This window comes from Acidovorax sp. Leaf78 (genome assembly GCF_001422735.1).
GTDB lineage: Bacteria > Pseudomonadota > Gammaproteobacteria > Burkholderiales > Burkholderiaceae_C > Acidovorax.
Genome location: NZ_LMLZ01000003.1, coordinates 112,317 through 169,108 on the forward strand (window position 1 = coordinate 112,317; position 56,792 = coordinate 169,108).

Annotated in this window: 52 protein-coding genes and 1 pseudogene (1 of these 53 only partly in view); 36 read left to right on the forward strand and 17 right to left on the reverse strand. The window is 65.5% G+C overall.

The window, feature by feature from the left end; all coding sequences use genetic code 11:
• Positions 1-121 carry the beginning of a crotonase/enoyl-CoA hydratase family protein gene (locus ASF16_RS04370; RefSeq protein ID WP_056163447.1) on the reverse strand. The gene continues 665 nt to the left of window position 1, outside the view, so the window shows 121 of its 786 coding nt (coding positions 1-121); its start codon is at positions 119-121; the stop codon falls past the left edge of the window.
• A gap of 157 nt (positions 122-278) precedes the next feature.
• Between ASF16_RS04370 and ASF16_RS04375 the strand changes: the two genes are divergently transcribed.
• The 3 genes from ASF16_RS04375 to ASF16_RS04385 are packed head-to-tail and all read left to right on the forward strand — an operon-like array spanning position 279 to position 4,356.
• Positions 279-1,493 (forward strand): thiolase family protein, encoded by a 1,215-nt coding sequence (locus ASF16_RS04375; RefSeq protein ID WP_056163266.1) that lies wholly within the window; start codon positions 279-281, stop codon positions 1,491-1,493.
• Between the two features lie 2 nt (positions 1,494-1,495).
• The gene (locus ASF16_RS04380; protein ID WP_056163269.1) at positions 1,496-2,749 is read left to right on the forward strand and encodes a thiolase family protein; all 1,254 of its coding nucleotides are present in this window, start codon (positions 1,496-1,498) and stop codon (positions 2,747-2,749) included.
• 35 nt (positions 2,750-2,784) lie between these two features.
• Positions 2,785-4,356, forward strand: coding sequence for an acyl CoA:acetate/3-ketoacid CoA transferase (locus ASF16_RS04385; RefSeq protein ID WP_056163270.1), 1,572 nt, complete (start codon positions 2,785-2,787; stop codon positions 4,354-4,356).
• A 183-nt stretch (positions 4,357-4,539) separates the two neighbouring features.
• Here ASF16_RS04385 and ASF16_RS04390 read toward each other — a convergent pair whose 3' ends face one another.
• A complete protein-coding gene (locus ASF16_RS04390) occupies positions 4,540-5,055 on the reverse strand; it encodes a MarR family winged helix-turn-helix transcriptional regulator (protein ID WP_056163273.1) in 516 nt (171 codons plus the stop codon).
• A 162-nt stretch (positions 5,056-5,217) separates the two neighbouring features.
• A complete protein-coding gene (locus ASF16_RS04395) occupies positions 5,218-6,762 on the reverse strand; it encodes a YifB family Mg chelatase-like AAA ATPase (protein ID WP_056163276.1) in 1,545 nt (514 codons plus the stop codon).
• A gap of 215 nt (positions 6,763-6,977) precedes the next feature.
• On the opposite strand from ASF16_RS04395, the gene ASF16_RS04400 reads away from it, so the two are divergent.
• The 11 genes and pseudogenes from ASF16_RS04400 (at position 6,978) to ASF16_RS04450 (ending at position 17,262) form a co-directional block, all read left to right on the forward strand.
• Positions 6,978-7,709: a TorF family putative porin gene (locus ASF16_RS04400; RefSeq protein ID WP_056163280.1), complete on the forward strand. Its 732-nt coding sequence runs from the start codon at positions 6,978-6,980 to the stop codon at positions 7,707-7,709.
• A gap of 47 nt (positions 7,710-7,756) precedes the next feature.
• Positions 7,757-8,095 carry a P-II family nitrogen regulator gene (glnK, locus tag ASF16_RS04405; protein WP_015012094.1) on the forward strand — a complete coding sequence of 113 codons (339 nt, stop codon included), beginning with the start codon at positions 7,757-7,759 and terminating at the stop codon, positions 8,093-8,095.
• Positions 8,096-8,128: 33 nt separating this feature from the next.
• The gene (locus ASF16_RS04410) at positions 8,129-9,565 is read left to right on the forward strand and encodes an ammonium transporter (RefSeq protein ID WP_056163283.1); all 1,437 of its coding nucleotides are present in this window, start codon (positions 8,129-8,131) and stop codon (positions 9,563-9,565) included.
• Between the two features lie 321 nt (positions 9,566-9,886).
• The gene (glcE, locus tag ASF16_RS04415) at positions 9,887-11,011 is read left to right on the forward strand and encodes a glycolate oxidase subunit GlcE (RefSeq protein ID WP_056163285.1); all 1,125 of its coding nucleotides are present in this window, start codon (positions 9,887-9,889) and stop codon (positions 11,009-11,011) included.
• A gap of 27 nt (positions 11,012-11,038) precedes the next feature.
• Positions 11,039-11,827, forward strand: coding sequence for a YoaK family protein (locus tag ASF16_RS04420; protein WP_056163288.1), 789 nt, complete (start codon positions 11,039-11,041; stop codon positions 11,825-11,827).
• 57 nt (positions 11,828-11,884) lie between these two features.
• Entirely contained in the window at positions 11,885-13,135 is a 1,251-nt protein-coding gene (gene glcF, locus ASF16_RS04425) for a glycolate oxidase subunit GlcF (protein ID WP_056163292.1), read from the forward strand.
• 89 nt (positions 13,136-13,224) lie between these two features.
• Positions 13,225-14,136 (forward strand): annotated as a pseudogene (locus ASF16_RS04430) (ProQ/FINO family protein); the annotation flags it as partial.
• Between the two features lie 274 nt (positions 14,137-14,410).
• Positions 14,411-15,091, forward strand: coding sequence for an alpha/beta fold hydrolase (locus ASF16_RS04435; RefSeq protein WP_056163296.1), 681 nt, complete (start codon positions 14,411-14,413; stop codon positions 15,089-15,091).
• A gap of 156 nt (positions 15,092-15,247) precedes the next feature.
• Complete coding sequence (locus tag ASF16_RS27090; protein WP_082516742.1) at positions 15,248-15,619, forward strand: DUF2798 domain-containing protein; 372 nt, start codon at positions 15,248-15,250, stop codon at positions 15,617-15,619.
• 205 nt (positions 15,620-15,824) lie between these two features.
• Positions 15,825-16,325, forward strand: coding sequence for a GyrI-like domain-containing protein (locus ASF16_RS04445; RefSeq protein WP_056163298.1), 501 nt, complete (start codon positions 15,825-15,827; stop codon positions 16,323-16,325).
• A 202-nt stretch (positions 16,326-16,527) separates the two neighbouring features.
• Positions 16,528-17,262 (forward strand): YafY family protein, encoded by a 735-nt coding sequence (locus tag ASF16_RS04450; RefSeq protein ID WP_056163300.1) that lies wholly within the window; start codon positions 16,528-16,530, stop codon positions 17,260-17,262.
• A 19-nt stretch (positions 17,263-17,281) separates the two neighbouring features.
• On the opposite strand, the gene ASF16_RS04455 is transcribed toward ASF16_RS04450, so the two are convergent.
• Complete coding sequence (locus tag ASF16_RS04455; RefSeq protein WP_056163304.1) at positions 17,282-18,268, reverse strand: LytTR family DNA-binding domain-containing protein; 987 nt, start codon at positions 18,266-18,268, stop codon at positions 17,282-17,284.
• Positions 18,269-18,438: 170 nt separating this feature from the next.
• Here ASF16_RS04455 and ASF16_RS04460 point away from each other — a divergent pair, with 170 nt between their 5' ends.
• The 10 genes from ASF16_RS04460 to ASF16_RS04490 all read left to right on the forward strand — a co-directional run bounded on the left by ASF16_RS04460 (position 18,439) and on the right by ASF16_RS04490 (position 31,753).
• Positions 18,439-19,689 carry an acyltransferase family protein gene (locus ASF16_RS04460; protein WP_056163306.1) on the forward strand — a complete coding sequence of 417 codons (1,251 nt, stop codon included), beginning with the start codon at positions 18,439-18,441 and terminating at the stop codon, positions 19,687-19,689.
• Positions 19,686-20,174: a GNAT family N-acetyltransferase gene (locus ASF16_RS04465; protein WP_056163308.1), complete on the forward strand. Its 489-nt coding sequence runs from the start codon at positions 19,686-19,688 to the stop codon at positions 20,172-20,174. The genes ASF16_RS04460 and ASF16_RS04465 overlap by 4 nt, the downstream gene beginning before the upstream one ends.
• Before the next feature lie 197 nt (positions 20,175-20,371).
• Positions 20,372-22,930 (forward strand): type VI secretion system tip protein TssI/VgrG, encoded by a 2,559-nt coding sequence (tssI, locus tag ASF16_RS04470; protein WP_056163310.1) that lies wholly within the window; start codon positions 20,372-20,374, stop codon positions 22,928-22,930.
• Positions 22,931-22,992: 62 nt separating this feature from the next.
• A complete protein-coding gene (locus ASF16_RS04475) occupies positions 22,993-23,421 on the forward strand; it encodes a DcrB-related protein (protein ID WP_056163313.1) in 429 nt (142 codons plus the stop codon).
• Between the two features lie 110 nt (positions 23,422-23,531).
• Positions 23,532-27,575, forward strand: a complete 4,044-nt coding sequence (locus ASF16_RS04480) for a DUF6531 domain-containing protein (RefSeq protein WP_082516743.1) — start codon at positions 23,532-23,534, stop codon at positions 27,573-27,575.
• Positions 27,496-28,146: an RHS repeat-associated core domain-containing protein gene (locus ASF16_RS25285; RefSeq protein ID WP_200926865.1), complete on the forward strand. Its 651-nt coding sequence runs from the start codon at positions 27,496-27,498 to the stop codon at positions 28,144-28,146. The genes ASF16_RS04480 and ASF16_RS25285 overlap by 80 nt, the downstream gene beginning before the upstream one ends.
• Before the next feature lie 12 nt (positions 28,147-28,158).
• Positions 28,159-28,470 (forward strand): hypothetical protein, encoded by a 312-nt coding sequence (locus ASF16_RS25900; protein ID WP_156371935.1) that lies wholly within the window; start codon positions 28,159-28,161, stop codon positions 28,468-28,470.
• A 330-nt stretch (positions 28,471-28,800) separates the two neighbouring features.
• The gene (locus ASF16_RS04485; RefSeq protein WP_162241053.1) at positions 28,801-29,682 is read left to right on the forward strand and encodes an RHS domain-containing protein; all 882 of its coding nucleotides are present in this window, start codon (positions 28,801-28,803) and stop codon (positions 29,680-29,682) included.
• A 296-nt stretch (positions 29,683-29,978) separates the two neighbouring features.
• Positions 29,979-30,992, forward strand: a complete 1,014-nt coding sequence (locus ASF16_RS25905; RefSeq protein ID WP_156371936.1) for a hypothetical protein — start codon at positions 29,979-29,981, stop codon at positions 30,990-30,992.
• A gap of 212 nt (positions 30,993-31,204) precedes the next feature.
• A complete protein-coding gene (locus ASF16_RS04490) occupies positions 31,205-31,753 on the forward strand; it encodes a hypothetical protein (RefSeq protein ID WP_056163322.1) in 549 nt (182 codons plus the stop codon).
• Between the two features lie 412 nt (positions 31,754-32,165).
• On the opposite strand, the gene ASF16_RS04495 is transcribed toward ASF16_RS04490, so the two are convergent.
• The 6 genes from ASF16_RS04495 to lplT form a co-directional block, all read right to left on the reverse strand.
• Positions 32,166-32,636, reverse strand: a complete 471-nt coding sequence (locus ASF16_RS04495; protein ID WP_156371937.1) for an OmpA family protein — start codon at positions 32,634-32,636, stop codon at positions 32,166-32,168.
• Positions 32,637-32,874: 238 nt separating this feature from the next.
• On the reverse strand, positions 32,875-33,375 hold the full coding sequence (locus ASF16_RS04500) for a hypothetical protein (RefSeq protein WP_056163327.1): 501 nt from the start codon (positions 33,373-33,375) through the stop codon (positions 32,875-32,877).
• Positions 33,357-33,911 (reverse strand): hypothetical protein, encoded by a 555-nt coding sequence (locus ASF16_RS04505; protein WP_156371938.1) that lies wholly within the window; start codon positions 33,909-33,911, stop codon positions 33,357-33,359. The genes ASF16_RS04500 and ASF16_RS04505 overlap by 19 nt, the downstream gene beginning before the upstream one ends.
• A 246-nt stretch (positions 33,912-34,157) precedes the next feature.
• Entirely contained in the window at positions 34,158-34,646 is a 489-nt protein-coding gene (locus ASF16_RS04510) for a glutathione peroxidase (RefSeq protein ID WP_056163333.1), read from the reverse strand.
• A gap of 47 nt (positions 34,647-34,693) precedes the next feature.
• A complete protein-coding gene (locus ASF16_RS04515; protein WP_056163335.1) occupies positions 34,694-35,590 on the reverse strand; it encodes a DMT family transporter in 897 nt (298 codons plus the stop codon).
• Positions 35,591-35,773: 183 nt separating this feature from the next.
• Positions 35,774-37,078 (reverse strand): lysophospholipid transporter LplT, encoded by a 1,305-nt coding sequence (gene lplT / locus ASF16_RS04520; protein ID WP_056163338.1) that lies wholly within the window; start codon positions 37,076-37,078, stop codon positions 35,774-35,776.
• 157 nt (positions 37,079-37,235) lie between these two features.
• On the opposite strand from lplT, the gene alr reads away from it, so the two are divergent.
• Both alr and ASF16_RS04530 read left to right on the forward strand, forming a co-directional pair.
• Positions 37,236-38,351 carry an alanine racemase gene (alr, locus tag ASF16_RS04525; RefSeq protein ID WP_056163452.1) on the forward strand — a complete coding sequence of 372 codons (1,116 nt, stop codon included), beginning with the start codon at positions 37,236-37,238 and terminating at the stop codon, positions 38,349-38,351.
• Positions 38,352-38,629: 278 nt separating this feature from the next.
• Positions 38,630-39,511, forward strand: coding sequence for a hypothetical protein (locus tag ASF16_RS04530; protein ID WP_369817109.1), 882 nt, complete (start codon positions 38,630-38,632; stop codon positions 39,509-39,511).
• 125 nt (positions 39,512-39,636) lie between these two features.
• Here ASF16_RS04530 and ASF16_RS04535 read toward each other — a convergent pair whose 3' ends face one another.
• Positions 39,637-40,128 (reverse strand): MarR family winged helix-turn-helix transcriptional regulator, encoded by a 492-nt coding sequence (locus ASF16_RS04535; protein WP_056163341.1) that lies wholly within the window; start codon positions 40,126-40,128, stop codon positions 39,637-39,639.
• 69 nt (positions 40,129-40,197) lie between these two features.
• Here ASF16_RS04535 and ASF16_RS04540 point away from each other — a divergent pair, with 69 nt between their 5' ends.
• Positions 40,198-41,001, forward strand: coding sequence for a siderophore-interacting protein (locus ASF16_RS04540; protein ID WP_056163344.1), 804 nt, complete (start codon positions 40,198-40,200; stop codon positions 40,999-41,001).
• Between the two features lie 144 nt (positions 41,002-41,145).
• Here ASF16_RS04540 and ASF16_RS04545 read toward each other — a convergent pair whose 3' ends face one another.
• Complete coding sequence (locus ASF16_RS04545; protein ID WP_056163347.1) at positions 41,146-42,039, reverse strand: LysR family transcriptional regulator ArgP; 894 nt, start codon at positions 42,037-42,039, stop codon at positions 41,146-41,148.
• A 91-nt stretch (positions 42,040-42,130) separates the two neighbouring features.
• On the opposite strand from ASF16_RS04545, the gene ASF16_RS04550 reads away from it, so the two are divergent.
• Both ASF16_RS04550 and ASF16_RS04555 read left to right on the forward strand, forming a co-directional pair.
• Positions 42,131-42,739, forward strand: a complete 609-nt coding sequence (locus ASF16_RS04550) for a LysE/ArgO family amino acid transporter (RefSeq protein WP_056163350.1) — start codon at positions 42,131-42,133, stop codon at positions 42,737-42,739.
• A 102-nt stretch (positions 42,740-42,841) separates the two neighbouring features.
• Positions 42,842-44,422 (forward strand): ABC transporter substrate-binding protein, encoded by a 1,581-nt coding sequence (locus ASF16_RS04555; protein WP_056163353.1) that lies wholly within the window; start codon positions 42,842-42,844, stop codon positions 44,420-44,422.
• 153 nt (positions 44,423-44,575) lie between these two features.
• Here the strand turns inward: ASF16_RS04555 and ASF16_RS04560 are convergent, their stop codons facing one another.
• The 3 genes from ASF16_RS04560 to ASF16_RS04570 form a co-directional block, all read right to left on the reverse strand.
• Positions 44,576-45,190, reverse strand: a complete 615-nt coding sequence (locus tag ASF16_RS04560; RefSeq protein WP_056163457.1) for a glutathione S-transferase family protein — start codon at positions 45,188-45,190, stop codon at positions 44,576-44,578.
• Between the two features lie 38 nt (positions 45,191-45,228).
• A complete protein-coding gene (locus ASF16_RS04565) occupies positions 45,229-46,206 on the reverse strand; it encodes a 2-dehydropantoate 2-reductase (RefSeq protein ID WP_056163356.1) in 978 nt (325 codons plus the stop codon).
• 66 nt (positions 46,207-46,272) lie between these two features.
• On the reverse strand, positions 46,273-47,100 hold the full coding sequence (locus tag ASF16_RS04570) for an aldolase/citrate lyase family protein (protein WP_056163359.1): 828 nt from the start codon (positions 47,098-47,100) through the stop codon (positions 46,273-46,275).
• A 117-nt stretch (positions 47,101-47,217) separates the two neighbouring features.
• Here ASF16_RS04570 and radA point away from each other — a divergent pair, with 117 nt between their 5' ends.
• Positions 47,218-48,597, forward strand: a complete 1,380-nt coding sequence (gene radA / locus ASF16_RS04575; protein ID WP_056163361.1) for a DNA repair protein RadA — start codon at positions 47,218-47,220, stop codon at positions 48,595-48,597.
• A gap of 18 nt (positions 48,598-48,615) precedes the next feature.
• Here the strand turns inward: radA and ASF16_RS04580 are convergent, their stop codons facing one another.
• On the reverse strand, positions 48,616-49,296 hold the full coding sequence (locus ASF16_RS04580; RefSeq protein ID WP_056163365.1) for a DUF4124 domain-containing protein: 681 nt from the start codon (positions 49,294-49,296) through the stop codon (positions 48,616-48,618).
• A gap of 101 nt (positions 49,297-49,397) precedes the next feature.
• Positions 49,398-51,206 (reverse strand): methyl-accepting chemotaxis protein, encoded by a 1,809-nt coding sequence (locus tag ASF16_RS04585; RefSeq protein ID WP_056163368.1) that lies wholly within the window; start codon positions 51,204-51,206, stop codon positions 49,398-49,400.
• Positions 51,207-51,433: 227 nt separating this feature from the next.
• Here ASF16_RS04585 and ASF16_RS04590 point away from each other — a divergent pair, with 227 nt between their 5' ends.
• The 6 genes from ASF16_RS04590 to ASF16_RS04615 all read left to right on the forward strand — a co-directional run bounded on the left by ASF16_RS04590 (position 51,434) and on the right by ASF16_RS04615 (position 56,543).
• Positions 51,434-51,856 carry a hypothetical protein gene (locus ASF16_RS04590; protein WP_056163371.1) on the forward strand — a complete coding sequence of 141 codons (423 nt, stop codon included), beginning with the start codon at positions 51,434-51,436 and terminating at the stop codon, positions 51,854-51,856.
• Between the two features lie 158 nt (positions 51,857-52,014).
• Positions 52,015-52,965: a branched-chain amino acid transaminase gene (locus tag ASF16_RS04595; RefSeq protein WP_056163373.1), complete on the forward strand. Its 951-nt coding sequence runs from the start codon at positions 52,015-52,017 to the stop codon at positions 52,963-52,965.
• Positions 52,966-53,102: 137 nt separating this feature from the next.
• Positions 53,103-53,309, forward strand: a complete 207-nt coding sequence (locus ASF16_RS04600; RefSeq protein ID WP_056163376.1) for a zinc-finger domain-containing protein — start codon at positions 53,103-53,105, stop codon at positions 53,307-53,309.
• A gap of 3 nt (positions 53,310-53,312) precedes the next feature.
• Positions 53,313-54,128 carry a glycosyltransferase family 2 protein gene (locus ASF16_RS04605; protein WP_056163460.1) on the forward strand — a complete coding sequence of 272 codons (816 nt, stop codon included), beginning with the start codon at positions 53,313-53,315 and terminating at the stop codon, positions 54,126-54,128.
• Entirely contained in the window at positions 54,128-55,381 is a 1,254-nt protein-coding gene (locus ASF16_RS04610) for an O-antigen ligase (RefSeq protein ID WP_056163379.1), read from the forward strand. The genes ASF16_RS04605 and ASF16_RS04610 overlap by 1 nt, the downstream gene beginning before the upstream one ends.
• A 187-nt stretch (positions 55,382-55,568) precedes the next feature.
• The gene (locus ASF16_RS04615; protein WP_056163381.1) at positions 55,569-56,543 is read left to right on the forward strand and encodes a glycosyltransferase; all 975 of its coding nucleotides are present in this window, start codon (positions 55,569-55,571) and stop codon (positions 56,541-56,543) included.
• Positions 56,544-56,792 lie beyond the last annotated feature (249 nt).

Below are 56,792 nucleotides of genomic sequence, written 5' to 3' on the forward strand. Positions count from 1 at the left end.
GCAGCGCCAGGATCAGGCCGTCGTTCAGGGCATTGCGCTTGGCAGGGCGGGACAGGCGGATGACCGCGATGTCCTCGCGTTCGCCGCGGATTTCGAGGGAGATGTCGGAGTGCTTGGTCATGGTCATCGAGGTGAGTTGGAGAAATTATGGTTATCAAAAATAACTAAAACAAGGCCGTGCAGGCGGTCTTTGCTAGGTGCTTTCCCTAGCTTTTCCAGGGACTCATATGATTATGATAAATAACTAAAATGGCACCGATTCACAGCAAGGACCCGTCATGAACGCCTTCATCCCCTACGGTATCTACTGGTCGTCCCCGTTTGCCAAGTGGCAGGGCTCGCTGGCCAACCTCAACGCGCTGCCGCTGGCGGCCACCGTGGGCAAGCAAGCGCTGGCCGCGCGCGGGTACGACCTGTCGGCGGTGGACCTGGCGATCCTCGGCATCACCAACCCGCAAAAGGGCAGCTTCTATGGCCTGCCCTGGGTCACCGGCCTCATGGGCATCGACCGCGTGGCCGGCCCCACGGTGCAGCAGGCCTGCGCCACCAGTGTGCGCGCGCTGCAGATGGCCGCGCAAGAAGTGGCTTGCGGCACTGCCACCAGCGCCCTGCTGGTGATGGCGGACCGCCAGTCCAACGGCCCGGTGGTGTACTACCCCGATTCGAGCGGCACCGGCGGCTACGGCATCACCGAGCACTGGGTGCCCGACAACATGGGCCACGACCCGTATGCCAAGAACCCCATGCTGCAGACCGGCGAAAACGTGGCGGCGCGCTATGGCATCAGCACCGAAGAGCAGCACGCGCTCAAGCTGCACCGCTACACGCAGTACCAGGCCGCGCTGGCCGATGACCGTGCCTTTCAAAAGCGCTACATGGCCGATGTACCGGTCACTGATTCGAAGTTCCGCAAGCAGACCGGCACGCTCAGCGCCGACGAAGGCATCTTCCCCACCACCGCAGAAGGTCTGGCCAAGCTCAAGCCGGTGAAAGAAGGCGGCACCGTGACCTTCGGCGGCCAGACGCACCCAGCCGACGGCAACGCGGGCGCCATCGTCACCACGCGCGACCGGGCGCGCGCAGCGTCCATCGATGCGAGCATCGAGGTCGAGATCCTGGGCTTCGGCATGTCGCGGGTGGAAGCCGGCTTCATGCCCATGGCACCGTCGCCGGCGGCGTTCAATGCGCTCAAGCACGCGGGCCTGTCCATCGCCGATGTGCACGCCATCAAGACGCACAACCCGTTCGCGGTGAACGACATCGCGCTGGCGCGCGACACCGGCTTTGCGTGGGAGCGCATGAACAACTACGGCAGCTCCATCATCTGGGGCCACCCGCAGGCGCCCACCGGGATGCGCGCCATCATCGAACTCATCGAAGAGCTGGTGCTGCGCGGCGGCGGCGTGGGCCTGTTCACCGGCTGCGCCGCGGGCGACACCGGCTACGCCACCGTGCTGCGCGTGACGGACAGCAAAACCACTTCCAAGGCCTGACCATGACGACCGCTTCGACAAGCTCTTTCTCCGCCCTCTTGAACGCCTGGCTGGTGGACGGCGTGCGCACGCCCATGGTCGACTACTGCGGGCCGCTCGGGCATGTGTCGCCCACCGACATGGGCATCAAGGTGGCCCGCGCCGTGCTGGAGCGCGCCGGCGTGCCTGCGGCCGACGTGAACTCGGTCATCACCGGGTCGATGGCGCAGGCCGACTTCGACGTCTTCGTGCTGCCGCGCCACATCGGCCTGTATGCAGGCGTGCCGCAAGCGGTGCCGGCCATCCTGGTGCAGCGCATCTGCGGCACGGGCTTCGAGCTGTTCCGCCAGGCTGCGGACCAGATCGCGCTCGGCTATGCCGACGTGGCGCTGGTGGTGGGCACCGAGTCCATGACGCGCAACCCGATCGCCGCGTACACGCACCGCACGGGCTTCAAGCTCGGTGCGCCGGTGGAGTTCAAAGACTTTTTGATGGAGGCGCTGATCGACACCGCAGGCCCCGTCACGATGATCGAGACCGCCGAGAACCTGGCCAAAAAATACGGCATCACCCGCGAAGACGTGGACGCGTACGCGGCCCGTTCGTTCGAGCTGGCGCTCAAGGCGCAGGCCGATGGCTTTCTGGCCGGCGAGATCGTGCCGGTGACGAGCGAGAAGTTCGAGCTGGCAGGCTACGCCACGCGCGGCATCACGCTGCCGCGCAAGGTGGCGCAGCTCGACCGCGACACGCACCCGCGCCCCTCGCCCATCGAGGCGCTGGCGGGGCTGCGCACGGTGTACCCCGGCGGCGTGCAGACGGCGGGCAACAGCTCGGCCCTGGTCGATGCGGCCGTGGGCGCCGTGGTGGCCAGCGATGCGTATGTGCAGCGGCGCGGCCTCAAACCCCTGGCGCGCCTGCGCGGTGCGGCTGCCGTCGGTGTGGCGCCCGAATTCATGGGCATCGGCCCCGCACCTGCCATTCGCGCGCTGCTGGCGCGCACCGGGCTCACGCTGGATGACATCGGCCTGTTTGAAATCAACGAAGCGCAGGGCGCGCAGACCATCGCCGTGGAGCGCGAACTGGGCCTCGACCGCGACAAGCTCAACGTGAACGGCGGCGCGATTGCGCTGGGCCATCCCTTGGCCGCCACCGGCGTGCGCCTGACGGTGACCCTGGCGCGCGAGCTGCGCCGCCGCGGCCTGCGCTACGGCATCTCGAGCGCCTGCGTGGGCGGCGGGCAGGGCATGGCGCTGCTGATCGAGAACCCCGACGCCTGAACCAGTCATCCCCTTATTTCGCAAGAGCACACACCATGAAAATCATCACCGCCGCTGAAGCCGGGGCCCTGATCCCCGACAACGCCACCATCTTCCTGGGCGGCCTGGCCGTCTCCAGCCTGCCCGAGGAAGTGCTCAAGGGCGTGGAAAAGAATTTCCTCGACACCGGCCACCCGAAGAACGTGACCACCTGGGCCTGCGGCGCCATCGGCAACAGCAAGGACGCGGGCATGGTGCACTTTGCCCACCCGGGCATGATCAAGCGCACGGTGGCCGGCCACTTCGGCCAGACCGGCGCCGAGATGATGAAGATGGTCTTCGACGGCGAGGTCGAGGCCTACAACTTCCCGCAGGGCAGCCTGTCGCACCTCACGCGCCACATCGCCAGCCGCAGCCCCGGGCTGCTGACTAAGGTGGGCCTGGGCACGTTTGTGGACCCGCGCATCGAAGGCGGCAAGCTCAACAGCAAGTCCACCGAAGACCTGGTCAAGCTGGTGGAGTTCAACGGCGAGGAATGGCTGTTCTATCCCGCGCCCAAGGTCGATGTGGCCATCATCCGCGGCACGCTGGCCGATGAGAACGGCAACATCACGCTGGACAAGGAAGGCGTGCTGCTCGAGCAGATCAACATCGCCCACGCGGCCAAGGCCAGCGGCGGCATCGTGATCGCGCAGGTGGAGCGCATCGTGAAGGCCGGCAGCCTGCACCCCAAATCGGTCAAGGTGCCGGGCGTGTCGGTGGACTACGTGGTGGTCAGCCAGCCCGAGAACCACATGCAGACCATCACCACGCAGTTCAACCCCGCGCTGTGTGGCGATGTGCGCGTGCCGCTCAATTCGCTGGCGCCCATGCCGCTGGACGAGCGCAAGGTGATCGCGCGCCGCACGGCGCTGGAGCTCACGCCGGGCGCCATCACCAACCTGGGCATCGGCATCCCCGCGGGCGTGCCGTCGGTGGCGGCGGAAGAGGGCGTGTCCGACCAGTTCACGCTGAGCGTGGAAAGCGGCATCACCGGCGGCATCCCGGCGCAGCTGGGGGACTTCGGCACTGCCTACAACGCCGATGCGATCATCGAGCAGTCGCTGCAGTTCGACTTCTATGACGGCGGCGGTCTGGACGCGAGCTTCCTGGGCCTGGCGCAGGCCGACAACCACGGCAACGTGAACGTGAGCAAGTTCAACGGCCGGCCCGTGGGCTGCGGCGGTTTTGTGAACATCACGCGGTCCACCAAGCACCTGGTGTTCTGCGGCACCTTCACCGCGGGCGGGCTGGAGGTGAAGGTGGCTGATGGGACGCTCACTATCGTCAAGGAAGGCCGCTCGCACAAGTTCATTGAGAAGGTCGAGCAGATCACCTTCAACGGCCTGGACGCTGCGCAGCGCGAGCAGAACGTGCTGTTCGTCACCGAGCGCGCCGTGTTCCACCTGACCACCGAAGGCCTGGAGCTGACGGAGATCGCGCCCGGCATCGACCTGGAACGCGACGTGCTGGCGCACATGGGCTTCAAGCCCATCATGCGCAACGTGAAGACCATGGACCCGGGCCTGTTCCGCGCGCAGTGGGGCGGCCTGGCGCAGGCCATGGCGGCGAAGGCTGCGCAGGGCTGAGGGGCGTTCACGCCCTGGCGCTGGTCGGCGGCATGGGCCGGGCCCGGCGCCAACACCAACAAAGCAAAAAGCCAGCGGCCCAGGGAGGGCGCGCTGGCTTTTTGCCTTGCTGGGCTGCCGCTGCGGTGCGGCTGTGGGGCCCTGTGCCCCTGTGGCCGTGTGGCCGTGCCCCCAGCCCGCGCGCTACGAAGCGCTTTGCGTGTAGACCTTCTGCAGCAGCCGGATCAGCGTGGTGCGCTCGGCGGCGGTCAGTCTGGCGGTGGCGTCCACCTCCAGCTGCGCGGCGGTCTGCTCGGCCTGGGCGGTCAGCTCGGCCCCTGCGGGCGTGAGGTGCACGCCCATCGCACGGCCGTCGCTCGGGTGCGGGCGGCGCTCGATCAGGCCGCGCCGCTCCAGCGCGGCGATCAACCCCACCAGGTTGGGCGGCAGCACGTTGAGCGTGGCGCACAGCTGGCGCGACGTGATGCCCGGGTTGTGCGCCACCAGCGACAGCACCGAAAAATCCACCACCTTCAGGCGGTACACCGCCATGCGTTCCATGAAGACCTCGATCACGGCCAGCGACGCACGGCGCGCGTTGTAGCCCACCAGCGTGCGCAGAAAGCCCGTGTCCACCGACTCGGTGAAGGGCTCGGCCGAGGGGGTGGCGGGTGCTGCTGTAGCGGCGGCGGTTTTCTTGGAGGGGCGAGCGCTGGGCATGGGGCGATTGTGCGGAGTGGGGGGCGGGCCGGGGTCCGGCGCAAAGGCAGTGGTTGATGTAGATCAGGCCCTGCCGCAGGTTCTGGAAGCCTTGTTTGCTATGGATTTTATAGTTTTGGCAGGGTGAGGCCGTCGCTGCCGTGTCGGGGCCTCAGCGCAGTGCTACGCCGGGCTGCGCAGCACGCGCCGGTACTGCACGGCCTCGGCCACGTGGCTGACTTCGGTGGTGGGCGCCCCCGCCAGGTCGGCGATGGTGCGCGCCACCTTGAGGGCGCGGTGCGTGCTGCGCGCCGACCAGCCCAGGCGGGCCGCGGCGGTGTTGAGGAATTTGATGGCCGTGTCGTCCAGCTGCACGTGCGTGTCGATCTCCTGGCCCTGCAGCGCCTGGTTGGTCTTGCCCTGGCGCGCCAGGGCCACAGCGCGGGCGCGCTCCACCCGCTCGCGGATCGCGGTGGTCGACTCCCCCGCGGGCGCCTGCACCAGTTGCTCGGCGGGCAGGGCGGGCACCTCCACATGCAGGTCGATGCGGTCCAGCAGCGGCCCGCTGAGCTTGCCCTGGTAGCGGCTGATCTGGTCCGGCGTGCAGCGGCACGCGCGCTGCGTGGAGCCTAAAAAACCGCATGGGCAGGGGTTCATCGCAGCGATCATCTGGAACCGCGCCGGAAAGTCCGCGCGCTGCGCGGCCCGCGATATCGTGATGTGGCCGGTCTCCAGCGGCTCGCGCAGGGCTTCCAGAGCGGCGCGGGGGAATTCGGGGAGTTCGTCCAGAAACAGAACGCCGTGGTGGGCCAGAGAGATCTCGCCCGGTTTTGGGGGAGAACCTCCGCCGACCAGCGCTACCGCACTCGCCGTGTGGTGCGGGCTGCCCGTAGGCCTTTGCCCCCACCGCTCAGGCTGCAGGCGCCCCGCCAGGCTGGCAATCGCCGCGCTCTCCAGCGCCTCCTGCACGGTCATCGCGGGCAGCAGGCCCGCAAACCGCAGTGCGAGCATCGACTTGCCAGAGCCTGGCGGCCCGGCCATCAGGATGCTGTGCGCGCCGGCCGCAGCGATCTCCAGCGCACGCTTGGCCGTGGCCTGGCCCTTCACATCGGCCATGTCGGGGCCTTGGGTGTGGGCGGTCAGCGGTTGGGGCTCGAGGCGGCTCCAGCCGTCGTTGTCGACGTCGGCATCGCCCCCCGCCACGCTGCCGGGCGGCAAGAAGGCACGCACCACGTCGAGCAGGTGGCGGGCCCGCACCACGCGGGCGTCGGGCACCAGCGCGGCCTCTTCGGCGCTGCCAGGCGGCAGCACCAGGGTGACGTCGATCTGCTGGGCCTGCAGCGCCAGGCTGGTGGCCAGTGCGCCGCGCACGGCGCGCAACTCGCCCGAGAGCGACAGCTCGCCCGCAAACTCATAGCCTTTGAGCTTGCTGGCATCGACCTGTCCGCTGGCCGCGAGGATTCCCAGGGCGATGGGCAGGTCGAACCGGCCCGAGTCCTTGGGCAAATCCGCGGGTGCCAAGTTCACCGTGATGCGTTTGTTGTGCGGAAATTCGAGCCCCGCGTTCTGCAGCGCCGAGCGCACGCGCTCCCGCGCTTCCTTCACTTCGACCTCTGCCAGTCCCACCAGCGTGAAGCTGGGCAGGCCATTGGCCAGATGCACCTCGACCGTCACCGAAGGCGCCTGCAGCCCCAGAAGGGCGCGGCTTTGCACCAAAGCAAGACTCATGAAGCAGATTCTCCCCAGATGGGTGCGTTTTGTGGTTTTTAGTTGCGCGTAGTGCGCGCCTTGCACCAAGTAAGTGCATGGCGCGGAGCGAACAACCCCTCACTGTACCGGGGGATCCATGTAACGCGAAGCAACGGGCCGGCGCGGCATGACATGCCAGTGGCACGGTCCGTGCTTAGAGCCCCTGTCCCCTACTTTGTCCAACCGGAGGAAACATGACCCGCGCCATCATCAAGACCCTGGGCGTTGCCCTTGTTGCAACCCTTCCCATGCTGGCCAGCGCCCAGCTCACCGGCAACGTCAGCCTGACCACCAACTACAAGTTCCGTGGCCAGGACCAGGACGCCTCCAAGGCCAAGGCCGTCAAGCCCGCGCTGCAAGGCGGCTTCGACTACACCTTCGGCGAAACCGGCTGGTACGTGGGCAACTGGAATTCCAGCGTGGACTGGCTGGCCAACAACTCGCTCGAGTCCGACCTGTACGGCGGCTACAAGTTCAAGGCCGCAGGCGCTGATTTCGACCTGGGCGCGCTGACCTACATCTACCCCGGCAACAGCAACGGCAACACCACCGAGCTGTACGGCGCGGCCACCATGGGCCCCTTCACCGCCAAGTACTCGCACACCATCTCCAAGGACTACTTCGGTTTCGCAGGCGCCAAGGCAGGCTCGGGCCTGAAGGGCACCAACACCGGCTACCTGAACCTGGCGTTCGCCCAGGAAGTGGCCCCCAGCGTCACGCTGAAGGCATCGGTGGGCTTCACCCGCTTTGCCAGCGACATCAAGGACACGGGCGTGCCCAACTACATGGACTACAGCGTCGGCGGCGCGTATGACTTCGGCAGCGGCCTGTCGCTCGGCGCTGCCGTGGTGGGCGCCAACAAGAAGGCCTTCTTCGGCCACGTGAACAAGTCGCGCGTGATCGTCACGCTCACCAAAACCCTGTAAGCAGTCTCGACGGGCGCAGGCTGCGCCCGTTGTCGGAGGATCCCAAAATGAAAATGGTGACAGCCATCATCAAGCCCTTCAAGCTCGACGAGGTGCGCGAAGCGCTCTCGGACATCGGCGTGCAAGGCATCACGGTAACCGAGGTCAAGGGCTTCGGCCGCCAGAAGGGCCACACCGAGCTGTACCGCGGTGCAGAGTACGTGGTCGACTTTCTGCCCAAGGTCAAGATCGAGGCCGCGGTGGCCGACGACCTGGTGGACCGCGTGATCGAATCCATCGAAACCGCCGCCCGCACCGGCAAGATCGGCGACGGCAAGATTTTCGTGACCCACCTGGAGCAGGTGGTGCGCATCCGTACCGGCGAAACCGGCAAGGAAGCCCTGTAAGGGCCCGGTTGCCACAGACACCAGAGAAATGCCATGAAAAAACTGCTTGCTTCCTTTGTACTGGGGTTGAGTCTGCTGTCCGGCGGCTCCGCCGTGCTGGCCCAGGCCCCTGCCGCTGATGCCGCGGCATCGGCCCCCGCAGAAGCCGCGCCTGCTGCCGCTGCGCCAGCCCCCGCCGCCGCACCTGTCGCTGCACCGGCACCCGCCGCTGCGGCCTCCGATGCAGCCCCTGCCGCACCCGTGCCCAAGATCGACTCCGGCGACACCGCCTGGATGTTGACCTCCACGCTGCTCGTGATCCTGATGACCATCCCGGGCCTGGCGCTGTTCTACGGCGGCCTGGGCCGCAGCAAGAACATGCTGTCGGTGCTGATGCAGGTCTTCGTGGTGTTCTCGCTGATCTCCCTGCTGTGGGCCATCTACGGCTACAGCCTGGCGTTCTCCGGCGAGGGCAAGTTCTTCGGCGGCTTCCAGAAGATCTTCCTCAAGGGCGTGACCCAGGAGACCTTCGGCGCGCTGATCACCATCCCCGAGTACGTGTTCATCGCGTTCCAGGGCACGTTCGCGGCCATCACCGTGGCGCTGGTCGTCGGCTCGTTCGCGGAACGCATCAAGTTCTCTGCCGTGCTGATCTTCTCGGTGCTGTGGTTCACCTTCAGCTATGTGCCCATGGCCCACATCGTGTGGGGCGGCGGCCTGCTGGCGGCTGACGGCGCACTGGACTTCGCAGGCGGCACCGTGGTGCACATCAACGCCGGTATCGCCGGCCTGGTGGGCGCGTACATGGTGGGCAAGCGCATCGGCTTCGGCAAGGAAGCCCTCACGCCCCACAGCCTGACGCTGACCATGGTCGGTGCCTCGCTGCTGTGGGTGGGCTGGTTCGGCTTCAACGCCGGCTCCGCTGGTGCCGCCAACGCCGGTGCCGGCCTGGCCTTCGTGAACACCGTGCTGGCCACTGCCGCCGCCACGCTGTCGTGGATCGCTGGTGAAGCACTGCACAAGGGCAAGGCTTCCATGCTGGGCGCCGCCTCCGGTGCCGTGGCCGGCCTCGTGGCCGTGACGCCTGCCGCTGGCTTCGTGGGCCCCATGGGTTCCATCGTGCTGGGCCTGCTGGCCGGTGTGGTCTGCCTGTGGGGTGTGGGTGGCCTCAAGCGCCTGCTGAATGTGGACGATGCATTCGACGTGTTCGGCGTGCACGGTGTGGGCGGCATCCTGGGTGCCATCCTGACCGGTGTGTTCGCATCGCAAAGCCTGGGTGGTACCGGCGGCCTGACGCCCGACACGTTCTCGATGGGTGCCCAGGTGTGGATCCAGGTCAAGAGCGTGCTGTTCACCATCGTGTGGTCCGGCGTCGTGGCGTTCATCGCCTACAAGATCGCCGACCTGCTGGTGGGCCTGCGTGTCTCGGAAGAAGCCGAGCGCGAAGGTCTGGACATCACGTCGCACGGCGAGACGGCGTACAACCGCTGATCCCGTCAGCCCGATGCGCTGCGGTGTCTGGTGGCACCGCAGCGTTGCAACAAGAACAAGCGAGTGACTCCTCTTGGTTCTTCAGCCCGCCGCCCTGGCGGGCTTTTTTCGCGTGCGGCGGGGCCTGCAGACCCGTGCAGCCCCGCACGCTGACCACCTGAACGCCCCTTGAACGCTCCCTGAACGCCCGCTTGAACGCCGCCAAGGCGAGCGCCGCATCTTCAGCGGCCAAGCAACCTCCGCCGAATTGCAGCGCGCTGTTCAAAAAATTCACGCGCCCAGGCCGTCGCACGGCAGGTGCCTGCCGCTACGATCCCAGGCATGGACCACGCCCTTGCCCAGATCGCCGACCGTGTGCGCGCAGCCGCCGCCGACCAGACGCCCTTGCGCATCCGCGGTGGAGGCACCAAGGACTTCCATGGCCTGGCGCTGCATGGCGAGGTGCTCGACACCCGCACCTTGCGCGGCATCGTGAGCTACGAGCCCAGCGAACTGGTCGTCACCGTGCGCGCCGGCACCCCGCTGGCCGAGCTGGAGGCCGCGCTGGCCGCACAGGGCCAGTGCCTGCCGTTCGAGCCCCCGCATTTCGCCCAGGCGCCCTCGGACGCCGCCACCGTGGGCGGCATGGTCGCCGCGGGTTTGTCGGGCCCGGCGCGTGCCAGCGTGGGTGCGGTGCGCGACTACATGCTGGGCGTCACGCTGCTCAACGGCCGCGCGGAGCTGCTCAGCTTTGGCGGCCAGGTGATGAAGAACGTCGCGGGCTACGACGTGTCACGCCTCATGGCGGGCGCCTGGGGCACGCTCGGGCTGCTCACCGAGGTCAGCCTCAAGGTGCTGCCGGTGGCCCCGGCCGAGGCTACGCTGCGCTTTGAATGCAACCAGGCCGACGCGCTGCGCAAGCTGCACGCCTGGGGCGGCCAGCCGCTGCCTTTGAACGCCAGCTGCTGGGTGCAGGACGGGGCGGTGGGCACGCTCTACGTGCGCCTGCGCGGCGCCGTGGCGGCCGTGGAGGCCGCCTGCCGCAGCATGGGCGGCACGCGCCTTGACAACACCACCACGGCGCCCGACTGGACCGCCTGCCGCGATCAGACCCTGCCGTGGTTCACCGACCGCGCGCAGCGCCCCGGCCACGCGCTGTGGCGCCTGTCGCTGCCGCAGACCGCGCCGGTGCTCAGCCTGCCCGCCGCGGCCCAGCCGCTCATCGAGTGGCATGGCGCGCTGCGCTGGGTGCAGGCACCGGATTCGGCGGGCGACGCCTTGCGCGACGCTGCGCGTGCCGTGGGCGGTAGTGCTACTGTTTTCATAGCTTCTGGCGCAGATCCAGCAAGCGGTAGCGGCCCGTTAGACCTCAAATCCCGCGCGCTGGAGCAGATCCACGCCCGCCTCAAGCACAGCTTCGACCCGGCGGGCATCTTCAACCCCGGCCGCATGGCGCAGGCCTGGTAGGCCCGGGACGTGCTTGCTGCCAACGCCATGCGACGACACCTGCGCCACCTGACGGGGCACCACCGCACAGTGGCGAGCAACCGCGTGCTGGGCCTGCTGCTGGCCTTCAACGCGGGCGCGGTCAATGCCGGGGGCTTCCTGGTGGTGCACCTGTACACATCGCACATGACGGGCTTTGTCTCCATGCTGGCCGACAGCCTCGTGCTGGGCAACACCGCCCTGGTGCTGGGGGCTATGGGGGCGCTGCTGGCCTTCCTGTGCGGCGCGGCGACCACGTCGGTGATGGTGAACTGGGCGCGGCAGCGGCGCCTGCACAGCAGCTATGCGCTGCCGCTGCTGCTGGTGGCCGTGCTCATGCTGGTGTTCGGCCTGGTGGGCGCGATCACGCTGAGCTGGCCCACGCCGTTTGCGGTACCGGTCACGGTGCTGCTGCTGTCGTTCATCATGGGCCTGCAGAACGCCACGGTGACCAAGATGTCGTCGTCGCAGATCCGCACCACGCACATGACCGGCGTGGTGACCGACCTGGGCATCGAGCTGGGCAAGATGCTCTACTGGAACCGCACCGGCACCGCGCCGGAGTCGCAGGTGCGCGCGAACCAGATCCGGCTGCGCCTCTTCGCGGGGCTGCTGGGGATGTTCCTCGTGGGCGGCATCGCAGGCGCGGCGGGCTTCAGCCATGTGGGTTTTGTCTTCGTGGTGCCGTTGGCGCTGGTGCTGCTGGTGCTCTCGCTGCCGCCGTTGTGGGCCGACCGCGCGCGGCTGCGCCGCCCGCAGCGCAAGGCGTTGCCGCTGGCTCCGCCCCCGGCGCTGTGAGCCCGCACTGTTCAGCGCCCCCCAATCCCTCGTTGTCCCTTCGTCCAGGCATGCTCGATGCAAACCCAACTCTCCCCTGAATACCGCGCCCGCGCCGATGGCCTGGAGGCCGAAGCCATCCTGCGCAAATGCGTGCACTGCGGCTTTTGCACCGCCACCTGCCCCACTTACCAGTTGCTGGGCGACGAGCTGGATGGCCCGCGCGGCCGCATCTACCTCATCAAGCAGGTGCTCGAAGGGGCCGAGCCCACGCGCAGCACCCAGATGCACCTGGACCGGTGCCTCACCTGCCGCAACTGCGAAAGCACCTGCCCGAGCGGCGTGGAGTACGGCCACCTGGTGGACATCGGCCGCAAGATCGTGGACGAGAAAGTGCCGCGCCCCCTGGGCGAGAAGGCGCTGCGCTGGGCGTTGAAAGAAGGCTTGCCGTCGCCCCTGTTCGGCCCCGCGATGAAGGCCGGGCAGATGGTGCGCGGCCTGCTGCCTGCGGCGCTCAAGGCCAAGGTGCCCGCACCGCAGCCCGCTGGCGCGTGGCCCACGCGCGAACATGCGCGCAAGGTGCTGATGCTGGCGGGCTGCGTGCAGCCGGCCATGATGCCCAACATCAACACCGCCACCGCGCGCGTGCTGGACGCGGCGGGCATCCAGACCGTGGTCGCCGCCAAGGCGGGTTGCTGCGGCGCGGTGAAGTTCCACCTCAACGACCAGGCGGGCGGCATGGCCGAGATGCGCGCCAACATCGACGCCTGGTGGCCGCTGGTGGAGCAGGGCGGGGTGGAGGCCATCGTCATGAACGCCTCGGGCTGCGGCGTCACCGTGAAGGAGTACGGCCACATCCTCAAGGATGACGCGCAGTACGCGGCCAAGGCTGCGCGCATCAGCGCGCTCACGCGCGACCTGTCCGAGCTGCTGCCCGACATGCTGCCCGAGCTGGCCGACAAGCTCGCAGGCCGCGCACAGCCTGCGGCCGACGTGTTGTACGCCTACCACCCGCCCTGCACGCTGCAACACGGGCAAAAGTTGCGGGGAGGCGTGGAGGTGCATCTGGCGCGCCTGGGCTTCAAGCTGCGCGCTGCGCGCAACGAAGCGCACCTGTGCTGCGGCTCGGCGGGCACGTATTCGGTGTTGAACCCCGGGCTGTCCTACCAGCTGCGCGACCGCAAGCTGGGCGTGCTGGCCGAGGCTTTCGGCGAGCAGCCGCCGGACATGATTCTGTCGGCCAACATCGGCTGCATCACCCACCTGCAAAGCGGCACGGGCACGCCGGTGCGGCACTGGATCGAGGTGCTGGACGAGGCCATCGCGTGATGCCGGTTACATCCGCTGGCGGGCATTTTTGCCAACGCTGGCATGATTGAGGGTTTTGTCGCCCCACACCTCACATTTCCCGCACCGCCATGACCGATTCCGTGTCCGCACAAGAACAACAACCGAACGCAGTCCCGACCGCTGCCGCTGAGTCCGCGTCCACCGAGGCCGCTGCTGCAGCCGCTCCTGCCGTGGTGACCGCAGCGTCGGCTGGCGCGCAGACGCCCGGCCCGGGCCGCCGCTCCGGCGGGCCGCGCCGCGGCGGCGGCGACCGCCGTGGCAATCGGGGTGGCGCGGCGCGCCAGGGCGCAGCAGCGCCCGGCGGCGAAGCGGCTGCTGCGCAGGCACAGCCGGGCGAACGCGCTGCGGCGGCCCGCACGCCTCCTCGCACGCACCCCATGCTCGAGCAACTGGCCAGCCTGTACCCGCAGCTCTTCGGCGCGGTGTTCCGCCCGCTCAAGCGCGGCGTCTTCCAGGACATCCTGGCAGCGCAGCCAGAGGCCTTCGAGCGTGACGAGCTCAAGGTGGCGCTGGGTATTCACACCCGGTCCACCCGCTATCTGCAAAGCGTGGCGGCCGGCGACAAGCGCCACGACCTGTCGGGCCAGCCGGTGGAAGACATGGCGCCCGAACATGTGCACCATGCCCTGCTGGAGGTCTACCGCCGCCGCAAGAACAACAAGGCCCGCCCCACCGAAGACCTGCTGCCCAAGCTGCGCAACCGCATGATCGCCGCGTTCGAGGCAACGGGCCTGACGCGCGAGGCGTACTCGGAGCTGGTGCAGGGCCGCGACGAAGCATCCAATGCCATCCTGCAGGAGGCCTTTGCCGAATGGGCTGCCCGCAACGCCAAGGACGAGGCGCTGCTGCGTGCTTTCGAAGCCAGCGGCCAGACGCTCGAAGCCTTTGCCGACATGTACGGCCTGGTGCCGCGCAGTGTGGGCCAGCAGCTGGAGCGCGCACGCCGCCTCGCCGCGGCGCGGCTGCAGCAGGCCGCTGCGGCTGAGGCCGCAGCAGCGGCTGGTGCTGCAGCATCGTCGGTGGCGCCTGCCGCCGACGCCGAGGCGAACCCCGATGCAGCCGCGGAGGTGGATGCGGATGTGAACGACACAGACGTGAATACGCAAGCGCAAGCACAAGCCGACGCAGCGGCCGTGCCGCCGGCTGCCCCTGCCCCTGCCCCTGCGCAGGGCAGTTGAACCCAGTCACCGGTCTCGCGCCGACGTCTGCACCGACGCCGATGGCCGCACCGATCCCCACGTCAATCCCACGTAGGTGACCACGCCGACACGCCTGATCTTCCTGCCCGGCGTGGGCGGCAACCCCGCGTTCTGGCAACCCGCTGCGAACGCCATCGCGCTGCCGGCAGAACGCGTGCTGCTGGGCTGGCCTTGGTTCGGTGTGGCATCGGCGGCGGACATGCCGCCTGACGCGGCTGGCAGCATGCAGGACCTGGTCGATGCGGTCACGCCGCACATGGACCAGCCTTGTGCCTTGATCGCCCAGTCCATGGGTGGCGTGGTGGCGGTGCTGGCCGCCCTGCAGCGGCCTGAACACCTGACGCACCTGGTGCTCGTGGCCACATCGGGCGGCGTGCCCATCGACGACCTGCGCCCCCACGACTGGCGCGCCGACTTCATCCGCTCGAACCCTGCCTTTCCGCAGTGGATGGCGCACGAGCGCTGGGACCTGGCGCGACAACTCGCGTCGCTGAGCGCGCCTGCACTGCTGCTGTGGGGCGACGCCGACCCCATCAGCCCCGTGGCCGTGGGCGAGCGGCTGCAGGGCCTGCTGCCCCATGCGCCGCTGCACGTGCTGCCGGGCGGCGCCCACGACATGGCCCAGATGCACGCCTCGGCAGTGGCCGCGCACATCACGCGCCATCTGCTGGCGGGCGGTGCACCGCTGCCACCATCAACACCACCACCACTGCGCGGCCACGCCGGGGCCGCATAGAATCCTGCTGCGGCCCGGTTCATGGGTTGCCGTAAGCGTTTACGTCAATCAACGTGCCAACCAACGCCGGCCCTGCCGGGGTGGTGGTCTCGCGCCGGCCGTGCAGGCCAGAGGGGGACGGCACCTTGACTGACCGGCCTGCTTCATGGAACTTCAATGAACCAATCTTCGTCTCCCCGCACCGGGTCTTCCGCTCCAGCCGCGGGGTCCGCACCGCCTCTATCTCCCGCGTCTTCCTCATCTGCGGCGGCTCCTTCGGCTCCTGAGCGTTCCTCCAAGACCTTCCTCGGTCTGCGCAAGCTCCCCGCGCGCTCGGCAACCTGGGTCATGCCGCTGCTGCTGTCGCTGCTCATGACCTTCATCGTCTCGCTCATCAGCACCCTGCGTGTGGCGGGCTTCACGCTGGACGTGCTGCGCCTGTGGATGAGCTCCTGGGCGCTGTCCTGGCTGGTGGCCTTTCCGACACTGCTGCTGGTGCTGCCGCTGGTGCGCCGGGCCACGGCAGCCATCGTGGACCCGCAGCGCTAGGCGGTCGCAGGCCCGCCGGCTGCTGACGCCCGATGTCAGCAGCCGTTGGCGCCGATCACTGTGCCCGCTGCAGGCTACTGACATCAGGCTGTCAGCAGCGGGTCCGCACCATGCGGGTCTTGCAGCTGCACACCCCCGCCGACCGGTCCGCCGGTCGGCTCCCTGACCGACCACACCAGACACACCGAGAGAGAGGACCCATCCCATGACCACCCGCACCCCCACCTCCGTACAGATCCCCGCATTCAGCGTGGCCGGCATCGCAATGCGCACCCGCAACAGCGACGAGATGAACCCCGCCATCGCACGCCTTGGAGGCCTGTGGAACCGTTTTTTCACCCAGAGCTGGGAACGCAAGCTGCCCAGCCGCGGCGATGGGGACGGGAACGGGGACGGCCGCATCTTCGGCGTGTACAGCGGCTATGAGTCCAACGAACACGGCGCCTTCGACGTGACGGCCGGCGTCGCCGTGGCCGAACCCGAGCAGGCCCAGGCGGTGCCTGGCGCGAGCCGCGTCGACATCGAGGCCGGCGACTACCTCGTCTTCACAGGCGAAGGCGAGATGCCCCAGATGGTGATCGACACCTGGGTGCGCATCTGGCACTACTTTGCCGACAACCCCACGGTGCAGCGCCGCTTCGGCACCGACTTCGAGGCCTACGAAGGCCCGGACAAGGTCGCCATCCACATCGGCGTGAAGCCGTAGCATGGTGCTCAGCGGGGGACCTGTGGCGACGAAGGCGCCCGCTGCGCGCAACTTTGAAACGTGACAAGTGTATGCTATTAATTTGATAGCTGTTGGCGCTTTCTGATCAAGCGGTAGGGGCCTGAATCACCCAAATATCGCAACGCCTCAACGCCTCAACGCCTCAACGCCTCAACATCCCAACGGAGCCGACCCCAAGCCCATGCGCCGCGCAGACCGCCTTTTCCAGATCGTCCAGCTCATCCGCGGCAGGCGCCTGTCCACGGCCGCCTTCCTGGCCGAGCGGCTGGAGGTGTCCGCACGCACCATCTACCGCGACGTGGCGGACCTGCAGCACCAGGGTGTGCCCATTGAGGGCGAAGCCGGTGTGGGCTACCGCCTGGGCGCGGGCTTCGAGTTGCCGCCCTTGATGTTCAGCCAGGGCGAGGCCAATGCGCTGGTGGCCGCCGCCCGGCTGGCCCAGGCGTGGCTGGACGCCGGTCTGGCGCGTGAGGTGGAAGGGGCACTGGGCAAGATCCTGTCCGTGCTGCCCCCGGCCGCGCGCGTGGCCGCCGAAGCCCAGGCGCTGTACGCCCCATCCGTCGGCCTGGGCCCCCAGGCCCAGGCCACCCTGCAGTCCCTGCGCGAGGCCGTGCAAAGCCGCCATGTGGTGCAGGTCAACTATGCCGACGTGCAAGGCCGCGCAAGCCTGCGCCGACTGCGCCCGCTCGGCTGCTTCTACTGGGGCAAGGTCTGGACGCTGTCGGCCTGGTGCGAGCTGCGCGGCGACTTCCGCGGCTTTCGCATCGACCGCATCGTGGACCTGGTGGTGACGGACGAGCAGTTCCGCCAGGAGCCCGGCAAAACCCTGGCCGACATGCTGCGCAAGGTCGAGGCCGAGATGGGCTCGCGGCCGCCGGAGTGGCCGCCTGCGGAAGTCCCGGGCTTGAATGCCTGACCGACGCGGGGCCGCAGCATCAACCCCGCTGCGGCGCCAGGGCGTCCCGGTAACGGCGGCTGCACGGCACGGTACTGCCATCCTTCATGACCAGGCGCGCGTCCCCGCTGTCCAGCGGCTCGATCACGGCTATCGCGTCCAGGTTGACGGCATAGCTGCGGTGCACGCGAACGAAGCGGGTAGGGTCCAGCTGGGTGAGGAAGTCGGTGAGTGTCGAGCGCAACAGGTAGTCGTGGCCGTTCACATGCAGGCCCACGTAGTTGGCCTCGGCCTGCAGCCAGGCGATGTCGTTCGCGGCGATGAGGAACTCGCGCCGCAGCTTGCGCACCAGAAAGCGCTCGGGCCGCGGCGCTGGCGCAGCGGTGGGTGAGGGCTCCAGTGCGGCGGGTGAGGTCGTGGAAGCCGCCGGTTCTGGTGCTGTGGTCGGGACGGGCACTGGAACGGTGGAGACCGCCGTGGAGATGACGATGGGGTTAGCGGGCTCCGGCGCATCCAGCACCCTGGCTTCACCCTGCAGCCGCAGCAGCAAGAACCGGTAGCTCACCAGTGCACTCACTGTGAGCGCGTAGCTGCGCACGTCCTTGAGGTATTCGTAGCCCCACTGCTCCCACCAGCCCGCGGGCTGGTAGCTGTGGCCCAGGGCCACATACGCTGCGTGGCGCAGGCCCCACATGCCCGCCAAGTGAATGCTGCAGTACACCGCACTGGCCAGCACGTGCCAGGGCAGGTGGCGCCGCAGCATGCCCCAGCGCAATGTGAAGCGGCGCTCTACAGCCACCACGGCGGGGATCAGCGCTGCGACCACAGCCACGCTGGACAGCTCCCAAAGCAACGGCTCCCACGCCGCCACCACCCGCTGGGTGCCGCGCAGATCGACCCAGGTCACCACCGTGTTGAAGGCCGCCTGGACCAGCAGCACCACGGCCCAAAAGCCGATCTCGGCCCGCCGGCGCAGAGCGCGGTCGTGGGGATAGCGGTCGATCCAGGGGGTCGCGGGGGCGGTCATGGTTGGCAAGTGTAGGCAGGCGCAGAGCGTGCCTGCCCTTGTGGGGCCGCGTCGTTCGTCCCTGCTGCTCGCCGCTCGTCCCGGAGGGGCCTCGGACCGTCCCTGGACCGCACCGCGCGGCAGGCCGTGGCCAGAGCATCCGGGGCATTGCAACCATTTCCCCTTTTCGCATGTCCACACCGTACCCCGGCTGCGCCGCCCCGCGCCGCCACGATATCGACGCGCTGCGCGCGCTGGCGTTTGCGCTCGTCATCGTCTACCACGTGGGCATGTACTACGTGGCCGACTGGCACTGGCACCTCAAGAGCCCGCACGCTGCCGACTGGCTGCAGGGCCCCATGCGGGCGCTCAACCTCTGGCGCATGGACCTGGTGTTCCTCATCTCAGGGCTCGCCTTCGGACTGGTGCGGCGCGGGCACGGCTTGATGAGCCTGGTCCGGCTGCGCAGCCTGCGCCTGCTGGTGCCGCTGGCCTTCGGCATGGCGGTGGTGGTGCCCTACCAGCCCTATGCGCAGGGCGTGGCCAACGGGCTCATCGCGCCGGGTTTCTGCGACTTCCTGCGGCGCTACTACGGTGGCAGCACGTGGCCGGCGGGGGCGTTCGACGGCTGGCACGCGGGCGTCACCTGGAACCACCTGTGGTACCTGGCGTACCTCTGGGCCTACACCATGGTGCTAGCCGTGCTGCTGCCGCTGGCGGAGTCGCTGCCGGGCCAACGGCTGCGCCGCGCATTCACCCGCCTGCGGGGCACTGCACTGGTGCTCGTGCCCGTGCTGCCACTGGCACTGACCACGGTGTTGCGCTGGCCGCACTTCGACGCCACGCACGACCTCATCCACGATGGCTGGGTGCATGCCGTGTACTTCACGCTGTTTGTCTACGGCTACTGGATCGGGCTGGACGAGGGGCTATGGGACGAGCTGGTGCGCCTGCGCTGGCGCACGCTGGGATTGGCGGCCGTGTTGCTGGCGCTGCATTTCGGACTGCGCGGTGCGGTGTGGGTGCAGCAGGCCGGCTTGCCGGTGCGCGTGGCTGTGCGGGTGTTGGCCGATGTTTACGCCTGGGCCGCGCTGCTCACCATCCTGGGTTGGGTCCACCGCTACCTGAACCGTCCCTGGCCTTGGCTGCGGTGGGCCAATGAGTCGGTTTACCCCTGGTATGTGCTGCACCAGACCGTCATCATCGTGCTGGTGGTGGCCTTGTTGCCTTGGCAACTGGGTCCCGTGGTGGAGCCCCTGGTCCTTCTGGTGGGTACGGCGGGGCTGTGCTGGGCCCTCACGGCCGTGGTGCGGCGCGTGGGGTGGTTGCGGCCGTTGTTCGGGCTGTCCAGAAATGCACCCGGCACAGGGCGGCAGTACGCCGCAGCCGAAGCCACCACCACGGTGCACCGCAGCGCTGCCGACAGCACAATGCGACGATGAACCTTCGCCTGTCCGACCTGGTGCCGCCGGTGGTGCTGCGCCCCGCTATCGGCCAGGATGCGCCCCGGCTGGCCCGCCTCTGGCGTGAGGCCTGGCGTTCCGCCAACCCCGGGGTACTCACCGTGGCGCCACTGTCCCACTGGGAAGACCGGGTGCGTTCCGAGTTCGGCCCACCCTGCACCGCGCTGCTGGTCGAGCGCGCAGACGAATCCCTGTTGGGATTCATGGTGCTCCACATGGCGCATAGCCACCTGCACCAGCTCTTCGTGGCGCCTGGCGCGCAGAGCCAGGGTTTGGGTGGCGCGATGGTGCAGGAGATCTGCCAGCGCCTGTGCCCAGCGGGCTGGACGCTGCATGTGGCGACAGCAAACCTGCGTGCGCGGCGCTTTTATGCCCGGTGCGGGCTCATCGAAGGTGCCGTCAGCGTTCATCCGACTTCAGGGCGCGAGAGGGTGGTGTGCAGTTGGCGCAGCGTAGTGCCATAGCGTGTACTGCACTCACGTTCAGGCGAGGGTTGCCGCACTAACCGTTGCAAAAGGTCGCTGTTATTCCATATTGGTTACTTCGGTTACCTTTTGCGGTAATTTTCTGGGGTTAGTGAGCGTGGTTGTCAAGGGAATCTGCTGCTCTCATGGCTATCATCCGCAGCACTTAGAAACAACGGGCTTGATGCCTGCAGCACATGAAACGCCGCGTCACCATCCAAACCCCATTGGGCGAGCAGCTCAAGTTCCGGCAGCTGCAGGGCACTGAAGAAATCAGCCAGTTATTTTCTCTGGATGTAGATCTGCTGAGCGAAAGCAAAAGCATCGATCCCAAGGCCTTGCTGGGCAAAAATGCCACCATCGTGGTGGAGACCGAAGGCGGCGGTCAGCGCTACATCGACGCCATCGTCACCCGATTTGGCATGCAGGGCCAGGACCACCGCATGTTCTCGTACCGGGCGCGCCTGAGCCCATGGCTGTGGCTGGCCACCCGCAAAAGCGACTTCAAGATATTCCAGAATAAAACAGTTCCCGAGATTATTGAAGAAGTTCTCGGTAAATACGGATACCCGCTGGAAAAGAAGCTGACACGTAGTTATCGTACTTGGGATTATTGCGTTCAATATAACGAATCTGACTGCCAGTTTGTATCTCGGCTCATGGAGCACGAGGGCATCTATTACTACCACCAGCATTCCCCCGGCCAGCACGTATTGACGCTGGCGGACGATATCGTGGCATCGCACAGTCCGCTGCCAGGCGCCGCCACGCTGCCGTTCTACCCGCCCGAAAAGGCGGCTATTTCCGAGCGGGAATGTGTCTTTGCGTGGGAGCTGGCCGAGGAGATCAAATCGGGCCGCCATTACAACGACGACTACGACTTCAAAAAGCCCAAGGCCGATCTGTCGAATATGCGCAAGATGCCGGTGGGCCATGCGCACGACAGCCACGAAGTGTATGAATGGCCCGGCGGCTATACCGAGTACGGAGACGGTGAAACCTACGTGCGGGTGCGTCTGCAGGAAAACCTCACCCGCGAGAGCGTCGTGCAGGGCAAATCAAGCTGCCGCGCGCTGACCCCGGGCTACACCTTCAACCTCGACAACTATCCCCGCGAGGATCAGAACCAGCAGTACCTGATTACCGCGGTTCAATACCACTTCCAGGAGAACCCGGAAGTCAGCAGCATCGCCAAACCTACACCCAAGACCACCAAGGACGAGGTGGGGTCCATCCAGCGCTTTGTGCTGAAGGCGCAGCCCACCAGCCTGGCCTTCACGCCGCCGCGCGTCACCCCCAAGCCCCGCAGCCAGGGCCCGCAGACGGCCGTGGTCGTCGGCCCGCCTGGAGAAGAAATCTGGACCGACAAGTACGGCCGGGTCAAGGTGCAATTCCACTGGGACCGTATCGGCGCCATGGACGAAAACTCCAGCTGCTGGATCCGCGTGTCGCACCCCTGGGCCGGCGCCAAGTACGGCGGCATCTTCACGCCCCGCATCGGCCAGGAAGTCATCGTTGACTTCCTGAACGGCGACCCTGACTACCCCATCATCACCGGCCGCGTCTACAACAACGACCAGATGCCCCCGTGGGAGCTGCCCAAGCACAAGACGCAGTCGGGCTTTCAGACCAACTGGAGCAAGGGCGGCGGCGGCAAGCACATGCTGCGGTTCGAAGACCAGAAGGGCATCGAGCACATCGAGCTGTCCACGGACCACGGCAATACCCATCTGCACATGGGTTACCTGATGAACCAGAGCTCGGAGGCCAAGCGCAGCTATGGCTTTGAGCTGCGCACGAATGAATGGGGCGCTATTCGGGCGGACAAGGGGTTGCTGATCACGACGTATACGCAGGACTTCAAGCAGAAGATATCGCATGAAAACCCAGATGGGTTCGATGGCCTGGGTGAAGGCCTGGCCAACACCGCGTCGCTGATGGAGGAGGCTGGTGAGGCGGTGTCTGCCATGAACAGTGCGATTGAGGCCATCAACGGCCTGAAGACCTCGCACATGATGGAACTGAGTTCAGGCATTGCTGCCATGACCGGCGGCAAGGCGGCGATGGCGACATTGTCCAAAGCAGCTGCGGCCATCGCTGCGCTTGCCGGCGGTGGAGGCGGAGGGGGTGGTGGCGCTGGGGCGGAGACATCGATGCCGACCAACACCGACCCCGCCATGCCTCAGTCGCAGGCGTTGCGAGAGTTGTCCAAAGACATCAGCAAGCCGGTCGTCTCCATCGTCAGCCCCGAGGGGCATTCGATGATCAGCCCCAAGCCCATCGTGGTCAGTTCGGGGCAGAGCGTTTCGATGCATGCCAAGCAGCACATCACGCTGTCCAGCGGCGCGCAGCTGACCCAGCTGGCCAAGGGCGGCATGCTGACGCACGTGTCAGAGGGCGGCCAGCGCAACACCGTGACCAAGGGCGATATCGCATCGGAAGCCCAGACGGGCAACATGAACCTGACCGCGCAGCAGAACATCACGCTGGCGTCCAAGACGGACACTGCGACCGTGGTGGGCGACCAGAACGTCAACATCCAGGCGACCAAGGACTCGGTGCTGGTGAAGGCTGCCAAACACATCCGCCTGCAGGCGGGTGAGAGCATCACGCTGACCATTGGCGAGGGCGAAGGAGTCGCCTCGCTCAAGCTCACGGACAAGGGCGAGGTGGTCATCAAGGGCAAGAACGGGCTGATCAAGCTCAGTGAACTGCTGGATGTGCACGGGGCGCCAATACAGCTCAATTGCCCCTAGTGCACTGCAGAGCGCATCGCGCTTTGGGCCTACACATCTCTATGAACTGAACCGGAATTTCGATGCAGTACCAAATCAATGAAGGGTCGTTCAGCGTTCCCGACGGCATGCAAGACAACAGCATCAACGTGCTACTCGCAGGGCATAGTGGGCTTGGATTCAGTGTGGTGGTGACCAGGTCCAGACTTGAGCCTGGCGAAACGTTCGAGCAGTTGGTAAACCGGCAATTGCAGCTGCTGGGCCAGCAATTCAGCATGGCTGAGTTCACTGATCGAAGCGATCACAAAGACCCCGCGTCCGGTCAACTGCGGGCTATCGAATACGCCGTGCAGTTCAAACAAGACGGCGTGATGGTCTACCAACGCCAAGTTGGCTATCTGTTGGGCAACACGGGCAACGTAGTGGTGATGACAGCGGCTGCCCAAGCTCCTCTCTCAGACGCCCAACTGACGCAGTGGCGCGCCATACGTGCCAGTTTCAAGCCTGCATGACCGGTCGCGAGTTGCCAACTCGCCCTCACCCCCAGTCCGTGCAAAACCGATTCCAGCCCCCGGCTTTTTGCTACTGCCTTGATCCAACAGCCTAGTGCATTCCCTCCTTCATGAGCACCTATCCCGCCGCGGCCCGTATTGACGACCCCATTGCCCATACGAGTGCCAATGCAAGAATGCTTTTGCAATTGGCTGGGGTGGTGGGTGGCGGCATGTTGGGCGGTTTTGTAGGAGGCGCGATTGGCGGAGCTGTTTCTGCAGGACTGACCTTTATTACAGGTGGTTTTGCTGCGCCTGCTGCACCGGTGATTACTGCTGCAGCAACGCTTGCCGGGACGCATTACGGCATGCAGGCTGGTCAAGCGTTGGGAACCGCGGCGGCCGATTTTCTATTCCCGCCCACGGTCACTGGCAAGATCATCACGGGGTCAGAGAACGTCAAGATCAACGGCAAGAAAGCCGCGCGCGCGACCAATGCGATGCCGCTGGACAGCGTCATTTGCAGCAAACACACAAGTCGCCCAACCAATTTCATTGCTCAGGGAGCCGCCGATCGCCCTGAGCAGACGCTTATCAACCATGCCCTTGCCGCCCGAAAGGACGACAAGGTTGAATGTGGAGCCTACATCCACGAAGGGTCCCCCAACGTCTTCATCGGCGGCCCGCCCGCGACCGTTCGGAAATATGACGCAGAAGGCAACATCTTCCTGCGAGCCGCCATCATCGGCTATGGAATTTACAGCGCGATCAAAAGCCTCAAGTGCTTACCAAAGCTGCTGAAAGACCCACGCGCAGTTCTCAAGAACGCGAAATGTATCGTTCAGATGGTACAGGCCGGAATGTCGTTGAATGAAATCGCGGACATTGTGGCCAACCCGGTTCACATCGCGACGGGAGCAAAGCTGCTCGCCGGTGACGAAGACCTGGATTTCGTACTCCCTGGTGGCTTGCCTGTCGTCTTTCAACGGGTGTACAACAGCTTGGACCTGCGTTCGCGCACTCACTTCGGTCAGGGCTGGAGCAGCCCTTACACGGCCGAGTTGCACCTTGGGACCGATGTGCAGGGTATTCCCACCGTTACCTACTATGGTGACGATGGCCGTGACATTGAGTACCCGGTGCCGGCGCCAGGTGAAAGCCACTACAGCGTGGCCGAAGGAATCGCAGTCTTATGCAGCGAGGGCGGAGATTTCTTCGTGGTGCTGCCAGACGGCACCCACCAGTGGTTTGGAAAGCCCGATGACGCTTGTGTTTTGGGCCTGGGAAGTCGTGTGCTTCCGTTGCGTCGTATTGAAGACCGCAACAGCAATTTTCAGGCGCTACGCTACGACGAACTTCATCGGCTGACCCATCTGGCCGACAACACGGGCCGTTTGCTCGCCTTCGACTACGAAGGCGAAGGGAACCGCATCGCACAAATCCGTTTGGTGACGGGCGCCAACACCGCAGCGCATGAGGTGCCAGAAATTCCCGAAGTGCTGGCGCGCTATCGCTATGACGGCCAGGGTCAGCTGACCGAAGTGATTGGTCGGGACGGTCAGATTCAGCGCCTGTTTGGTTATGCGGACGGACTGATGGCCCAGCACCGCCTTTCGACCGGCTTGACCTGCCACTACCGCTGGCAAAATTTTTCTCAGAACTTGGGAAAAAGATCAGGGCCTCATCCGCGCGTTGTACAGCACTGGACAGACGACGGAGAAAATTATCAGTTTCAGTATGACTTGGCGGCAGGCACCACGACGGTGACAGAGCGGCTGGGTTCAGGCGAGAGCGCCCAAATCCGCACGCGCACCTGGGCTTGGAATGCCGATCACGAAATCACCGCCTACACCGACGCACTGGGTAACCGATACACGCAGACGTGGAGTGACACAAGGCAATTGCTGAGCCACACTGATCCGTTGGGCCGGACCACCACCTACGCATACGATGAGGCCGGCAATCTGATCCAGACAACCGATGCGCTGGGTCGTACAGAGAGCACCCAGTGGAGCCCGGCCCCCGCCAGTCTGCTTCTGGCCACTAGCGATGCAGCTGGTGCCAGCTGGCGCTATCACTATGACAACGACGGCAACCTGACTGCCGAAATCGACCCCCTGGGGCATACCACGTTGTACGCCAACAACGAGCGCGGTTTGCCATTGGTCATCACTGACGCACACGGTGGACGCAAGCAACTGGCCTGGGACGTTCGCGGGCTGCTTACCAGTTACACGGACTGCAGTGGCAAAACCACACGCTACACGTACGACCAGCGCGGCTACCTGCACCAAGAGGTTGATGCACTGGGCCACACCACCACATTGACGCACGACGCGCAGGGAAGGCTGCTGACACTGACGCTGCCCGATGGGGCCGCACATCATTACCGCTATGACCCGTCGGGGCAGTGCGTGCTTGCACAGGATGCCCTAGGCCACAGCACCAGCTACAGCTACAACCTGCGCGGTCAACTCACCGGGCGCAGCAAAGCGATTGGCAGCTTCAGCAGCAACATCCAGCTCGGCTATGACTCTGCAAGACGCCTTGCCGTACTGGTCAACGAAAACCGCCAAGCCTACCAATTCACCTACGACGCGGCCGACCGGCTGCTGATGGAAACCCGCATCGACGGTACCCGCCAAGTGCTGCACCATGATGCTGCAGGCCAGGTCGTCGGCGTGACGGAACACCCCATGTCTATGGGCATGGGCGATGCCGTGCCAGGGCATGCCGATGTGAAGCCGATCCATACGCAACTGGTGCGAGACGCTGCGGGTCAGCTCATCCAGAAAAAAATCTATTTGCCTGGCGCTGGCACCGGCACAACAGAGGCCCAACTGCCCGAGCTGCAAACCTGCATCGACTACGCCTACACCCCGACAGGCGATCTGCATCAAGCCCTGCAAAGCAACCCGCAGGGAGAGCCCCAGTCTCGGCACAGTTGGCAGTACGACAAGCTGGGACAGGTGTTGCAAGAGACCGCTGAGCACACCGTGCAAGGCCAGCAGCGCAGCACCGTGCTGCACTACGAATACGACGCGTTGGGCAACCGCACCGGCACCACACTGCCGGACGGGCGCACGCTCAACCACCTGTACTACGGCAGCGGCCATCTGCACCAGATCAACCTGGACGGCGCAGTCCTGGCTGACATCGAGCGCGACGACCTGCATCGCGAAGTTCTGCGCACGCAGGGCCGCCTGGCCAGCCGCTTTGCCTACGACCCCGTAGGTCGCAAAGCCGCCACTTGGGTTCGCCCTGCCATGCTGCGTGTGGGCCATGGCATCGGCAGTGACCAACGTGCCGACAGCCGGTGGAGCCCCTACGGCGGCGACTGGACCCAACGCCTGCAGCGACAGAACCCAGAAGACACACTGCTCAAGCGCTACGGCTACGACAAGAATGGCGAGCTCACCAGCGTCGAGCACAGCCAGCAAGGCCAGACAAGGCACCAGTACGATCAGGGTGGGCGCATCACCCACACGCATGCCACACAGCCCGAGCGCAACGAACACTTCCACTACGACCTGGCGGGCAACCGCATCAACGCACTGGAAGAAAGCAATCTCAGCAGCCAAGGCAGAGGCTGGGTGCAAAACAACCGGGTCAAGGTCCTACAGGACAAGCGCTACGACTACGACGGCTTTGGCCGCCTGATCAGAAAGCGCATAGGCAGCCACACCGAACAGCACTACCGCTACGACCACCAGCACAGGCTGACCCAGGTGGCGGTGGTGCGGGCAGGCAAAGACGGCCAGCCGCAAAGCCAAGTCTTCAGCTACCAGTACGACGCCCTGGATAGGCGCATCGCCAAGACGGACAGCTTTGGCACGACAGTGTTCACGTGGGAGGGAATGCGGCTGCTGCAGGAAAGCAGAGGCGCACAGACGAGCACCTACATCTACGAGCCCGGCAGCTACGTGCCGCTGGCGCGCATGCGTGCCCATCACCAACCCGCAGTGGGCGGACCGGTTCAACGTCGCTGCTGCTGCCAACGACGAGCCCGGCGGGTCAAACACACCGAATGTGCGACAAGGCGCGGGTGGCGAAGACGTCGCCCAGGTGTATTACTTCCACACCCAGCCCAATGGGTTGCCGGAAGAGCTGAGCGACAACAGCGGCAACCTGGTGTGGCGGGCGCAGTACACCACGTGGGGCAGCACGGTCAGTGAACAGTGGCAGAGCTTTGACACGGCAGGCCGACCCCAACAACAACTCGAAAGCCAGACGGCATCACTGCAGCAGAACCTGCGGATGCAGGGGCAGTACCTGGACAGAGAGACGGGGCTGCACTACAACACGTTCCGGTACTACGATGCGGACTTGGGGGCGTTTACTACGCCGGACCCGATTGGGCTCAATGGCGGATTCAATCTGCATCAGTATGCGCCGAATCCGATCAACTGGATTGATCCTTGGGGATGGGCATGCGGACCAAATTGGACGAAAAAGGGTTGGAAGCATGTTAAGGAAAGACACGTCCTGACTACAAAGCCCAGATGGGCTCATAAAAGCAAGTTTGAATTGGGCAAGGAAGGGAACTTAAAGAAAGCAATTGAGAAAACGGTCAAGCATGGAAAAGCGACGCCCCAGAAAAATGGCCGTACTAAATATGAATTGGACCACAAGCAAAAAGTGGGTTCAAAAACAGACCCTCAGACTGGCGTTTCAAAAGATCAAACTAAAATTACGGTTGTAACCGACAGGCACGGCAACGTAGTTACTTCATTTCCATCTGATTAACATGGACCTTATATGTCATTAGATTTGGTTGCTGCAAAAAATAAAAGAGATTTGAATGGCACTCAGAGATTTATTTCAATGCATGAATCATTGCATGGTGAAATATTTGCACTCGCAAATCCCGCTAAAAAATTCCCTACGTTGCATAAAATATCAGACTACTACGAGGATTCAACAATTAGTTATGGTGAATTAGACGATTTTAAAAAAGAAATCCTCGGACTCGTGAATGACTTGTCGGAAAAATCTCTGGCGTTTGAAATAATAAAATTTATTGATCTGTGCATTCAGCACAAAGAAAATATTTATGCGGAGTCGGATTGAATAGAGAGATTTTCCACTACGGCTGTAGCTGTGGCAGACGCATAGCCAAGCCCGACGGCTTTGGCGCCACTTCGTTCATCTGGGACGAGATGCAGAACAAGGCAGCGTGCACAAGACCAAGCTGTAGTAATCGGGCTGGTTTAATATGGCTGTTGCGGCTAACAACGAGCCGGCGGGTCAAACAGAGCAAATGTGTGAGAGGCCATGGCGGCGAAGACACTGCCAAGGAGTACCACTTTCACAGGCAGCCCAATGGGCTGCAGAAGAGCTGAGCGACTTCAGCGGAAATTTGGTGTGGCAAGCGAAGTGCACCACCTAAGGCAGTACTGTTTGCGAATATTCGCAAAGCTAGGGGCAGGCAAAGACGGCCAGCCGCAAAGCCAGGTCTTCAGCTACCAGTACGACGCCTTGGACAGGCGCATCGCGAAGACAGACAGCTTTGGCACGACTGCATTCACGTGGGAGGGAATGCGGCTGCTGCAGGAAAGCAGAGGCGCACAGACGAGCACCTACATCTACGAGCCCGGCAGCTACGTGCCGCTGGCGCGCATCCTGGGGGGAGATGCGGAACAAGGCAAGCAAGGCAGCGTGCCCACGACCAACCCACAGTGGGCAGATCGGTTCAACGTCGCTGCTGCTGCCAACGACGAGCCCGGCGGGTCAAGCACACCGAATGTGCGAGAAGGCGCCGGTGGCGAAGACATCGCCCAGGTGTATTACTTCCACACCCAGCCCAATGGGCTACCGGAGGAGCTGAGCGACAACAGCGGCAACCTGGTGTGGCGGGCGCAGTACACCACGTGGGGCAGCACGGTCCGTGAGGAGTGGCAGAGCTTTGACACGGCTGGCCGACCCCAGCAGCAACCGGGAAAAAAAACGCAAGGGGATATCCCGGGGGAGTGTGGAGGTCAACCTGTGGGTGGGTTTTACGCAATTAATGCGCTAAACAAAGTTGGTTGCACAAATATGGCTGTCAGTGAATATTATATTTCTAATTTTGATTTGAATAATCCGCAGTATGATTTCGACTATCAGGTTCTCTATGATGAAATGGGCGGTTTGGATATCGCCATTTGCGCTGAAATGCCCAGGGAGTTGGTTGTAAGCAAAACGCTTGTGGATAAAATTAAAATAAATAAAATTAAGGGTTTTGTTTTGTATTCGACCTTGGATATGACCATGAAAAATAGGTCGATATTCTTGAATATATAAGTCTCACGTTATGCAGAACGTTTCTTTTTCGTTAGAGACACACGGTTGATTAAGACGGGGATGGAAACGTCGGTGCCAAACAAGCTGAGCTATTACAGTGGCAGCTTGGCACGCTATGGGCAGCACGGGCTGGGAAGAGATTCGGCACAGCTGGCCAACCCGGTATCAATAGGGGAGCGATACCGCATCACTCCAGTAGGACCTGGCGATGTTTTGAAAGTATCTAGACATGGACGTTGGGCTGTACTATAAAATATTCCGGTGCGGTGATGCATTCCAAAAAGCCGATGTAAAAAATGGAAATTATTAGCTATTTCTATCAATCATCTAAACACTTGTCTGAAGCGCGATTGGATATTTTGCGTGGCGGGCGAATGGAATTTGTTGATATATTTGGCTTTCTGAATCTTTTTGATTTTGACTATAGATGCGTATTGATCATTGAATGCGTTGATTCGTTGTTGGAAAGTAGTAGAAAATATATTAAGGGTAGTCCGGTCTACTATCGAAATTATGAGGTTGATTTGCAGGCGGATATTGCGTTTTCCAATCTGACTGCAGATGTCGATTTGCCATTGACAGTTAAGCGTGGTGGGAGCTTTGACTTGCATGTCTCTGCGTCTCGATATGTGCCATTGATTGGTATGAATTGCACAAGCGAGGAGTATGAGAAGAGAGGGGTCGCGTACTCCGAAATAATCTTTATTCATCTAACCTTCTGCAAAAGAAAAAGTGTCGCGACTCCAAGTCTGGAAGCAAGTCAATTCATTTACGAAAGCTATGATCAACTGGGCTTCGTTGGCATGGATGAAGCGCTGTTTAATAATTTTATCGTCGAAAGACTAGGGCGAGGAAAACACGATCTTTTGCACAGTTTCACAACTACCGAGATTGCAAATGAACTCTTCCATGCTGGATTGATGATCCTTTGTTGGGGGATAACTCCGTGGGTTTATATGATCAACTCACTTGATAGTGATGAGGTCAGTATGTCTTTTACTGCAGGATTACCTGTGTGCCAAAGTGGATCCTATGTTTTTCAAGAAAAAATCAAAGAGATATCCATCGTGCCTGGAACTGCATTGAAGGGGTGGGATACTGAGTCTCAAGGCACTTGGCCAAAATTAAAATTGAATGGCGCGGGAGGGGTCGTCAAGGTTGACCTCTGTGTTGCAAAAGCCATTAACCCCTACGATACTTCCGTGCCAGATTGCTTGCCGATGCCATTCTTCAATTTGAATCGGATTGACGTCGCCTTGGCAGAATCTGTGCCCATTCTTTCGGCTGACATCGAGTCCTGCATGTCATAAATCTGAATGGGGTGGCAACGTTCTCATGGGTGAGGCATCCCGATGCAATCAGTGCAGATGGGGTGTGAATTTAGCATTCGAAGATCACAAGCATATGGCTGATATAATTTCCGAGTCAAAGTCATTTTGAAAACGGCCACGATCAATGGACCGTGTCGAAATTTTTGCCAGTGCTTCGATCTTGAATTTCATAAGCCCCCCAGGAGTAATTTTTGACCAGTAAATCCCATCTGAATTTTTCTGAATCCCTCGCAGAACAATTTAAAGCCACACTCAATGCCAAGACGGACTGGACTGGAATCTCTTGGCAGGACATGGAAACCGCCATCGGCCCAAATGCCGATAAATATCGGGCGCTGTGGGACCGGGTCACCAGCACCGAAAAGAAAGGTGTGTTTGCCCATTTCAGCCCGTGCTGGACGGGCATTCCCTTTCTGGGCGTGAGCTGGGCTGTGTCCAGGCGCATGTACCCGCTGGCGGCCATGCTGTTGCTGGCGTTGCTGGTCTTGAATCTCGCGTTTCCGGGCGAGAGCGGTGCGGCCAGGGCGTTGGGGGTTGCGATTCTTGTGTCGTTCACCCACAAGAACACCTACCTGCGCTGGATGGCCCATTGCATCCGCCGCATCGATGCGCAGGGGCTGGCTGGGCCGGAGCGTGATGCAGCGCTGCGCGAAGTGGGTGGGTTGGACCAGAAGTCCGGGTGGATCGCCGCAGGCGTCTTGATCTTGGTGGCGGTGGTGTTCGGTGTCGTTTTCAGCTAGAGAGCGAGTCCAACTACGGTTGCTGGCGGACGCCGGAAAGGGGGCGGCCTCTTCCCCAGCACATCAATTCAAGGAGCGCTGCGCGCAGATGGACGCGAGCTGCGGCTGACCCCCGGACGCGCTGGCGCTGAGGTGTAGTCAGGGGCGGCACGATTCGTGCTCAGCGCGGCGCCGATGCAGCGCGCTTGCCTGACGAATACCGAGCCGGATCTGCCCGCAGCGTGGTAGGGGCGGTCTCCACAACTCAGTCCTGTGGCAGGCAGTTAGGTCAGGGTGGTCCGAAGGCCGGCGAGAACCGCCGCAGAGCATGCATCCGTCGGGTGCAATCGGCTGAGCGTGCATGGACCCCTTGCGCGATCGGCCACGAGAACCTTCGTGCTGCAGCGCTGTGGCCCGCAGCGCACCCGGCCTCTTACTTTGCCGTGATCTTGACCGCGTGCAGGGCCTGTGTCGTGTTGAACTTCACGCGGATCGACTTGGCGGGTACGCCTTGCTTGATAAGTTCATTGCGCACTGCCATGGCGCGCATCAATGCGATTTCGCGTGCGTCCACGGGGGCGTCCTTCCGGTGGCAGTACCCAGTGATCTCCAGGCGTTCATTGGGCTCCCGCGTGGACGCCAGGCGGGTCAGGATGGCCTGGGTTTCGGGCGACAGTTTCACCTGCGTCGGTTTGAACTCAGCGACGATGCCGTCGGCGGGCAGGCGCGGCTCTTCCGGGGCGGGTGCGGGCGCTGCTTCGGGCGGAGGTGGTGGTGGCTCCGCCGCGGGCGTTGCGGCTGTGACTTCGGGTTCAGGCGCGGGCGCCGGTGTCTCTGCGCAACCGGCCAGGAGCAGCGCTGCCGCGGTGAGCAGACCCCAGGGAACAAAGCGTGTGTGAAGCATGAACATACCTATCAAAGAGAACAAAGGAAAAGATGCGAGCACAGGTACCGTCGTGCGCTGCAACTTGGCGCCGTGATGCCATGGTCCCGCTGGTGTTTTGTGCGGTGGTGCCCCAAGCTGTTTGCAGCGCTGCCACGGTACGGGATTGCCGCCCCTCGCGACAGGCTCAGTGGGCGCGGCGGCCAGCCAAGGCGAGCGCTTGCGCCGTGGCACCGCCGGACCCAGGCCCCGGCCCGGCTCACTGCACCAGTTGCCAGAAGGTGACCTGCGCAAACTTGGCGTCGTTGGCCCAGGGGTCCCAGATGGTCTTGTCGCCCCGGCTCTTGGCGCCGGGCCACGATCCCAGGGACGTGGACATCGCCGGCGCGTAGCTGCCCCGGGTGCGCAGGGTTTCTGACTTGCCTTCGCGGGTGTAGGTGTAGCCGCCGGCCGTGGTGTCGGGCCCGGGGTACACAACGATCACGTGTCCGTTGGACGCCTCTGACTTTCCGCCCACAACGAGGACACCCTCGCGCGCCAAGCGCCCCACCTGTCCTGCTGGCACGATCTTCCAGTGCGCATGTCCTCGCATGTGCTCGACGAGCGCGTTGGCGCTCAGCCAGGCCTGGTTGGGCAGGTACTGCTTGATGACATGCCAGACGGCATGGCTGCAGGAGTTGGGGTACAGCGCATAGGCGGAGTCGCAGGCCTGCTTGAGCTTGCTGACGGATGGCGCGGTGTCTACGACGTCGGTGGGCACGAGGTTTTGTCCTGAGAGGGGTGGGTGTTCTTGGCGGCATAGCCGCCGGAGCGGGGATTCCAGTGCAGGCTGGGAAGCGTGGCATCGCCGCCGACCGCGGGGGATTTCACGGCCAAGCGCAGCTCGTGCGGCACACCGCGCTGCCAACGCCCGGCGCTGATGGTGAGTTCCTGCGGGGGGTCTACCGGAAAGAGGTGGGCAATGCGGCCCAGGCACCGTCCGGTCTCGTCAATGAGCATCGGCAGCGGAAAGTTCTGCCAGGGTGCGTCCGCCGGCAGGCTCTTGTAATAGTCGTCGGTGAAGACACTGAGCAATCGCACCTTGGCCACCGCAGCGGACGGGCCGGACTGGCGTGCAATGTTGCAGACGCGGACCGCTGCGCGGTAGGGCGTCATGTCTGCGGGTAAGCCCATGCCTTGCTCCACCGGCAGGCACGCCGTCGGGGCAATGGTCACAAAGTCATGGGCCTGTGAGGCGCAGGCCGATGCGAACGACGCCGTGAACAAGCAAGCGCGCCACCAAGCGGATGCGGACATGAAGGAAGGTCTCCCAAGCAGCAGAACATGCGGTGGGTGCTCTGCGTCACCCTGAAACGACGCCGAGTGTCGCTGCAGATGCTTGCTGTTTTGAAGTCAACCGACCGATTGGCAACCGCTTGATTCAGCTTTCACAAAATCCTACAGCCCGCATCATTCGGTAACTGAATTGGAGTCGAGTTCGCTATCTGCAGCACATCCTGCTTTGTGCCCTGGCCACGGAGGGGTCGAGCGCCATGGCCCGGCTCAAGCCAGCGCCGCCTCGATATCCCCCGCCAGCTTCTTGGGCGCATCTTGCGGCGCATACCGCCGTATCACCCGCCCATCCTTGCCGACGAGGAACTTGGTGAAGTTCCACTTGATGGCCTTGCTGCCCAGCAGGCCGGGGGCTTCGGCGGAGAGCCATTGGTACAGTGGGGAGGCGTTGGCGCCGTTCACATCGATCTTGGCCATCATCGGAAAGCTCACGCCGTAGTTCAGTTGGCAGAAGCTAGCGATTTCGTCGTTGCTGCCCGGGTCCTGGCTGCCGAACTGGTTGCACGGAAAGCCGAGCACCACCAGGCCTTTGTCGGCGTACTGCTTGTGCAGTTCTTCGAGGCCGCCGAATTGGGGCGTGAAGCCGCAGGCGCTGGCCGTGTTCACGATCAGCAGCACCTTGCCCTTGTACTGCGATAGCGGCACGGTCTGGCCGTTCATCTGCTGGGCTTCAAAGTCGTAGATGCTGTGGTCGGGCATGGCGCAGGCTCCTGAGGGTGGAAGGAAGACGCACCATGGTAGTTCTTTCAGTGCGGCGCCGCGCCGGGCCGGCGGAACTGCAGTGCCGCCAGCAGCGATGCCAGCAGGATCAACGCGCCGCCCACCACCGTGCGGGGCGTGAGGGTGGCGGCGCCCAGCAGGGCCGATGACACGCTGGCGAACATTACCTCCGACAGCATCACCAGCGCCGTGGTGCCGGCCGCCAGGCGCGCGGCGCCGAACTGCAGGGCCCAGTTGCCCAGCATGAGCACGCCGGCCAACAGCACGGCGGTGATGAGCCAGGTGCTGTTCACCGCCGGGAACGGGTCGACCACGCCCACCTGCAGCCCCACGCAGGCCACGGCCAGCGCCATCAGCATGCAGCCGCCGAACATCGAGAACATGCGTGCCGGCCCGGGCACCGCGTGCAGGCGGCGCAGCGTCACGTTGGTGAGCGCGAACATGAACCCGCCCAGCAACGCCAGGCCGTCGGCCAGCGACAGGTTCTGCAGCAGCCGCTCAGCGGGCGCCCCCTCGGGCAGCAGCACCAGCACCACGCCGGTGAAGGCCAAGGCCAGGCGCAGCAGCGCCGACGTCGTGGGCCGCTCGCCCAGAATCCTCCAGGCCAGCAGCACCGCCCAGGCGGGCATCAGATAGAACAGCAGGATCACGCGCACCACATCGCCAATGGTCACGGCCCAGTTGAACGCCACATTGTTCAAGCCCGAACTCAGCGCCAGCAGCCACAACTCAGGATGCGCCCGCACCTGCGCCAGAATGCCCGGCCGCCAGACGAGAAGCCCCATCAGCACCACCGCATACATGAACGCCGTGGCCCACAGCGGATGCAGCCCCGCCCGGTGCATGTGCTGAAACGGCCACCACGCCAGCCCCCAGACAAAAGCGTTGAACAGCAGGGCAGCAAAGGGCAGGCGCGATGGCATGAGAGGAAAATTGGCCGCTACCGCACAACAGATAAGCGCAAGCAGCTATGAAATTTATAGTAAGCGACACGCCCTCAAAAACTGGCGCGCCCTAAAAACCAGTGCACCCGTGGATCTGGCTCCGCCAGTCCAGGGGGTGCGTCCCCCTCCGGGGGAAGCGGCGCAGCCGCTCAGGGGGGCTTCTCAGTGATGCGCGTCGTGCCGCGCAATGTGCAGCAAGTGCTCCACCTCTTCGCGGTGGTGGATGCAGTTGCTCTGGTGCCAGCGCCGGATCAGCCACATCACGCCCGCCACCACCAGGCCGAACGCGGTGATGGCGCCAAACACCGACAGGCCGAGCTTGAGCGACAGGCTGTAGAACGCGCCCAGTGCCAGGATGCAGGCCTGCTCGTTGAAGTTCTGCACGGCGATGGAGCGGCCCGCGCCCATCAGGTTGTGGCCCCGGTGCTGCAGCAGTGCGTTCATGGGAACGACCAGGTAGCCGCCCAGGCCGCCCAGCACGATGAGAAACGGTATCGCCACCCAGATGTTGTTGATGAACACCATCAGGATCAGCAGCAGCCCCATCGCAATGCCCAGCGGGATCACCTTGGTGGCGACATCCAGGCGCATGCGCATCGACGCGACCACTGCGCCCACGGCGGTGCCGATGGCGACCACGCCCGTGAGGGCCGAGGCCTGCGTGGTGTTGTAGCCCAGTGCCACGGCGGCCCACGCCAGCACGATGAACTTGAGATTGCCGCCCGCGCCCCAGAACAGCGTGGTGGTGGACAGCGAAATCTGGCCGAGCTTGTCGCGCCACAGGCGGCTGTTGCAGGCCCAGAAGTCCGGCAGCAGGCTGAGCGCGTTCGACAGCACGCCGCGCGATGGGTCGGAGCGCATGGGGCGCATCTCCACCCCGGTGTGCGGAATGCGGGTGTTGAACCACGCGGCCAGTGCGTACACCGCGATCAGCGCAGCGATGGCCGATTCGGCCGGAGTGTCCACGCCGGTGCTGATGAAGGGGAAGTCAAAACCCAGCAGCATGGCCGACAGGTGCTGGCCCACCAATTGGCCGCCAAACAGCACGCCCAGGATGATCGATGCGATGGTGAGCCCCTCGATCCAGCCATTGGCCTTGACCAGCTGCGACGCGGGCAGCAGCTCGGTGAGGATGCCGTACTTGGCGGGGGAATACGCTGCGGCGCCCAGGCCCACCACCGCGTAGGCGATGAGCGGGTGCGAGCCGAACAGCATCATCAGGCAGCCCACCACCTTGATGGCATTGCTGACGAACATCACCTTGCCCTTGGGCAGGGCGTCGGCAAAGGCGCCCACGAACGGCGCCAGCACCACATAGAACAGCGCGAACATGGGAACCAGCGCAGCGCGCTGCCATTCCGGGGCGCCCTCTGAGCGCAGGAGTTCCACGGCGGCGACGAAAAGTGCGTTGTCGGCCAGCGAGCTGAAAAACTGCGCCGACATGATGGTGTAGAAACCGCGCTTCATCGAATGGCTGTTGGGTGCATCAGTTCGGCTGATGCCCTGTTAAAAGTGGGGAACCCTGGCAAGTGACAGGCGGTTATATCACGCGGATAAACGGCCACGATGCCAGAATCCTTCGCGTATTCCCCGGTAAATCCCTCGCTCCATCATGTCCTTTTCCATGCCACGTCCCATCACAGCCACCATCCACACCGCCGCCCTGCACCAGAACCTGGAGCGCGTGCGCCAGTCGGTCCCCGACGCCAAGGTCTGGGCGGTGGTCAAGGCCAATGCCTATGGGCACGGCATCGAGCGGGTGTTCGAGGGCCTGCGCAGCGCCGACGGCTTTGCGCTGCTGGACCTGGGCGAGGCCGAGCGGGTACGCCAGCTGGGCTGGCGCGGGCCCATCCTGCTGCTCGAAGGCGTGTTCGAGCCGCGCGACCTGGAGCTGTGTTCGCGCCTGTCGCTGTGGCACGCCGTGCATTGCGACGAGCAGATCGACATGCTGGCCGCGCACAAGACGCAGGTGCCGCACCGCGTGTTCCTCAAGATGAACTCCGGCATGAACCGCCTGGGCTTCACGTCCCAGCGCTACCGAGCGGCCTGGGCGCGGCTCGATGCGCTCACGCAGGTGGACGAGATCTCGGTCATGACCCACTTCAGCGATGCCGACGGCCCCCGCGGCATCGGCCACCAGATCGACGTGTTCAACCAGACCACGCAGGACCTGCCCGGCGAGCGCAGCCTGGCCAACAGCGCGGCCACGCTGCGCCACCACGGCGACGCGCGCCTGCGCTCGGACTGGGCGCGGGCCGGCATCGTGCTGTACGGCAGCGCGCCGGACTTCCCCGAAAACGATGCCGCGCACTGGCAGCTCGCGCCCACCATGACGCTGTCCACCCGCCTGCTGGCTGTGCAGCAGCTGCAAAAGGGTGACACCGTGGGTTACGGATCGCGCTTCACGGCCGAAGGGCCGCTCACCATCGGCGTGGCGGCCTGCGGCTATGCCGACGGCTACCCGCGCCACTGCGACACCGGCACGCCCGTGCTGGTGGGCGGCGTGCGCACGCAGCTCGTGGGCCGCGTGAGCATGGACATGGTCACGGTGGACCTCACGCCGCTGGTCGAGCGCGGCATGCCGGTGGGCTTCGGCACCGAGGTCACGCTGTGGGGCCAGGCCAGCAACGGCGCAATCCTGCCGATCGACGAGGTGGCGCGCGCTGCCGGGACGGTGGGGTACGAGCTGATGTGCGCGCTGGCCCAGCGTGTGCCGGTGGCGGTGGACGGCGAACGCTGACGCCCGGTCCTGCCGGCACCGCCCGCGGGCTGTGGCACGCGGATTCGTCGACAAGTTCACGGGCCCTGCCGCTGGCCGGGCAGGGCGGAGCGCCGGCACGGCATGAAAGTGGTGTGAAATGGGCGCCGCTGCGCAGCAAGAAGCAAAAGCAAAAGCAAAAGCAAAAGCAAAAGCAAAAGCAAAGAAGAAAACACCGCAGCACCAGTCCAGCGCCTGCGGCGGTCCTGCATCGGGACTGCGGCAGGCCCTGCCTCCACCTTCACGACGCGTTTCCTTGTATGGCCACTCCCCGCAGCGACCGCAGCAATGGCAGCAAAAACAGCAGCCATCACGGCAACCCCAACCAGCCGAAAAAGGGCTCCAGCTGGCGCTCCGTGCGCATGCCGCAGCACGGCAGCGTCGCGCGCACCCTGCAGCAGCGCTACAGCCTGCGGCTGCACGGGCTGCTCATCGGCAGCTTCACGCTGCTGCTCATGTGGTGCACCTCGCACGTGCAGATGCTGGCGGGGGTGGAGTCGCTGGCGCTGCGGTATGCGGTGACGCTGTCTGTCGGCTACCTGGGGTACCTGCTGGTGCTGCGGGCCTGGGCCGCGCGGCTGGTGCGCAGGCGCGAGGAGGAAGAGGACAGCGTCGATGCCAACGTGGACCTGCCCGACCTGTCCTGGCCCGGCGGCGGCTCGCCGTCCGGTGGCGGCCATGTGCCGATGCCGCGCACAGGGGGCGGCAACTTCGGCGGCGGCGGTGCGTCGGGGGACTACGGCAGCAGCAGTGGCAGCGACGGCAGTGCGCTCGGCGACCTGGCCAGCGGCGCGGCCGATGCGCTGGGCAGTGCCGACGAAGGGGCCGTGGTGGTCGTGCCGGTGGTGGCCATCTTTCTCATCGGCGCGGCGCTCATCCTGGGCGCGGGCTCGCTGGCCATGCTGTTCTTCGGCTGGGACGTGCTGCTGACCGTGGCGGTGGAGATCGCGTTTTCGGTGGCCACGGCGCGCGCCGCAGTGGGCGTGGAGCGCGAGGGCTGGCTGGGCGCCGCCGTGCGGCTGACCTGGAAGCCGCTGCTTGGCGCGCTCATCTGCGCCGTCGCACTGGGCGCGACCATCGACCACTTCCTGCCCGATGTGCAGTCCCTGCCACAGGCGGTGCGGGCGATTCAGGGGCGTTGAGGCGATTGCTATTTTTTGGAATAGCGTGAAAGTCATATCCAACCAGCGGCAGGGCACATTTTTAACTGGATCACCGGGTGGCCAATGCGGGGCCGGGTGCATACCCCTGCGACTAGCGGTGGCCCTCAGCGGCGGCCGTGCCGGCCTTCCTCGCACCCCGAAGCGCCCAGCGCATCGACACTGCTGCGCACCTGCGCCAGCAAGGCCAGCAACTGGGCCTGCGTGGCGCTGTCGCAGCCCTGCAGCAGCGTGGCCGCCACGCCGCGGCGGGCCTCGCGCAGCGCCTGGTGCAGAGCCAAGCCCTGGGCGCTCAGGCTCAGACAGCGGCTGCGCTTGTCCTCGGCATTGGGCGCGCTCTCCAGCCAGCCCTTGTCCTGCAGCATGCCCACCATGCGCGCCACCTGCGCCTTGTCGGCACCGCTGTGGGACACCAGCTCCTTTTGCGTGGCGCCCGGGTGGCGGCCCACGAACATCAGCGCCCGCACTTCGTTGAGCGTGAGCTCTGGGTGCACCGACGCCATGGTGCGCACCATGTGCGCCTTGTACACATGCAGCAGGTCGTGCATGGCGTCAAAGACGTCGGAAGGCCCCTTTGGAGCGGCGGTTCGGGAATTCATCGTGTTGTGTAGTTGACAAAATCAACCAATGAGAAGATCATTTGGTGGACTTTGTCAACATTCTAGATCATGAACACACCTCTGCCCATCACCACACCCGCGCACCTCGCCGTCGAGCGCGTCCGCCACACCCTGCAAGCACGCCACCTCCAGGTGGTGCGGCGCACCGACCTCAGCCCCGGCTTCGTGAGGCTGACCCTGGCCGGGCCTGAACTGGCCGGTTTCGTGAGCGCGGGTTTCGACGACCACCTCAAGCTCATCCTGCCGCAGCCGGGGCAAGAGCGCCCCTCGCTGCCGTCGGTGCAGGACGGCCGCCCGGTGTTCCCCGACCCGCGCCCCGTACTGCGCGATTACACCCCTGCACGCTTTGATGCCGCCACAGGCGAACTCGACATCGAAGTGGCCCTGCACGACGCCGGCCCCGCCACCGACTGGGCGGCCAGCGCCTTCGTGGGGCAGTGGGTGGGCATTGCCGGGCCGCGCGGCAGCCTGGTCATCCCCACGGGTTTTGACTGGCACTGGCTCATCGGGGACGAGTCGGCCCTGCCGGCCATCGCGCGCCGCTTGGCCGAGCTGCCCGCCACCACCACTGCCACGGTCCGCATTCACGTGCGCAACCCGGCGGACCAGCGCACCCTGGCCAGCGCCGCGCAGCTCGACTTGGCGTGGGTGGACTCCTTGCCCGCAGCGGTCGATGCGCTCGCGATACCGCCCGGCGCAGGCTACATCTGGGCCGCCGGCGAGCACAGCGACATGGCCGCAGTGCGCAACGTGGTGCTCGCCAAGCCCGGGGTGGACGCCAAGCGCATGCGCATCGCGGCGTACTGGAAGCGTGGTGTGGCGGATCACCACGAGGACTTGGCCAGCGCGTGAACTGAGCTGCCCGATGGCGCTGTGCAGCACCGGCGACTTCGGCGCGCCGGGTGCTGCCGCCGCTGCTGCTGCCGCTGATCGGAGATCACGGTGGCGGCTGGCCAGATGCGCGACCAGTTGTGAGTTGGTGAGTTGCCGCGTTGATCAGCTGAGCAGCGTCTGCGCAGCCGCCAGCTGCACCGCCTCCGTCATGCGGTGCAGCGCCCGCACGTTCAGGCGCCAGTACTGCCAGTACAGCGGCACATCCACCGGCCTGCCGGGGACGAGCTCCACCAGCGCACCCGTCTTCAGGTCGCGCTCCACCATCGGGTCGGGCGTCATGCCCCAGCCCAGCCCCGCGCGCGTGGCGGCGACAAAGGCGTGCGCGTCCGGCAGCCAGTGCACGGGCGGCGTGAAGGCGCGCCGGGTGATGCGCCGCACGAAGCGCCCTTGCAGCGCATCCTTGCGGTTGAACACCAGCATGGGCGCCTGCACCAGCGACGCGGCGTTCACGCCCTGCGCAAAGTGGCGCTGCATGAACGCGGGGCTCGCCAGCGCCCGGTAGCGCAGGGTGCCCAGCGGCAGCACCTGGCAGCCTTGCACCGGCTGCGGGTCGGCCGTCACGGCGGCCATCACGCGGCCTTCGCGCAGCAGGTTGGCCGAATGGTCCTGGTCCTCCACATGGATGTCGAAGGTCAGGCCCGGGCCCTCGGCCGCGTGGGCGTGTGCCATGGCCGCAGGAAACCAGGTGCCGAGCGAATCGGCATTCACGCCGATCGCCAGGCGGATGGACGTGTGCTGCCCGCCGCCGATGGCATCGAGCGCGTCGGCCTCGCTCAACGCGACCTCGCGGGCATGCCGGTACAGCGCCTGGCCCGCGTCGGTGGGCGTGCAGGGCGTGGCCCGCCGCACCAGCACCTGGCCTACGCGCTCTTCCAGCAGCTTCACACGCTGCGACACCGCCGACCGGGTGACATGCAGCACGGCAGCGGCACGCTCGAAGCTGCCCTCGTCGATGACGGCGGCAAAGGCGCTGAGCTGGGCGGAATCAAGGGCCATGGCGGGCAGTAAGGTCGGTGGTTAGCCATTCTGACGGATCGTTAGAAAGTATAGCTACCGTGAACACACTGCCATCGCCACAATCCGGCGCATGAGCAGCACCGCCTTCGTCCACGGATTCACATCCACCGCCCTTTTGATCATGGCCATCGGCGCGCAGAACGCGTTCGTGCTGCGCCAGGGGCTGCGGCGCGAGCACGTGTTGCCCGTGGTGCTGTTCTGCGCCGTGTCCGATGCGGTGCTGTTGCAGGCCGGCATCTGGGGCATGGGCGGCGTTCTGGCCGCCCGGCCGGAATGGGCGCAACTGATGCGCTGGGCGGGTGCCATCTTCCTGGTGGCTTATGCGCTGCAGGCCGCGTCGCGGGTGTTCAAGCCCAGCCACCTGCTGGTGTCGGTCAACGGCGCGGGCGCGAGCCTGCGCAATACGCTGCTCACGCTGGGCGCGCTGACCTGGCTCAACCCGCATGTGTATCTGGACACCGTGGTGTTGCTGGGCACCATGGCCAGTCCCTATCCGACCTGGGGCCGCGCCACCTTTGCGGCGGGCGGGTCGCTGGCCAGCGCGTTGTGGTTCCTGAGCCTGGGGTTCGGCTCGCGCTGGCTGGCGCCGCTGTTCGCCTCGCCCGGCGCGTGGCGTGTGCTGGACGGCGCCACCGCGGCCACCATGCTGGCGCTCGCCGGGGTCATGGCGTGGGGTTGATGCCGCTGCAGGCACGCCTAAGCTAAGAAGGATAAGTTCGTTAGCGAAACCTGCGCTTTGATCCATAGTGCGGGCATCGACTGATCTGGAGTGATTTCCCCCATGCGTTTCAAGACCCTTCTCCTGGCCGCGGCCATTGCCACTGCGTTGCCCCTGGCCGGCCAGGCAAAGACCTTCCGCTGGTCCCGTGCGGTGGACGTTTCGTCCTGGGACATCCATGCCCAGAACGTGGGCGTGAACAACACCCTGCACGCTGCCGTGTACGACACCCTGGTCGAGTACAACAGCAAGACCTTCAAGACCGAGCCCGCCCTGGCCACCGAATGGAAGCGCGTGAGCCCCACGCAGCTGCGCATCACCCTGCGCAAGGGCGTGAAGTTCAGCGACGGCAGCGACTTCACGGCCGACGACGCCAAGTTCTCGCTGGAGCGCGCCAAGGCCAAGAGCTCCAACTACGCCGTGTATGCGCTGGGCATCGACCGCATCGAGAAGGTGGACGCTCACACCATTGACATTTTCTCCGACCTGCCCAACCCCGTGCTGGTGAACCAGCTCACCGAGCTGCGCATCCTGAGCAAGGCCTGGGCCGAGAAGAACAAGTCGGTCGAACCCAAGGACATCAAGACCAAGGACGAAAACTTTGCCCACCGCAATGCGCTGGGCACTGGTCCGTTCCAGCTCAAATCCTGGGCGCCCGATCAGCGCGTGGTGCTCGAGCCCAACCCGCACTGGTGGGGCAAGTCGCAGTTCCCCACCAACGTGACGGAGGTGGTCTACACCCCCATCAAGGCCGACGCCACGCGCACTGCCGCGCTGCTGTCGGGCGAGATCGACTTCGTGATCGACCCGAGCCTGCAGGACCTGGCGCGCATCCGCCAGACCCCCACGCTCAAGGTGCTGGAAGGCGCCGAGTACCGCACCATCTTCCTGGGCCTGGACCAGTACCGTGAAGAGCTGCCTGGCTCCGACGTGAAGGGCAAGAACCCGCTCAAGGACGTGCGGGTGCGCAAGGCGCTCTACCAGGCCATCGACATCAACGCCATCCAGCGCGTGGTGCTGCGCGGCCTGGCGCAGCCCACGGGCACGCTGATCGCCCGGCAGGTGAACGGCTGGACGCCCAAGGCCGACGTGCGCTGGCCTTACGACGCCAAGGCCGCGCAGAAGCTGCTGGCCGATGCGGGCTACCCCAACGGCTTCGAGGTGGACTTTGCCTGCAGCGCCGGCCGCTACATCAACGACGAGCAGCTGTGCCAGGCCATCACCTCGCACTGGGCCAAGATCGGCGTGAAGGCCAAGCTGCGCTCGCTGCCGTTTGCCACGTACTTCCCGATGATCCAGCGCAACGAGGCCAGCATCTACCTGCTGGGCTGGGGCGTGCCGACCTTCGACGCGTTCTACTCGCTGCAGTCGCTGATCCGCTCGCCCGGCGCGGGTGGTGACGGCAACTTCAACCTGGGCCGCTACTCCGACCCGCAGCAGGACGCGCTGATCGAGCGCATCAAGAAGGAAACCGACGCACCCACACGCAACACGCTCATCGAGAAGGTGCTGGTGCAGGACCACGAGGCGATCTCGCACATCCCGCTGTACAACCAGGTGATCCCGTGGGCCGCCACGCAGAAGGTGGACGTGCCGCACCGTGCGGACAACCGCATCGACTGGCGGTATCTGAAGGTGAATTGATCCGCTGGCAGTGGTGGACATGAAAAGGCCCCGGCGCTGTGAAGGTGCAGGGGCCTTTCTTTTTTGGGGAGAGGGCGAGTGGCAGGATTTGCGCTGGCGGGCTGAGCCTGTCGAGGCCTTACACAGCAGCGCCTCAACCCGGTGCCACAACCCTCACGCCAACGCGCGCTGCACCGCAGGCCGCGCCGCCACGCGCTCGAAGTGGGCGGCCACCTTGGGGAATGTCGCGATGTCCACGCCATCGCTCTTCAACCAGCCGGCGATGGTGAAGAGGTACGCATCGGCCACCGAATAGTGCTCGCCCAGCACCCACGGGCCTTGCAGGTAGTGCTGCTCGATCACCTCGAAACACTCGGTCATGGTCTGCGGCACCTTGCGCTGCATGGCTGCAATGGCTTCGGGCTCATCGGCCCAGCGGCCCGCGCGCCGGCCGTGGGCATGCGCCACGTGCACGGTGGATGCGAGGTAGCTGTTGAACTCCTGCAGGCGCGCCAGCGCGAAAGGGTCGTCCAGCGGTGCGAGCCGCGCCTCGGGAAATTGCTGCGCCACGTACACCAGCAGTGCCGGGGTTTCGGTCAGCACGCCGCGGTCGGTGACCAGCGCGGGCACGCGGCCCTTGGGGTTGATGGCCAGGTACTCGGCGCTGCGCTGCTGGCTGTTGGCAAAGTCCAGCCGCGCCACCTCGTGGCCCGCGTTGGCCTCGTGCAGGGCGATGTGGACGGCGAGGGCGCAGGTGCCGGGAGCGTAGAAGAGCTTGAGCATGGTGATGGTGAGATTCGGGTCGGGTTGAGGAAAACGGAACGGAACTAGTAGAGACCGCGGGTCTGTGCCATCAGCCGCACCAGGCCCAGCAGCGCATCGGTATGCGGCGTGGGCGTGTGGGTGATCTGGCCCAGCTCGCGCACTGCGCCCACCAGCGCATCGATCTCCATGGGCTTGCCGGCCTCCACGTCCTGCAGCATCGAGGTCTTGAAAGCGCCCAGCTTGCGCGTGACAGCGTGGCGGTCCTCGGGTTGCTGGTCGATGGGCAGGCCCAGCTTCTCGCCGATGGCCTTGGCTTCGAGCATGACGTGCGAGATGAAGCCGCGCACCAGGTCGTCGTCCAGGATGCGGTCGGTGGTGGCGCCGGTGAGCGCGCTGATGGGGTTCATGGTGAGGTTGCCCCAGAGCTTGAACCAGATGTCGCGCTGGATGCGGTCCGACACTTCCACCTCGATGCCGCCGCGCTGCAGCAACGCGGCCAGTGTCTGCAGGCGCGCGCTCTGGCTGCCGTCCGGCTCGCCCACGATGAGGCGGTTGCCGAAATGCTGGCGCACAAAGCCTGGCGCCTCCAGCGAGCAGCTGGTGTGCACCACGCTGCCCACCACATTGCGGCTGGGGATGGCACGGGCGATCACGCCGCCGGCATCCACGGACTGCAGTGCCTGCCCTTGCGCCGCGCCGCCAAAGCCGTCCAGAAACCACCACGGCACGCCGTTCATGGCCGTGAGCACGATGGTGTCAGGTCCTATCAGCGGGTCCATGGCCTGCGCCACGTCTGGCAGGCCTGGCGCCTTGACGGCCACGACCACCAGGTCCTGCACGCCCAGCGCCGCGGGGTTGTCCTGCGCAGTCACTGCGGTGTGCACCACCGTGCCATCCGGGCGGCGCAGGCGCAGGCCGTCGGCCGTCAAGGCGTGCAGCGTGGCGCCGCGCGCCACGAGGCTGACGTCGCAGCCCGCCTGCGCCAGGGCCACGCCCAGCCAGCCGCCAATGGCGCCAGCGCCGTAGATACATGCTTTCATCGTCAAGGCTTTCAGTCAGGGAATGGAGAGATAGATAAATAAAGGAAGAGACAAAGAGGGGCTGTGTCAGTAGCCCAGCGGTCGCGTCGTCGCGCCGCCCGTGTCCCGAAAGCGCGCCGCCAGGTCGGCCGCCGCGCTGGCCAGCAGCATGGTGTCCACACCCACCGCCACGAACAAAGCGCCGGCGGCCAGCCATTCGCGCGCCTGCGCCTCGCTGGTCGCCAGGATGCCCGGCGCCTTGCCCGCGCGCAGGATGCGCGCGATGCCTTCGTGGATGGCCGCCTGCACATCCGGGTGGCCGGGGTCGCCCCGGTGCCCCATGGACGCCGACAGGTCGGCCGGGCCGATGAACACGCCGTCCACACCCGGCGTGGCGGCAATCGCATCGAGGTTGCGCATCGCCTCCACCGTCTCGGCCTGCACCAGCAGGCAGACCTGCGCGTTGGCCTCGTGCACGTACTGCGGATAGGCCTGCCAGCGCGACGAGCGGGCGAGGGCGCTGCCCATGCCGCGCACGCCTTCGGGGGCGTAGCGCGTGGCGCGGACCAGGGCCTGGGCTTGCTCGGCCGTGTCCACCATGGGCACCAGCAGCGTCTGCGCGCCGATGTCCAGGTACTGCTTGATCAGCGCGGTGTCGCCCACCGGCACGCGGGCGATGGCGTGGGGCGGCGTGGCGCCAGGGGGCAGGGCGGCGGTGGCGCTGGCGATGGCCTGCAGCTGGTGCAGGATGGAGCGCACGTCGTTGGGCGCATGCTCGCCGTCGACCAGCAGCCAGTCGTAGCCGGTGCCTGCGACGATCTCGGCCGTGTAGGCGTCGGCCAGGGCCAGCCACAGGCCGATCTGGGCCTGCCCCTGGGCCATGGCCGCCTTGAAGCGGTTGGTGGGTGTGTGCATGCGTGCATTTTGCCGATGATGGCAAGCCTGTGCGCGCTGCACCGTCTGCTGGCGCCGCACCGGCGCCGCTATAGTCTGCAGCCCGCCCTGCCGAACGCTCCCTCTTCAACTCTTGCCATGGCCAAAGAAAAAACTGTCTTCACCTGCACCGAGTGCGGTGGCACCAGCCCGCGCTGGCTGGGCAAGTGCCCCGCCTGCGGCGCCTGGAACACGCTGATCGAAGCCGTGGCGGACGCAGGGCCCGGCAAGAACCGCTACAGCACGCCGCAGTTCGCGGGCCTGAACCAGGCCCAGGCGGTGATGCCGTTGTCGGCCATCGAGGCGAGCGACGTGGAGCGCACCCCGAGCGGCATCGACGAGCTTGACCGTGTGCTGGGCGGCGGCATCGTCGAAGGCGGCGTGGTGCTCATCGGCGGCGACCCGGGCATCGGCAAGTCCACGCTGCTGCTGCAGGCGCTCGACGCGCTGCAGCGCGCCGGCCTGCCCACGCTGTATGTGACGGGCGAGGAAAGCGGCGCGCAGGTGGCGCTGCGATCGCGCCGGCTGGGGCTGGACCACAGCCAGGTCAACGTGCTGGCAGAGATCCAGCTGGAAAAGATTCTGGCCACCATCGATTCCATGCAGCCCGCCGTGGCGGTGATCGACTCCATCCAGACCGTGTACTCCGACCAGCTGACCTCGGCCCCGGGCTCGGTAGCGCAGGTGCGCGAATGCGCGGCCCACCTGACGCGTGCGGCCAAGGCTTCGGGCGTGGCCATCGTGCTGGTGGGCCACGTGACGAAAGAAGGGGCCCTGGCCGGCCCGCGCGTGCTGGAGCACATGGTGGACACGGTGCTGTACTTCGAAGGCGACACGCACAGCCAGTTCCGACTGGTGCGGGCCATCAAGAACCGCTTTGGCGCGGTCAACGAGATCGGCGTGTTCGCCATGACGGAAAAGGGGCTCAAGGGCGTGAGCAACCCGAGCGCCATCTTCCTGTCGCAGCACAGCGAGCCGGTGCCCGGCAGCTGCGTGATGGTCACGCTGGAGGGCACACGGCCCATGCTGGTGGAGATCCAGGCGCTGGTCGACAGCGCGGGCCCCAGCCCCCGGCGCCTGTCCGTGGGCCTGGACAAGGACCGCCTGGCCATGCTGCTGGCCGTGCTGCACCGCCACGCCGGTGTGGCCTGCATGGACCAGGATGTGTTCGTGAATGCGGTGGGCGGCGTGCGCATCAGCGAGCCCGCTGCCGATTTGGCTGTGATGCTGGCCATTACCTCCAGCCTGCGCGGCAAGGCGCTGCCGCAGGGCTTTCTGGCGTTTGGCGAGGTGGGGCTGGCGGGCGAGGTGCGGCCCGCGCCGCGCGGTCAGGAGCGCTTGAAGGAGGCCGCCAAGCTCGGCTTTCGCGTGGCCGTGGTGCCCAAGGCCAATGCGCCCAAGAAGCCCATCGAAGGCCTCACCATCCACGCCGTGGAGCGGGTGGAAGAGGCGATGAACGTGGTGCGGGAGATCGGCTAGGCGACCAGGTGGCCGGGCTCAGCCCACGGGCCTGCAGACGGCGGTGACGCGCTTGTACAGCACGGTGCCGCTGTACAGGCCCAGCACTTCCTCGCGCGTGCATTGCATGGTCAGTGCGTGCTGGCCTTCCATGGAGATGGCAGCGGCAGACTCGTATTTGGCGGTGGCTTGCGTGCCGTCGGCACTGACGCGAATGTCCATTTTGTTCAGGCGTGTGGAAGAGCGCAGGCCCCCGGCCTGCATCGCCTGGGCGGACTGTTGCTGCAGCGCGCAGATGTCGCCTCGCCCGCCGGAGTACACGCTCGGCGGAGAGTTGCTGTGGTCTGTCAGTTTGAAATTCAGGTCGGGTGCGGCCAGCGCGCACTGGCCGCGGTAGTCCTTGCGGTCCCCCAGGTCGACGGCGCGTTGCAGCACGGCCTCGACCACCGCCGGTGTCAGCTTGGTGATGGGCTCGGCCTTGGCGCTGTTGCTGCTGGTGGCTGGCGCAGCGGCAGCGGGCGCACTGGCCTTGGCCGCAGGGGCAGTGGCCACCGCTGGCCGTGCGGCCGGGGGCGCAGGCCGCGGTGCCTGTTCGCACGCGCGGTCCGAGTAGGTCGTTTGCCCTTTGTCGTTTGTGCACTTGAACATGTGCTGGGCGGATGCCGTGGTGGTGGACAGGGCAGCCACCAGGGCTGCGAGCAGAAGGGGTGCGTTGCGCATGAAGGGGCCGTGGGCGAAAGGAGAGACCGCGCTATTAGATCAGCCCGCGACGACAGCCCGCAGCATCCGCTGCAAGGTGCGGGTGCCGCGGAGCCGGTGCGTCAGAAGGATTCCCAATCGTCGTCCGAGCCCTTGGTGGCCTTCGGTGCAGTGGCAGCGGGTGTGGCGGCTGGTGCCACGGTGGGCTTCGGAGCCTGAAGCTTGCGGGCGGTGGCCGCAGCTGGGGCTGTACCCGAGGCCTTTGCCGCAGGTGCCTTGGCGGTACGCAGGGCCGGCGCTGGGCTGCGCGCGGCAGTGGCGGCAGACACGCGGGGCGCCGCAGGCCGGGGTGCCGGAGCACGGTCAGGGGTGGGCGCTGCGGGCGTGTGCCCCACGTTGAACACCGACACCACTTCGGACAGGCGCTGGGCTTGGTCGCGCAGCGACGAGGCAGCGGCGGCCGATTCTTCCACCAGCGCGGCATTTTGCTGTGTCATCTGGTCCAGGTTGCTCACCGCCTGGTTGACCTGGCCGATGCCGTCGCGCTGCTCGTTCGACGACGCGGTGATCTCGCCGATCAGGTCGGATACGCGGCGCACGCTGGCGACGATCTCGTCCATGGTCTGCCCGGCCTGCGCCACCTGGCCGGAGCCGGTTTCCACGGTGTTCACCGAGGCACCGATGAGGTTCTTGATCTCCTTGGCCGCTTCGGCGCTGCGCTGCGCCAGGCCGCGCACTTCGCTGGCCACCACCGCAAAGCCCCGGCCCTGCTCGCCCGCGCGGGCGGCTTCCACCGCCGCGTTCAGCGCCAGGATGTTGGTCTGAAAAGCGATGCCGTCGATCACGCCGATGATGTCGGCGATCTTGCGCGAGCTGTTGGTGATGTGCTGCATGCTCTCCACCACCTGTGCCACGACCTCGCCGCCGCGCGTGGCGGCCTGCGCGGCGGTGGACGCCAGCTGGTTGGCCTGGCGCGCCGTGTCGGCGGACTGGGTGACGGTGGCGGTGAGTTCTTCCATGCTGGCGGCGGTCTGCTGCAGGTTGGCAGCGGTCTGCTCCGTGCGGGCCGACAGGTCGTGGTTGCCGGTGGCGATCTCCACCGAGGCGTTGGACATCGAATCGACGCCGCTGCGCACTTCTGCCACCAGGCTGCGCAGGCGCGCGGCCATCTGCGAGACGGAGCGCAGCAGGTGGCCGAACTCGTCCTGGCGGTCATCGTCGGCCGACACGGTGAGGTTGCCGGCGGCAATCGCATCGGACAACTCCACTGCGCGGTTCAGCGGGCGTGTGATGGAACGCACCAGCAGGAACGACAGCACCAGGCCCAGCACGAACACGATGCCTTGCGTCAGCCAGGCCAGCACATTGGCCTGGGTGCGGGCGGCCTGGGCCTCCTGCCGCGCGGCGTCGCGCTGGCTTTGCTGCAACTGCACGAAGGCTTCCAGGCTGTCCACGTAGCTGCCGATGGCGGCCAAGTACTTGCTCTCGATGAAGGCCTTGAAGGCGGCGCCGTCGCCCCCTTGCTTGATCTCGCGGGCCTGCTTGTTCAGGGCCAGCACATTGCTGCGCTCGCTGGCCACGCGCTCCAGCGCTTTCTTATCGGCAGGGGTGGTGGCCAGCTCCAGCACCTTGGCCTGGATGGCCGAGATGCCGGCGATGCCCGCCTTCACGCGGCCGTCGAAGAGGGTGGTCAGGTCCGGGTCGGGGGTGGCGTTGCTGGCCAGCACGCGCTCGCCGGTGGTCTCGGTGGCGCCCTTCCACTGCACTGCCAGCGTGATGCGGTTTTCGAACGATGCCATCGACTCCAGGGTGCGGTCCATCACCCGGCCGGCCTGGTGCTGTGCCCAGACCGAGACCAGCAGCATGGCACCCAGCAGACCCACGATAGAACCCCATAGCTTGGGCGCCAGGCGCACGTTATCCAGTTTCATTCCATGATCTCCAGAAGGAAGAACCTGCATTTTTGGTGCTTCGGTGCCTGCAGTAAACACCCGGCAGAGCAAGATGGGGCGCCGCTGTGCGCTAATTTGATTAATGTAGCGCTTACACAACGAAACACTTTGGTGGCGACGCTCGCGAACCCTCTTGCAGGAGCGAGGGCGACCAAGGCGCGGGGGATTGGGCGGAGCCGCCAGGCACTCATAAGACAATAGCGGCCATGAATTTGCGCAATATCTTTGTACCGCTGGGCATCGTCGGGGTCATCGTTTTTGGTTTCGTGGCCTACGGCTGGGCGGGCGTGGCGGCCGTGGCCGGGGGGCTGGTGATGTGGGGCCTGCTGCATTTCACCCGCCTCATGACAGTGATGAAGAAGGCGGCCAATCGTCCGATGGGCTATGTGGGAAGCGCGGTGATGCTGAACGCGCGGCTGAGCGTGGGGGTGAACCTCATGCACGTGGTGGCGATGACCCAGTCGCTGGGCGAGCAGCTGTCGGCGGCAGACACGGAGCCCGAGATCTACCGATGGACCGACGGCACCCAGTCGCACGTGACCTGCGAGTTCCGCAACGGCAAGCTGGTCAAGTGGGAGCTGGTGCGGCCCCAGAGCGAGGAGCCGGTCTCGCCCCCAGCCGCGCCGTAGGCAGGCGCTTTTATCGCTGCCGTGCGGCTGGATCGGTACGGTTGTGCGCAGCAGGCGTACGCCGGTGCCCTGCCGGTGCAGGGTGCGCCCTAGGGCGGCAGCCGGGCGGCGGTCGCCTAAAATCTCGCCTTTGCGACCCACAGCAACCAAGGATACCCATGAGCCCCGTAGTTCCCTCGATGGCCGATCGTGACGGCAAGATCTGGATGGACGGCCAGATGGTGGACTGGCGCGACGCCAAGATCCACGTCCTGACCCACACCCTGCACTACGGCTGCGGCGCGTTCGAAGGCGTGCGCGCGTACAAGACGGCGGACGGCACGGCCATCTTCCGCCTGCAGGAGCACACCGAGCGCCTCTTCAACAGCGCCAAGATCCTGCGCATGAAGATCCCGTTCACCCAGGAAGAGGTGAACGAAGCCCAGAGGGCCGTGGTGCGCGAGAACAAGCTCGAGTCGGGCTACCTGCGCCCGCTGACCTGGATCGGCTCGCAAAAGCTGGGGGTGTCGCCCAAGGGCAACCAGATCCACCTGATGGTGGCGGCCTGGGCCTGGGGCGCCTACCTGGGCGAAGAGGGCATGAAGCGCGGCATTCGCGTCAAGACCAGCAGCTACACGCGCCACCACGTCAACATCACCATGACGCAGGCCAAGGCAGTGAGCAACTACACCAACTCGATCCTCGCCAACATGGAAGCGCTCGACGACGGCTACGACGAAGCGCTGCTGCTCGACAGCTCCGGCTTCGTGTCCGAAGGCGCGGGCGAGAACATCTTCGTGGTGAAGAACGGCGTGATCTACACCCCCGACCTGTCGGCGGGGGCCTTGAACGGCATCACCCGCAACACGGTGTTCCACATCGCCAAGGACCTGGGCCTGGAGATCGTGCAAAAGCGCATCACGCGCGACGAGGTCTACATCGCCGACGAAGCCTTCTTCACCGGCACCGCGGCCGAAGTGACGCCGATCCGCGAGCTGGACCGCATCGAGCTTGGCAAGGACGGCTATGTGGGCAGCCGCGGCCCGATCACCGAAAAGATCCAGACCGCGTTCTTTGACATCGTCAACGGCCGCAACCCCCAATACGCCCATTGGCTCACGAAGGTGTGACCCAGCCCTGACGGAGCCGCTTCGCGAACTCCACCACCCGGCACAGACCGCCGAGGGCGACCGGGTGCCCGGGTGCACCGGGCAGGCCAGTTTCAAGCACCGCCGACGCGGCGGTGCATCAAGGAAAACGAATACATATGTCGCAAGCTGTCATCGAATTGCTGGCCAAGGACCTCAACCCCCAGGGTGGCGTCTTTTGCCCCAGCCCCAAGGCCGATATGAAAATCTGGAACACCCACCCCAAGGTGTACCTGGACGTGGCCCGCTCCGGCGAGGCCAAGTGTCCCTACTGCGGAACTGTCTACCGCCTCAAGGCGGGCGAACACGTACACGCTGGTCATTGATTGATGTCAGTGGCAGCCGGGGGCGGCACGCCGTCGCCCACGTTGACGGTGGCGGTGCTGTCCCACAACGAGGCGCACCGCATCGAAGCCTGCTTGCGCAGTGCAGCGTTTGCCGACCAATTGCTGGTGGTGGACAGCGGCAGCACCGATGGCACCGTGGCCATCGCGCAGGGCCTGGGCGCCGAAGTGCACAGCCACCCCGACTGGCAGGGCTTTGCCGTGCAGCGCAACCGCTTGCTGGCCCATGCGCGCGGCGACTACATCTTCTTTCTCGACAGTGACGAGGTGATGACGCCTGCGTTCGCGCAGGAGCTGCAGGCCATCGTGCGCTCGGGCGAGCAGGCCGTGTGGAAGATCCGCTGGCGCATGGTGGCGTTCGGGCACGAGCTCACGCACTTTCGCTCGCAGTCGCAGATCGAGCGGCTCTTCGTGCGCCGCATGGTCAAGGAATACACCGGCGTGGTGCACGAGCAAGCCCAATTGCATCCCCAGCCCGGCGGCGCCGACGTGCCGCGCCGCCTGATCAAGGCGCGCCTGCTGCACTACTCGCGCACCACGGTGCGCGGCAGCCTGGAGAAGCTCACGCAGTACGTGATGCTCGGCGCCGCCAAGCGCGCCGAGAAGGGCCAGCGCGGCGGCGTGCTGCGCGGCCTGGCCTCGGGCCTGTCGATGTTTCTGCGCCTGTATGTGTTTCGCCTGGGGTTCCTGTGCGGCGGCGCGGGTTTTCTGTATTGTCTTTTTGTGGCGCTGGAGGGGTTCTTTCGTTATGCAGCGCTGCACTACGACCGAGACAGCCTGACAGGCCGTGTGATCCGGTGATGAAGACCTACCGTTGGTTGGGGCGCTGTGCGAGCGTCGGTGCGTTCATGGTGCCTGGCTTCGCGCTGTGGCTGCCTTCGGGCTATTCCTACGGTGCAGCGCTGCTGCTGCTGGCGGCGCTTGCGAGTGCGCCCGTCTGGTGGAAGCGCCCTGCGCCGCGTGCCGCGTGGTGGCTGACGGCGGCGTTTTCGTGCATGGCGGCCTTGTGGCTGCTGGATGTGGGGGCGACCTGGGGCTGGGGCAGCATGGACCGCCCCGTCAAGTACCTGCTGGCGCTCCCGTGCATCTTCTACCTCATGACGTTCGAGCCCCGTGCCTCGTGGCTGTGGATGGGGGTGGCCGTGGGCGCGGTGGGCAGCGGCATCGTCGGGCTGTACCAGACCTTCGTGATGGCGCTGCCGCGCGCCAACGGGTTCACCAATGCCATCCAGTACGGCAATCTGAGCATGCTGCTGGCCGTGATGAGCGGCCTGCTGCTGGTGGTGCAGTGGCGGCGCTGGGTGCTGTGGCAGCGCTTGCTGCTGGCCGCCGCCGTGGTCCTCGGCGCTGCGGGGTCGGTGCTGTCGCAGTCGCGCGGCGGCTGGCTGGCGCTGGTGCTGCTGCTGCCCGTGTGCGCCTGGCTGCTGGTGCGCACCACGGGCCAGCGGCGCGTGTACTGGGGGCTGTGCGCGCTGGCGCTGGTGGCCGCGGCCCTGTCGCAGGTGCCGGCGGTGGAGCAGCGCGTGGACGAAGCGCGGGCGGAGGTGCAGACCTACCAGCAGCGCGGGGACGGACGCAGCTCGGTGGGCCAGCGCCTGGCCCACTGGCACCTGGCCTGGCAGATGGGCTGGGACCGGCCGTTGACGGGCTGGGGCCGCGCCGGGTACATCGAGGAGAAGGCGCGCCGTGTGGCGGCCGGGCAGGCGCACCCCGTCGTGCTGGAGTTCGGCCATGCGCACAACGAAGTGCTGGACCTGTTCGCCAAGCGCGGCATTCCGGGCGTGCTGTTGCTGCTGGCCTTCTATGGCATCCCGCTCGTGATGTTCTGGCCGACGGCCCGGCGCATCCGCGACGGTTCGGGCAAGATGGACCGCGAATCGCTGTCGCTGTGCCTCATGGGCGTGCTGTTGCCGCTGTCGTACATCGGCTTCGGCCTCACGCAGGTCTTTCTGGCGCACAACAGCGGCAACATGTTCTACCTCTTCATGTGCCCGCTGCTGCTGGCCGCCCTGCATGAGCGGCGCGCGCGCATTGGGTGCGGACGGCCGTTTTAGATGCGACACCCCCCTGAGCGGCTTTGCCGCTTCCCCCCGCTCTCGCATTGCTGCGCAATGCGGGCAGGGGGACGCAGCCCTCGCTGCGGGGCGGCCCTTGCCAGGCTGCCCTGGACTGGTCCGCGCCAGTTTCAACGGTTGCGGGCGGCGCTTGGCACCATGGACAACTGAGACGAGAGCCCTCTTCATGCACATCCTGCTGGTCAACAACTCCCCCATCCCGGTCTACGGCTATGGCGGTACCGAGCGCGTGATTTGGGACCTGGGCAAGACCCTGGTCCAGCAAGGCCACCGGGTGAGCTATCTGGTGCCCGAGGGCTCGACCTGCGACTTCGGCGACGTGCTGCCCATCCGCCCGGACGAGCCGTGGGAAGGGCAGATCCCGAAGGGCGTGGACATCACGCACTTCCAGTTCAACCCGCGCACCGAGCTGGGCAAGCCCTACCTGGTGACCGAGCACGGCAACGCGCGCAAGCCCAAGCCGCTGCCGCTGAACACCGTGTTTCTGTCGCGCGACCACGCGGCGCGGTACGGTTCCACCGAATTCGTCTACAACGGTCTGGACTGGAGCGGCTACGGCCCGGTGGACTTCAACGTGCCACGCCCGCGCTACCACTTCCTGGGCAAGGCCGCCTGGGGCGTGAAGAACGTGCGCGGCGCGATCAAGGTGGCACTGCGCGCGGGTGTGGAGCTCGACGTACTGGGCGGCACACGCATCAACTTCAAGCGGGGCTTTCGCTGGACGCTGTCGCGCAAGATCCATTTCCACGGCATGGTGGGCGGCACGCAGAAGACCGGGCTGCTCAACGCATCGCGCGGGCTCATCTTTCCGGTGCGCTGGCACGAGCCCTTCGGGCTGGCGGTGATCGAGAGCCTGTACTTCGGGTGCCCGGTGTTCTCCACGCCGTACGGTGCGCTGCCCGAATTGGTACCGCTGCACTGCGGCGTGCTCTCGGCCGAGGCGAACGTGCTGGTCGAGGCGGTGCGCAACAACCGCTTCGATGCCCGGGCCTGCCACCAGCATGTGGTCGACCACTTTGGCGCCGAGCGCATGGCGCGCAACTACCTGCGGATGTACGAGCGTGTGCTGGCGGGTGAAAAAATCAATGCGCAGCCGCCTGTCATCCTGGGGCCTGCGCGCGAACTGCCCTGGACTGGTTGAAGCTCCCCCTGAGTCGCCTGCGGCGCCTTCCCCCGGAGGGGGACGCACCCAGTGGCCCGGCAAAGGTTCTATGGTTCGAGTCAAGCGCTTGGGGTGATGCGATGAGCATCAAACGGCTTGCCCGATCGCCACACGGCAAAGGCAATGCGCAGCAGCTTGCGCGCCAGCACGACCAGAGCCTCGGTGCTCTTGAGACCCCGGGCGCGCAACGCCTGGTAGGTTGCCGCAAACGTGACCGTGTGGCACGCC

Coding starts and splice junctions, on each gene's coding strand:
- ASF16_RS04455 (WP_056163304.1), bottom strand. CDS start 18,268: ATGACCGCCCCCGCGACCCCCTGGATCGACCGCTATCCCCACGACCGC.
- ASF16_RS04610 (WP_056163379.1), top strand. CDS start 54,128: ATGAAGACCTACCGTTGGTTGGGGCGCTGTGCGAGCGTCGGTGCGTTC.
- ASF16_RS04390 (WP_056163273.1), bottom strand. CDS start 5,055: ATGCCCAGCGCTCGCCCCTCCAAGAAAACCGCCGCCGCTACAGCAGCA.
- ASF16_RS04395 (WP_056163276.1), bottom strand. CDS start 6,762: ATGAGTCTTGCTTTGGTGCAAAGCCGCGCCCTTCTGGGGCTGCAGGCG.
- ASF16_RS04400 (WP_056163280.1), top strand. CDS start 6,978: ATGACCCGCGCCATCATCAAGACCCTGGGCGTTGCCCTTGTTGCAACC.
- ASF16_RS04510 (WP_056163333.1), bottom strand. CDS start 34,646: ATGCCCGACCACAGCATCTACGACTTTGAAGCCCAGCAGATGAACGGC.
- ASF16_RS04590 (WP_056163371.1), top strand. CDS start 51,434: ATGAATTTGCGCAATATCTTTGTACCGCTGGGCATCGTCGGGGTCATC.
- ASF16_RS27090 (WP_082516742.1), top strand. CDS start 15,248: ATGAACCAATCTTCGTCTCCCCGCACCGGGTCTTCCGCTCCAGCCGCG.
- ASF16_RS04410 (WP_056163283.1), top strand. CDS start 8,129: ATGAAAAAACTGCTTGCTTCCTTTGTACTGGGGTTGAGTCTGCTGTCC.
- ASF16_RS04495 (WP_156371937.1), bottom strand. CDS start 32,636: ATGCTTCACACACGCTTTGTTCCCTGGGGTCTGCTCACCGCGGCAGCG.
- ASF16_RS04615 (WP_056163381.1), top strand. CDS start 55,569: ATGCACATCCTGCTGGTCAACAACTCCCCCATCCCGGTCTACGGCTAT.
- ASF16_RS04475 (WP_056163313.1), top strand. CDS start 22,993: ATGCAGTACCAAATCAATGAAGGGTCGTTCAGCGTTCCCGACGGCATG.
- ASF16_RS04385 (WP_056163270.1), top strand. CDS start 2,785: ATGAAAATCATCACCGCCGCTGAAGCCGGGGCCCTGATCCCCGACAAC.
- ASF16_RS04460 (WP_056163306.1), top strand. CDS start 18,439: ATGTCCACACCGTACCCCGGCTGCGCCGCCCCGCGCCGCCACGATATC.
- ASF16_RS04515 (WP_056163335.1), bottom strand. CDS start 35,590: ATGCCATCGCGCCTGCCCTTTGCTGCCCTGCTGTTCAACGCTTTTGTC.
- ASF16_RS25905 (WP_156371936.1), top strand. CDS start 29,979: ATGGAAATTATTAGCTATTTCTATCAATCATCTAAACACTTGTCTGAA.
- tssI (WP_056163310.1), top strand. CDS start 20,372: ATGAAACGCCGCGTCACCATCCAAACCCCATTGGGCGAGCAGCTCAAG.
- ASF16_RS04530 (WP_369817109.1), top strand. CDS start 38,630: ATGGCCACTCCCCGCAGCGACCGCAGCAATGGCAGCAAAAACAGCAGC.
- ASF16_RS04565 (WP_056163356.1), bottom strand. CDS start 46,206: ATGAAAGCATGTATCTACGGCGCTGGCGCCATTGGCGGCTGGCTGGGC.
- ASF16_RS04465 (WP_056163308.1), top strand. CDS start 19,686: ATGAACCTTCGCCTGTCCGACCTGGTGCCGCCGGTGGTGCTGCGCCCC.
- ASF16_RS04570 (WP_056163359.1), bottom strand. CDS start 47,100: ATGCACACACCCACCAACCGCTTCAAGGCGGCCATGGCCCAGGGGCAG.
- ASF16_RS25900 (WP_156371935.1), top strand. CDS start 28,159: ATGTCATTAGATTTGGTTGCTGCAAAAAATAAAAGAGATTTGAATGGC.
- ASF16_RS04580 (WP_056163365.1), bottom strand. CDS start 49,296: ATGCGCAACGCACCCCTTCTGCTCGCAGCCCTGGTGGCTGCCCTGTCC.
- radA (WP_056163361.1), top strand. CDS start 47,218: ATGGCCAAAGAAAAAACTGTCTTCACCTGCACCGAGTGCGGTGGCACC.
- lplT (WP_056163338.1), bottom strand. CDS start 37,078: ATGAAGCGCGGTTTCTACACCATCATGTCGGCGCAGTTTTTCAGCTCG.
- ASF16_RS04605 (WP_056163460.1), top strand. CDS start 53,313: ATGTCAGTGGCAGCCGGGGGCGGCACGCCGTCGCCCACGTTGACGGTG.
- ASF16_RS04595 (WP_056163373.1), top strand. CDS start 52,015: ATGAGCCCCGTAGTTCCCTCGATGGCCGATCGTGACGGCAAGATCTGG.
- glcF (WP_056163292.1), top strand. CDS start 11,885: ATGCAAACCCAACTCTCCCCTGAATACCGCGCCCGCGCCGATGGCCTG.
- ASF16_RS04550 (WP_056163350.1), top strand. CDS start 42,131: ATGAGCAGCACCGCCTTCGTCCACGGATTCACATCCACCGCCCTTTTG.
- ASF16_RS04420 (WP_056163288.1), top strand. CDS start 11,039: ATGCGACGACACCTGCGCCACCTGACGGGGCACCACCGCACAGTGGCG.
- ASF16_RS04450 (WP_056163300.1), top strand. CDS start 16,528: ATGCGCCGCGCAGACCGCCTTTTCCAGATCGTCCAGCTCATCCGCGGC.
- ASF16_RS04445 (WP_056163298.1), top strand. CDS start 15,825: ATGACCACCCGCACCCCCACCTCCGTACAGATCCCCGCATTCAGCGTG.
- ASF16_RS04600 (WP_056163376.1), top strand. CDS start 53,103: ATGTCGCAAGCTGTCATCGAATTGCTGGCCAAGGACCTCAACCCCCAG.
- glcE (WP_056163285.1), top strand. CDS start 9,887: ATGGACCACGCCCTTGCCCAGATCGCCGACCGTGTGCGCGCAGCCGCC.
- glnK (WP_015012094.1), top strand. CDS start 7,757: ATGAAAATGGTGACAGCCATCATCAAGCCCTTCAAGCTCGACGAGGTG.
- alr (WP_056163452.1), top strand. CDS start 37,236: ATGCCACGTCCCATCACAGCCACCATCCACACCGCCGCCCTGCACCAG.
- ASF16_RS04505 (WP_156371938.1), bottom strand. CDS start 33,911: ATGTCCGCATCCGCTTGGTGGCGCGCTTGCTTGTTCACGGCGTCGTTC.
- ASF16_RS04375 (WP_056163266.1), top strand. CDS start 279: ATGAACGCCTTCATCCCCTACGGTATCTACTGGTCGTCCCCGTTTGCC.
- ASF16_RS04480 (WP_082516743.1), top strand. CDS start 23,532: ATGAGCACCTATCCCGCCGCGGCCCGTATTGACGACCCCATTGCCCAT.
- ASF16_RS04540 (WP_056163344.1), top strand. CDS start 40,198: ATGAACACACCTCTGCCCATCACCACACCCGCGCACCTCGCCGTCGAG.
- ASF16_RS04585 (WP_056163368.1), bottom strand. CDS start 51,206: ATGAAACTGGATAACGTGCGCCTGGCGCCCAAGCTATGGGGTTCTATC.
- ASF16_RS04535 (WP_056163341.1), bottom strand. CDS start 40,128: ATGAATTCCCGAACCGCCGCTCCAAAGGGGCCTTCCGACGTCTTTGAC.
- ASF16_RS04380 (WP_056163269.1), top strand. CDS start 1,496: ATGACGACCGCTTCGACAAGCTCTTTCTCCGCCCTCTTGAACGCCTGG.
- ASF16_RS04545 (WP_056163347.1), bottom strand. CDS start 42,039: ATGGCCCTTGATTCCGCCCAGCTCAGCGCCTTTGCCGCCGTCATCGAC.
- ASF16_RS04555 (WP_056163353.1), top strand. CDS start 42,842: ATGCGTTTCAAGACCCTTCTCCTGGCCGCGGCCATTGCCACTGCGTTG.